Genomic DNA, 57,671 nt, shown 5'->3' with positions numbered 1-57,671 from the left:
GATAGACCACATTGTTGGAAGTTACGGGCTTCGTTAGTCCGTAAATAGGTCGTTCGGTTTCTTCTTGAAACGTACCAAACAATCGATCCCAAAGAATAAAGGTAGTTCCAAAATTTTTGTCAAGGTAAGCATCATTTTTGCCGTGATGCACTCGATGGTGCGACGGCGTGACAAAAATATACTCAAACCAGCGAGGCAACTTGGTGATGACTTCTGTGTGTAGCCAAAACTGATACAATAAGTCGATTTGGTAACACATAAACGTAATAACGGGATGAATGCCTGATAGCCAAACGGGCAGGAAAAAGATAATTTTTATGTGCTGCGTCCATGAATTTCGAAACGAAGTGGACAAATTTAGGTGTTCCGACGAGTGGTGTGTCACGTGGGTAGCCCACCAAATCCGTTGTTTGTGCGCAATGTAATGAGCTAAGTAATTACAAAAATCAATGCCCAAGTATCCCAATACCCACGCCCACCAGGTATTCGGGATGCGCCACGGCACAAGTTCATAACAAAACAAAATCAAACCGACCGTAAGCGCTTTCAATAATCCATTGATAACCAAAGCACCCACCCCAATTCCGACCGACGCTTTCAAATCATCCGCGTCGTAATGATGGTGCGGGTCGTGGCGTAAAAACCAGTATTCAAGGGCGACAAAAATAAAAATAATGGGGGCAGCATACAGCAATAGCGGCTGCACGTCTTGTTCAAACTGCAATAAAAAAAGCATTAGAATGTCAAATTAAAAAATGAAGAATATCAATCAAGAAATCACTGAATATCAATGCGTTCGTACGCTTTGGTACGGTTATCACTTTCAACCCCAAAAAGCTCTACGTACTTTACTTTTGGAATAAACGCATTGTTAGCTAACTGCACAAACACTTTCTGTAACAGCACTTTACGGCCATTGATGTGGGTCATAGCCACGGGATTATTTTCTTGATACGTCACCCAAATTTGACGTTTCTTAAACGCATTCAAGGAAATTTCATAGGTGTTGGCACTAGAAGTTGAATGGTGTTTGTAGCCATAAGCTAGCTGCCACTGAAGCGTTGAGAGATCTTCGCGTTGCCCACGGTCGGCGTACCGTATCCAATATACGTTCATCGGGCTTTCATCATCCAATTTTTTGTCCGAATCCACATTCGCCTCGTACATGACGGTATTAATGTTGTTGCTCCGTTGAATGTAGAACAAATGGTTTGAAGTGCGCGGAGGCTCGGGAAAATGGAGTTTTGAGGGCGTTTCGTCGGCACAAAAAGTACCCAACGCCCCTGTTAGCAGGAGCATGCTTAAAAGTTTCATAGCTGTAAGTAAGGTTGTTTTTAAGACCTTCAAATCCATGACAACTCAGCGCAGCCTCCCCCCTATGGCTGCCGCTACTTTTTTGTTTTCTCCCCTTTTTATGCGTCTCTGTCTCTTCCTGTGAATGGCTTCTTTGCAACGCTCTGCGAGAAAATCACGTATTCTTAATTGAGTTTACCTCCTCTTTATTTATCGAACAAATTTGAATACAAACCATGAATCGTCTCAGCCGTCAAATGTTAGTTTGTTTGTCGCTCGTAGGAGTGAGTCTATTACCAGCCTGTTCAACTTCATCGGTTGACCCAGCCACAGACACTTCTACGACCAAAGTAGCTTTTGAGCATGCCACAGCGAAGCCTATTTTTGATACGTATTGCGCAAGCTGTCATGCCTCTGGAAAAAGTAATTATCGCGACTGGTTGTACGATCCAACCGATTATACAACTACCATCAAAGGGAAAATTTCGACGATTTATAATGAAGTTTATGTAAAGAAATCCATGCCCGAAGGCACTAAGTTAAGTACGACCGAATTAGCAGTTTTCAAAGCGTGGTACGATGCGGGTTATCCTGCCAAATAACCTTGATTCTGCCAGTTGATGCGGTGTCAACTGGCGGAACGGCTACCGAAAAATACGAAGTAAATAGGCTGTGAGTATCAAAATCGCCACTTCAAACACCAACAAGGCATTGACAATGCCGACGTGGTCAGACAAGTAGCCAAGAAAAATAGCGGGAATTCCGAAGCCAATGTAACCCATAAACATGTAGCCTGACACGGCCCTTGCCCGCTGAACCCCGCCGTAATTAGCAATCAAAGCCAATCCTCCGACGTACGAAAAGCCGTAGGCCGCCAAGCCAATGAGTGTCGTTCCACTCAAAATCACCCACAATTGCCCCAAATGACTGCCCAACTCCACCAGTCCAAAGCCCAACGGTACCAGTACATAACCGATGCGCACGGATTGTTTGGGATCGTTTTTGCGAATAAAAGGTTGTAAGAAAGCCCCCGTCCAATTGATTAATACCAAGCAAAAGCCCGCGTAAGGCGTCAGGTTAAATTTAGCCAGTTGGGTTGGAATAATGGCAATGACCGTGCCCGTTGCCGCCCAACAAATCGCAATGGCCATGTTGACGGGGAAAGAGCCTTTGGGAAAATACGGAAGCCGAAGAATATTGCCACCAATGGGTTTGGGGTTGGGCAACGTAAAAAGAAGAACAAGCCCAATAAAAGTAATTCCTAAAAGTAAATAATAAGTAGGCGGAACAAGCTGAAAATCAACGAGCAAATACAAGGTTGTGGCAAGTGCGCCTCCACTAAAACCAATGGCCGTAGAAAGCGAAGCCAAATTAGCGGCTTTGGTTGGCGCATTTTTATCGGGGTACAGAACTTCGGTTAAATAAGCCGTTCCAGTGCCCATGCTCAATGCCAAAGCAACCCCTTGCAGCATCCGAGCAAATACCAAAGCCGTTACATTGGGCGAAATAGTAATGACGAGGGTGGCTAAAAAAGAACAAAAAACGCTGACAATTAGCACAGGTTTTCGCCCGATTCGGTCGGAAATACCCCCTAAAAAAACGTAACAAGGCAGCATACCTGTGATGTACGCTGCCAAGACTAAAGCGGTTTGGCCGTTGTTGAGACCCGCTTCAGCCGCATATACCCGAAAAAGTGGCATCGAGATATTGACGGCCAACGTGACCAGCAACAACGCAAACGAAATAATGCGAAAAGGCGGCATTAGCATACACCCGTTTCGAGATCACATGCTTCTCCTTGCGTTGGCGCTTGAATGGGAGCTTTGACGGCAATATCTGGCAATGCCTGCAAAAACAAATCCGTTGGCTGCGCGCCCGACACCGCGTATTTGTCGTTGATGATATAATACGGCACGCCGCTTACGCCCATCAAACGGTTTTGGTAAAGAAGTTGGTCCACTTCTTCTGAGCCCTTTTCAGAAGCAATAAATTGACGCACTTCTTCGGCATCTAACCCCACCGACTGCGCCACAGCTACTACGTTTTCGACATTGGCCAGGTTAACACGGTTTTCAAAATAAGCCTTAAAGAATGCCTCTACCAGCGCTAATTGTTTGCCTTTTTGCTGGGCAAACCAAACCAAACGGTGCAAACCGTGCGTGTTGGGTGAAATTTGTTGGTTCAACAAATCAAACTCTAGTCCTTCGCCCGCCGCCACGTTCGACACTTGGTTGGTCAATTCATAAAAACGCTCTTCTCCGCCAAATTTCGCCGAAAGTCGTTCCTTCATATTTTCTCCTTCCAGCGGCGTATCGGGTGAAAGCTGAAACGGCAAATAGCTGATTTCAAACGTATAATCGTCTTTGAGTTGGTCAACTGCTTTTTCCAAACGGCGCTTTCCGATGTAGCACCACGGACAAACAACGTCCGAAACGATGTCGATTTTAATGTGTGGTTTCATGTAAACTTTTTTCTTATTTGATTACTTTCAAAACCCGTACGCGTTCGTTATCGTTCATTTTTAATACATAACTCCCTTGAGGCATTGCCATCGGTAGTGTCAGTTTACTTGATGGTTCATTGGCCATGACCGACTGCTGTAACCATACTCGCCCCGCCACGTCTGTCAGTGCAACTTCCACTTTTTTCCCCGTAAATTCTGCTCCCCATTGAATCTGCAACGCATTGGCATTCCCCAATGGATTTGGAAACACAATAGCTTCCGTTGGCTTATTTCCACCCACTCCCATGGGTAAATATTTGGCCCGTGCCACCTCAGTCGCCGCCGCAAAAGTAGGGATGCCGTAGCCAAATTGAGGGGTTGGGCTGGAAAAACGATCTCCTGCCCGACGAATACAATCAATGACTTGCATGGCCGTGAGTTGCGGTTGCGATTGCCAAAAAGCCGTCACCAAGCCCGCAATCAACGGAGCCGAATATGACGTTCCATTGCCCGCTGTTACCGTACCTGCCTGATTGGAAAGTACCGTTAAAGCTCCTTGCGCGCACACATCAGGTTTCACGCGTCCGTCGGCTGAAGGACCAATGGAACTAAACGAAGCCAACGCTTTGGTGCTTCCAACCGCACCCACGGCCAACACGGAGTCAGCATCGGCAGGGGCCGAAATGTATTTCCACGCACTTGCCCCTTCGTTGCCAGCCGAGGCCACCACTATCATGCCTGTTGCTGCGGCCCAATCAGCGGCCCGCGTAATGAGCGTCGTTTTACCGTTCATGTCGGCATAGGTATAATCATCGGCTTCGTTGTCGAATTGATTGTACCCCAATGACGTATTGATGACATCGACACCCAAACTGTCGGCGTACTCAGCCGCAATGAGCCAATTGGCCTCCTCCAAGCGCGACTCGCTGTTGTCGTCTTCGGTACGAAGAAGTGCGTAAGAAGCGCCGTAAGCTGGGCCAATCAGGCTATTTTCTTTAAAGCTAGCCATGATACTAAACACATTGTTTCCGTGCGAATGGTCTTCGTAAACACTGGTTTCATTCGCTACAAAATCGTAAGTAACTACCACTCGTTTGTCGGAAAACAATGGACTCAACGCAGGATTTGTATTGGAATTTAAGAAACCAGCATCCAAAATCGCTACCAGCATTCCTTTGCCATTGTAGCCTTGGTCGTGCATCGCATCGGCACCCAACATTTGAATTTGGCTAAGCGAAGCTCCGTAATTGAAAGCGTCCATTCCAAATTTTTGTTGCGTGGCATTGGTTTGTTTTTCAGCAGACAAACGAGCCGTACGAAGGGCGCGGTTAAACTCAACCCCTTTCACCGACGACAACGCCCGAATGGCTGCCAATTGTGTCGAATTAGCCTCAACCAATACAGCATTCAACCAACGAGATGTGTACCAAACCTTGGCACCCGTTTGGCGAATTTGAGATACATAACTAGGATTGACTGGCAAATCTCTCGACGTCAACGCAATCCCTTGCCGCGAACGACGATCCACCGAGCGCTGACTCAGATAGGCCGTGGGTTTGTCGGTCGTAAAGGGGGTTCCTGTTTTGTCTTTTAATAAAACCAAGTACTTGGCGGTCTGCGCCTGTACCATCCCACTCCACATAAAAAGCCAAGTGAACATCGCCACAAAAAGCCATTTACCTCTCTGATTACCAGTCATTTGTATATGTTTTTATCTATTTATTCTTTGTCTAGTAAATACCGCATATAAATCCAAATTCGACATTCTCTCGTCGTGTTATGAGCAACCCTCCCCACGTTTGTAACCCTCCCCACATCAGCACACCTACTCCATACCTGTGCGCTTGAAACGTACAAACTGCCGTGTTCCAAAGTCTATTTGTGCCTTACCGATGCAAGAAGGGGTGGATGAGCAAAATTGCACATTAATACGTTCCCGATAAACCAGCCCTACGCCCGCTGCGTATGTTTCTATCCGTTTATCTTGATTCACCAGCGTCGAGTCGTTTTGCTGAACCACCGTTACCGTTCGGTCAAAGGCAGTTCCTGCTATTTTCAACGCTTTGTTTACATCTTTTAGTACATACTCATCTTCCCCCAAATTGTTGTAACTGTTTCCATTCCACGAACGTTTTTCGGAAGGAGGAAATACCATTTTTACGTAGTCACGCCCACTTTCGTTGCGGACAGCATAATCAATTTTTAACCGTACTGTAAACGTCGAATCTGGCGTCCACGGTTGACCTTCCAGTGTTCGGCGAAAACGAGCAATGCGATACACTTTCTCTCCCGCAGGGTCAAGATAACTTTCTGCCACCTGTTCTTTCCATTGAAACGTCCGAACCACCGCAGGGCGTCCAAGGGCTACTTCTTCTTCGTTTACGTCATATTCCACAAATCGCCCTACTTCCAGTGGAAAAAAATCACTACCTTTCACAGTGGTTTCGCAATCGTCGCAGGGAGAGGTACAAGAATTTATCCCAAAAGTCAAAACCATGCCTACCAAAGTCCAGTTTAGTAAAGAACAACTTCTTAACAAAATGGTCATACGAAAAGCAAAATGTACATGCCTCATTGTCCTATTTTCGTCTTTGTTTGCCAAAATAGACCTATATTAGAATTGAGTTAGAATTAATTAATATTGGAACAAATATAACGGTCTATTGCTTTTTCAACTATCAACCCATCCAAGAAACCGCATGAATTCGCAGTATATAAGGCAAATTGTAGAACAACTTGCCATTTCGACTGGGCAACCCGTTGTAACCCACCGAACGACTTACGATCAAGTCGAGCAAACCTCTTCGTATTCAGGAACCGACATCCATCGGTTTATTGAAGACCTTCACCGAAGCGCACGGCACAACAACCTCACCTTGGTCGTTAATTGTTTACCAAAGAATCAGTTTGTTCCATTTATTGAATCGGCGACCCATCCCGTTCTTTATTTTGAAAAACATAATTTGGGTCTAACACCCGTGATTGTGGGTAAAGATGACCAAGGAACTCCCATTCTCTGGAGCCCCATCATCGAAAATCGCCCCCGTCATACAACAGCAGAGGTATTATCTCCGCTGGTGTTTGAAAACCAGTCCGACACGTCCAAAAATGGCCAAGTACTGTACATCACGGCTTTTCCGATGCAACCTTTGGTCAGCGACGACAGCACGCTAAGTCAAACCGAGAACGAAATTCTCAGTCCCGTTCAGCGGTTGATACGTCTGTTGCGTAACGAACGCAAGGACATTGGTTACATTTATTTTTATGCCGTCGTCGTGGGGCTCATCAGCCTTGTGTTGCCCTTGGGCGTGCAAGCCATCTTTAGTTTGGTTTCAAGTGGTTCGGTATTTAGCTCGGTTTATGTGCTGATGGGCTTGGTCGTTTTGGGTCTTATTGGAAGCGGTATCATGCAAATCATTCAAGTGTCGCTGGTAGAAACCCTCCAAATGCGAATTTTTGCCAAAGCTGCCTTTGAGTTCACTTATCGTGTACCGCGTTTGAAATACGAAGCCCTACGTCAGGACAATCCTACGGAGCTTATGAACCGTTTTTTTGACGTGTTGACCATCCAAAAATCGCTTCCCAAGTTTTTGATTGAGCTTAGTGCTGCTTTATTACAAATCATTTTTGGTTTACTTTTACTTTCATTTTATCACCCCTTCTTTATTGCTTTTAGCTTATTTGTCATCCTTATTTTCTTGGCCATCATTCGCATCAATGGCCGTAAAGGACTGGAAACTAGCATCAAAGAATCAAAATACAAATACCGCGTTGTGGCATGGCTCGAAGGAATGGCCAGCACGTTATTTTCGTTTAAAACCGCAGGCTCAACCCACCTCCCCATTCAGCGCATGGACGGGCTCGTGACCAATTACCTCACGTATCGCAACAAACACTTTAAAATCTTACAAGGGTTTTATTACTATTCGTTGGCATTTAAGGTCGTTGTCATTGGTGGTTTGTTGATTTTGGGTACCTACCTGCTTGTCAACCGCCAAATTTCGTTGGGGCAATTTGTGGCTTCCGAAATCGTGATTGTGTTGTTGACGGGAGCCGTTGAAAAATTACTTCTAAGTATTGATGTGGTTTTTGACCTTCTTACTGCCGTCGATAAATTGGGGTACGTTTCGGATTTAACGTTAGAAAAAGAAGGTGGTTTTCGCTTTTCGGCCACTCAGTTTCCCAAAGGACTTGAGCTTAAAACACGCCATTTAAGTTATGCTTATCCAGATGCGTCCCACCCTGCTATCAAAGACATTTCGATGGATATTCAACCTGGTGAGCGGGTTTGTTTGACAGGACAAAACGGTTCGGGAAAACATACCCTTCTAAAATTGCTTTCTGGCATACTTACTGAGTATGAAGGCAGTCTTATCTACAATGGCGTTTCTATGCGTGACTTAGACATCACTACCCTCCGCAATTACCTGAGCATGAACTTTCCCAACCAAGAAATTTTTGACGGTACTATCCTCGAAAATTTGACCATGGGGCGGGCAGGAATTACGTTGGAACGCGTCAAAGATGCCTTAGAAAAATTACACCTTACGGAAGAAATTGCCCAATTGCCCGATGGACTTGCCACCTCCATCATTTCGGGAGGGCGTCATTTTTCGTTGAGTTTTGTCACCAAAATAGCCCTTGCTCGTTGTTTGCTCACTCAGCCTAAATTACTCTTATATACCGATGCTCTTCGACAAATCGAACGCAGCGAACGCATCCGAATCATTGAGTTCTTGACTGACCCTGCTCATGATTGGACGCTTGTGGTGCTTTCCAACGACCCTGCATTCATGGGAGCCTGTGATCGTGTTGTGGTCTTGGAAGAAGGCCAAATTATTGCCGAAGGCCCCTACAAAACTGTATTAAAGCACGTTGCAACGCTCGAAAACTAAGACCATGCTCAATATATCAAAACAGCGGGTCAATGTACCTGCCATCGAAAACGAAGTCAATTCACTTCATACCCTCCATTCCCCCAAAACAGCACGGATTGTGTATCGCTGGATTTTGGGTATTGTCATTGTTTTAATTCTAGTGATGTTTTTGCCGTGGCAACAAAACATCAACGGAAAGGGCTACGTCACGGCACTTACCCCCAAAGACCGCCCACAAAACATCCAAAACGCCGTAGCTGGACAAATCCAGCATTGGTACGTTCGGGAAGGTGATTATGTTAAAAAAGGAGATACCCTTTTAACGATTTCCGAAATCAAAGACGATTATTTTGACCCCCAAGTACTCGTCAGAACGCAGGAGCAAATTGAGGCCAAACAAGCGGCCATCAATGCTTACAATGCCAAAATTCAAGCCACTGACTCTCAAATTTCGTCCTTACGTCAAGGGCTACAATTGAGCCTTGAAAAAACGCGCAACAAATTGCTTCAAGCCCGCCTAAAAGTAAAAAGTGACAGTGCAGATTTTATCGCCATAAATCGTGGTTTTGACATTACCAAAGAGCGACTCGAACGCGGCGAAGCCATGTACAAAGATGGAACGATTTCGCTGGTGGACTTAGAGAGTCGTCGGGTGAAGTTTCAAGAAGACCAAGCAAAAGTAACGTCCCAAAGCCAGAAATTGGCCATTTCGCGCAATGAGCTCATCAACGCACGCATCGAACTTAGTTCGGTTCAAGTTGATTACCAAAAAGATATTGCCAAATCCTTCTCAGACCGTAGTTCAGCTTTGTCAAGCCTCGCCGACGGAGAATCTGAGTTGTCTAAACTCAAAAACAAATACGAAAATATCCGTATCCGTCGTGAACAGTACGTTGTTCACGCCCCGCAAGATGGCTACATTATCAAAACCCTCAAAGCGGGTATTGGAGAAACCATTAAAGAGGGCGAATCCATTGTTACGCTGCAACCCGACAAACCCGATTTGGCCGTAGAATTGTACATAAAAGCCATGGATTTGTCGCTCATCAAACCTGGACGCCACGTACGACTGGAATTTGACGGATGGCCTGCGTTGCAGTTTTCGGGCTGGCCTGGTACTTCGGTCGGAACTTTTGGCGGAACAGTCGCCATTGTTGACCGCGTCAACAGTAAAAACGGCGAATACCGCCTCCTTATCAAGTCGGACCACGAAGGCAACGAAAACGACAAATGGCCCGACCAACTACGGATTGGTTCGGGAGTGAACGGTTTTGTGATGCTCAAAGACGTCCCGATTTGGTGGGAAGTATGGCGCCAACTCAACGGTTTCCCGCCTGACTACCTCAGCGATATTTTGCCTGCGGAAGAGAAGGAGAAAAAATAAAAAGGGGCAAAGAGCAAGAGAGCAAAGGGCAAATTCGCAAAGGGCAAATTTACGTGCGTTGGGTTGCTCATAAATCAACAAATGCGTGCGTCGGGTTGCTCATAAATCAACAAATGCGTGCGTTGGGTTGCTCATAAATCAACAAAAGTGTGCGTCGGGTTGCTCATAAATCAACAAAAGTGTGCGTCGGGTTGCTCACAACCCGACGAAACTGCAAGCTAAATTCCCACACGGACAACCTTTTTCCTTAGTCGGAATGAAAAAAAATAAAAAGTGTACATCGATGAAATTCGTCATACAGTTATTTGTCGTCCTTCTTTGCTGCGTGGTTTTTTTACCTACATGGGCACAGACCGACACAGGCAAGGTGTTTTCTTACCGCGATTTTTATGAGTTGGTGACCAAAAACCACCCCGTATTGCGGCAAGCCAGTAACCTTTCCGACCAAGCCAAAGCTGAGTTGCTGATGGCCAAAGGAGGCTTTGACCCAAAACTCGAAGCCAGCTTCGACCGTAAATATTTTGACAACAAAGCTTATTTTAACTTTTGGGACAACCAACTCAAAGTACCACTTTATTGGGGGGGAATTGATGTAAAAGCGGGTTTTGAACGGAACGTTGGCGATGTACTTGGAACCGATATTCGCACCCCACTCGATGGGCTCAGTTACGTAGGTTTCACCGTTCCTGTTTTGCAGCGATTTGTTATCGACGAACGCCGTGCAACCCTCCAAAACGCCCGTTTGTTTCAAAACATGGCCGAAGTAGAACGCGTTAAGTTGGTCAATAAATTGATACTTTCGGCCGCCAAAGAATACTGGACGTGGTACTTTGCGTACCGAAACTACGCCCTCGTCCAAGAATTTCACGACTTGGCCGTACAACGGTACGATTTGGTCAAAAAACGCGTAGCGCAAGGCGACTTACCCGCGGTGGATACCGCCGATGCCCAAGTTACGCTCCTCGACCGACGAATTATGCTCGACCAAGCCTTGGTAGATTTTCAAAATGCCCGACTCATTCTGTCAAATTATTTGTGGGACGACAACAATGGCCCGCGTGAGTTACCCAACAATGCCGTTCCTCAGCTTAGTCCTGCCCAACGCATTGATAGCAATACGCTTACACAACTATTGGACATTTCCCGACAAAAACATCCCGAAATTCAAAAGTTGGACATTAAAACCCAGCAATTACGTATTGACGAGCGTTTAGGTCGCGAAATGCTCAAACCCAAATTCGACATTGGGCTGTCGTCGCTCAACTATACCCACCGCTTTATCACGGGGCTCGAAATACCCAATACAGGGCCGTTTCCTGCTTTTTACAAACTGAACGTTGACTTTTCGATGCCGTTGCTATTTCGTAAAGAACGCGGTAAGCTCGAAACTATCCGCATCAAACAAGCTCAAAATAACCTCGAACTCCAGCAAGTTCGTCGCGAAATCAACAACGACGTCCAGGCATCGTACAACGAAGTGCTGAACCTCGAAAAACAGATTCAAAACCAGCAAATTGCCATTGAACGCCAAGCACAAGTATTACGGGCCGATGAGCAGCGGTTTGCCATTGGAGAAACCCAATTGCTTCAGCTAAACATGCGCGAGTCGAAACTCAATGAACTGAAAGTAAAGCTCGAATCCATGAAATCGAAGTACGAAAAAGCGAAGGCAACCCTGTTGTTTTCAGCGGGTTTGAGTGAATGGTAAACGTCCAAAAAGTTAACTAGCCATTAATTATTGAAAAAATCGTTATAAAAACCCTCGCTCGAAATGCCTAATTTTGGGGTCTGATTAAACACTTTCCCTAGTGGGTGGGGCTCTTCTAACGATGAAAAATTACATAAAACACGACCCTTGGTGCATTATTGAGGAAGGATTTTATCCTGAATACAACGAAATCACCGAAAGTCTTACCAGCCTTGGCAACGGCCGCATGGGCCAACGGGGCAACTTTGAAGAACAATTTTCGGGCAAAACACTACTCGGAAACTACGTAGCGGGCGTTTTTTATCCCGATAAAACCCGCGTAGGTTGGTGGAAAAACGGCTATCCGCGCTATTTTGCCAAAGTACTCAATGCTTGTAATTGGATTGGCATCAACGTTGACATCGAGGGAGAAACGCTCGATTTGGCAACCTGCACCGTTTCGGATTACTCGCGCGTGCTCAACATGAAAGAGGGTATTTTGGAGCGTACTTTTGTGGCTACCTTCGCGAGCGGCAAACAGGTACGTGTTCACGCCCAACGTTTTTGCAGCATCGTTGATGACGAAGCAGGAGCGATTCGCTATTCGGTGACGCCGCTCAATTTTGACGGCACCATCACCCTGACGCCCTCGCTCGATGGCGATATTAGCAACAAAGACTCCAATTACGGCGAGAAATTTTGGGACGAAATCCATAAAGAAACGGCCTTCGGGGAAGCTTATCTTGAGATGCGTACGAAAGACACCCCGTTCAAAACGGAGTTGTTCAACGTATGTACAGGAATGAAAATCGACATTCTCGTAAACGGAGAAAGTGTTGATTTTCAAAGCAAACCTGTTAAGTCTGCGAAATATGTTGCGTGCAAAATTGAGCTAAAAGCCAAAGCCAACGAAGAGATTACGTTGTACAAATATGCCGTTAACTTGGCTTCGTTGAACCACGCACTTGAAGACCTTCTCCCCAACGCCAAAGCCTATATCGCGCGCATTTCGGCCAAAGGTTTTAAGCAAATGAAAGCCGAACACGCCCAAGCATGGGCCGAACGTTGGGCTCAGAACGACATTATTATTGAGGGTGATTCGGACAGTCGTACTGATGCGGCGCAGCAAGGGATTCGTTTCAATATTTTCCAACTTGAACAAACCTACACAGGCGAAGACGCCCGCCTTAATATTGGCCCGAAAGGCTTTACGGGCGAAAAATACGGCGGCAGTACCTACTGGGATACGGAGGCGTACTGCTTGCCGTTTTACCTCGCTACGGCCGACCAAAAAGTAGCGCGTAACTTGTTGGTTTACCGCCACAAGCATCTCCAAAAAGCCATCGAAAACGCCGCAATGCTGGGCTTCAACAACGGGGCTGCGTTGTATCCGATGGTGACCATGACGGGCGAAGAATGCCACAACGAATGGGAAATTACGTTTGAGGAAATTCACCGCAACGGCGCGATTGCCTACGCTATCCACGATTACATCCGCCACACGGGCGATGAATCTTATTTAGCCGAGTATGGCCTAGATGTATTAGTCGGAATTGCTCGTTTTTGGGCACAACGCGTCAACTGGTCGGCAGACAAGAAAAAATACGTGATGCTGGGCATAACTGGCCCTAACGAATACGAAAACAACGTCAACAACAACTGGTACACCAACTACCTCGCGGCTTGGTGTTTGCGTTATACGTTGTCAGCGGTCAATAGTTTGCAGGCAGCTGACAGTGGGGTGCAGCCTGCGGTGTTGGGTACATTGAGTGAGGAGGAATTGACCAAATGGCAGCACATTGTGGACAATATGTACTATCCTTACGATGCCGAGCGACAAGTGTTTTTGCAGCAAGACGGATTTTTGGACAAAGAACTTTTGACCGTCGAAGACATCAAAGAACACCGTCCTATCAACCAAAAATGGTCGTGGGACCGCATTTTGCGGAGCTGTTTTATCAAACAAGCTGACGTATTGCAGGGGCTTTATTTCTTTGAAGAAGAGTTTGATACCGAAACCATCCGCCGCAATTTTGATTTCTACGAACCCATGACCGTACACGAGTCATCGTTGTCGCCTTGCGTACACGTGATTCAGGCCGCGAAATTGGGTTACAACGAAAAAGCGTACGAAATGTACCTTCGTACCTCACGCCTCGACCTCGACGATTACAACAACGACACCGAAGACGGCCTACACATCACCAGTATGGCGGGGACGTGGATGTCGGTGGTCAAGGGTTTTGGGGGAATGCGTATCAAAGACGGGAAATTGGCCTTTACGCCCTTTTTGCCTGAGCAATGGAAAGGTTATTCCTTTAGAATTGGTTTCCGTGGGCAAGTGGTTCGCGTCGCCGTTCGCCCAGGCGAAGTGGAAGTAGAAAACCTTTCATCACAGGCGTTGAGTTTGGCCATTAATGGAACAGAAATTACCGTAGCGGCACAAGCAACGGAGGTTGTGAAAGGGTAATAAAATCAAAAATAGTACTTACCAAAAAGCGGAGTTTGACGACTCCGCTTTTTTATGGTTTGGGGAGGTCTAAGCAGGTCTTTGAGTACTTAGGTTAGCCATTTGATAACTTTTCGAAGGTTTTTTTGCCAGTTTTTGGAAATTTGGATAAGATTTTCTTTAATTGCATTGTAGACTGTAATTAATAACATTGTCACAATAAAATTTTTCAGATATGCAATGCTGAATATTCGTAAATTTGTACAAGCTCTAACTTTTATTCTGTTTAATAACTCTAAATAGAGGGACTTTTCACATACTTATCATTCATTATTTCATGTTTAGGGCGCTTTTTTATGCTGAATGTCGTTTTATTTTAAAATATAAATTTTATGAAAACTTTAAACAAGAGTAACGATTTAGAGTTAATGGAGTTTACCTCTGACGACATTGAAAATGCGAATGAAAGAATTGTCAAGAATACAAATAAAAACCATTCGAAAGTTAAATTAAGCATTTGGGATTACATTTTAATACTCTTCCGTATAAAATCTTTAAATGCAATAGTCTTGGATGAAAATACTATAAACGAAACTTGGGAGAGAGTGAAATCGAAACATATTAACAATGAGTAATACAAGAAGCCAGCAGTCTAGAAATCAACATCAAACAGTGTATAATCCTATTTATGAAAAGCTGGAGTCTGACGGGTTGGTTGGGAAAATTGCATACTGTTTCTATAAAGAATCTAAAAGAGCATTCATAAGAGAATATATTGCCAAAAACAATGGGAAGCATCCAAGCCCCGCTGAAGTTAAGAAATTTGTAAGTCTTCAAGAATCTCAGCATATAGATCACTTTAAGCGTGATGCAGTAGAAATGGTCAATGATTTTTTCAACGCTTTAATTGAAGAACATAAAAAAGATTTAAAAATCCAGATTTTAAAAGAAGTTCATGTTCCAAGTTTTTGGAGTGGGATTTGGCAAAATATAGTTGCTTCATTTTTATGGACAATTCTAATTGCTTTACTTTTACCATTTATCATTAGAGCGGCTAAAATTGACTTAGTTGAAATATTAAGAGGTGGTAGTAAGCCAAATACACATTTTGAAAATACAGTAAAAACTGATTCTACAAATTTAAATAAGTAGGAAATTGACAAGAACTTCACTATTCAAAATTTTCTTTCGCTCTAATTCTAGTACTTTTACCAACACTATTTGTGAATTCAAAAAAAATCATTGAATAGGTCACTTAAGGCCTAATGTCCTAATAGATTGTTTTATGTATTTATTGGTGTTGTTTTACCAATACTTCTTATGATTGGCACAAATTCTCTCAAATCAATACACTTTTACACCTAAAGCATATTTACTACATCTGTTGACAAACCAGTCATTTCAGAAATGGTTTCAGAGTCATAACCTTTCTCTTTCATTTTTTTTGCCATTTCGATACGGGCTTGTTGTTCACCTTCGGCTTTGCCTTCGATACGAGCAGTGGAGATGATTCCCCGTTCTGAGAGCAACATTTTTTCGTGTTTTTCGTAGGCTTGTTGCTCTTGTTCAGAGAGTTCATCAAGTTGTAACTGGGCTTTTACCTCCGCCAAACCTTGGGCTTTAAACTCATCTTTTACTTCATTGTTTTTGAAATAATAAATCCATTCGTCAAGGCTGTCGCGCGCTACATCGTCAAAATTGTTGATTTTGATGACATAGTACTCGGGATAAATGGCATAGACATCTTCTTTTTGAAACAACTCTTTTTGTTTGGCAGACAATGCTAATACATCATTTTGATGAACACCTCTAAACTCAGTTTTACCGTGGTACACATAATCGGTACCGTATCCTAAGTCAAAGTAAATCAAATTAATAGAAAACACTTTCTTAATATCCTGATAGGGTTTCCCTTTTTGTAGTGTTTCGGTTAAGTGCTTTGAGGTAGCAAAGAGCATTCGCTGAAAGTAGTCAAATTCTTTGCTATATTGAAGTTCGATGATAAGGCGTTCTTTTTGCTCATTTTCAACCAACATATCTACGCGATTGATTTTCTGTTCATCATCATTTGCATTAGATTCACTTTCTAACAAATTGATAATGATGATGTTTCGTTTGAGCAACACACTCAAAAAACCTTCAAGTATGGCAAAGTTTGCTTTTTGCCTGAGAAGTCGTTTTAAAGCCCAATCAAAACTGACAAGTGTACGATTCATTTCATTGATATTTTCTGTAAAGATAGTATGACTACTATTATTTTACACCACTACAGCTTTTTTGGGCTTTATGTTTTCCCTCTCTATCTTTGGTTGTTAAACACTATCCTGAAAATCAGCATGAAAAATCTAGGCTTCCTTGGGCTACTTTTCATGGGCTTAACGGCCCAAGCCCAAACGCTATTAACGCCCGAACAACTCTGGAAGTTGGGGCGGGTAAGTGGTAAAGGCATTTCTAAAGACGGTAAATCAGTCGTTTATAGCGTCAGTACGCCCAATATCGACGAAAACAAAAGTAGTAGCAAAACGTACGTTATCCCCATCGGCGGCGGAAATGCCTCACTCATTACCAACGTGGACGACCTGCTCGTTAATCCTAAAATTTCGCCCGATGGAAAGTTCAAAATCAGCAGTGAAGAAGTAAAAGTGATGAAAGTGACGGGCAAAGATGCTTACCCTCAGCTTTCAAAAAGTAACGTCCTGATTTATGACCAACTCAATTACCGCCACTGGGACGAATGGGAAGATGGGAAGTTTGGGCACGTGATGCTCACGCCTACAGGAGGCGGAGCCGCCAAAGACCTCATGGAAGGCGAGCCCCACGATTGCCCGCTCAAACCCGACGGCGGTGATGAAGATTTTGTGTGGAGCCACGATGGGAAAAAGATCGTATATGTGACCAAGAAAAAATTTGGAACGGCCTACGCTATCAGCACCAATACCGATTTATATGCGTACGATTTAGCCACGGGCAGCACGACCAACCTCACCGAAGACAACAAAGGGTACGACCTTCAGCCTGCCTTTAACCAACAAGGGCAACTCGCGTGGCTACAAATGAAACGCGACGGCTATGAGTCTGATAAACAAGACATTATTGTAAGCAACGGCACGACCAAAATGAACCTTACTGCCCAGCGCGACGACCTACACGTGGACGGTTTTAAGTGGAGCGAAGATGGGCGTAGCTTGTTCTTTACCGCCGCTACCAACGGCACGTCGCAGTTGTTTCAGGTAACCTATCCTGGCTTGACCAAAATGATGCCCATCATTACGCAAATCACCAAGGGGGATTTTGACGTAAATGGAATCATTGGTCAAAGCGGAAAAACCTTGGTCGTAAGCCGCGCGGACATGAATCACGCCAGCGAATTATATACCGTGGATATTGCTAGCGGCACCATGACCCAACTCACGCACGTCAACGACGCCACCTACGCAAACCTCGGAATGTGCAAAACCGAACGCCGATTTGTCAAAACCGTGGACGGGAAAAGCATGTTGGTATGGGTGATTTATCCGCCAAATTTTGACAAAAACAAAAAATACCCTGCCTTGCTTTACTGTCAAGGTGGCCCACAAAGCGCCCTGACGCAGTTTTATTCGTTTCGCTGGAATTTTCAACTCATGGCGTCCAACGGGTACATCGTCGTAGCTCCCAACCGACGCGGTATGCCTGGCCACGGTACGAAATGGAACGAACAAATCAGCAAAGACCACGGCGGCATTGTGATGCAAGATTATTTGGCAGCGATTGACAACGTAAGCAAAGAGCCTTTTGTCGATAAAAATCGGTTGGGCTGCGTGGGGGCGAGTTACGGAGGCTACTCCGCATTTATGCTCGCAGGTATGCACAACAATCGCTTCAAAACCTTCATTGCCCACGATGGTATTTTTGATTTTCGCAGCATGTACGGCTCTACCGAAGAGCTTTGGTTTCCCAATTTTGACTACGGTGGTCCGTACTGGGACACCAAAAATGCGGCAGCTCAAAAATCTTATAGCCAATTTTCACCCAGCAATTTTGTCGCTAAATGGAACACGCCTATCTTGATTTTTCACGGTGAAAAAGACTACCGAGTTCCCCTCGAACAAGGCTTGCAAGCATTTCAAGCAGCGCAGTTGAGGGGTATCAAAAGTCGATTGGTGGTGCTGCCCGAAGAAAATCACTGGGTACTCCGCGCCCAAAATGCCCAAGTTTGGCAAAATGAATTTTATCGATGGTTGAAGGAAACTTTATAAAAAATGAACAATACCCGAGTTTATAAAATGGCTTTTGCGGGCGTTTATCCGCATTATGTTCAGAAAGTTGAGAAAAAAGGACGCACCAAAGAGGAGTTGCACCAAGTGATTTTGTGGCTAACGGGCTACGACGAAACTGCCCTCCAAAAAGTGATAGATGAACGCACCGATTTTGAAACGTTTTTTGCGCAAGCCCCTCTGATAAACCCCAATGCTAACAAAATTACGGGGGTCATTTGCGGATACCGCATCGAGGACATTGAAGATCCTTTGATGCAACAAATCCGTTATTTGGACAAACTCGTAGATGAACTGGCGAAGGGCAAAACGATGGAGAAAATTCTACGGAAATAGAAAAAAAGTGTCCCGACAGTAAAGTATGTCGGGACACAAATGACATTAAGCCTCTGACTGTTCACTTAGCTCGCGATTTGCCAACTATAGCGCAGTTGATAGTGGCCTCCGTGGTCGATGTAGTTCAACGTTTGAATGGGCGAGTTAGCGCTACCGTTAAAAGTAGCATTGATGCTTCCAAACTCGGCAATCGCCACTTGAGGCGCAAAAGTATCATCTTGAATAAGTCCAACAATCCACTCCACCAAGGCGCCCAAAATAAACCCTACCGCTGCCCCAACTACGATGCCAATGGGTCCACCAACGGTGCCACCAATCGCAGCACCGACTGCCGTCCCGATGGCACCACCTACGGCCGTAAAAACCAATTGGAGTTTGTCTTTGATAGCATCGTAAAGGTCTTTGATAAAACTCGCAAAACCACCGCCGTCTTTTTCTGAAAGTGCTAAAAACACCGCAAAGCTTTTGGGAAATGTCCCTGCTGAAGTAAGGGCAAATTGCTTAAGTAGTTGAGCATAAGTTTTCGGGTTTTACTATTTTTGCAAAATGAGACCGAAAAAATATATCAAGTTGAGTGAAGCAGAAGAGGCTTCATTGGAAAATCTGGTACGAGAAAGCCCTAACCACCGCATACGTCAGCGAAGCCAAGCGTTACTTTGGAGTCATAGGGGCAAAGACCGCATGACTATTGCGGAGTTATTCGATGTAAAATTAGATACTGTAAGCAGTTGGTTGAGCCGTTGGGGAGAAAAAAAACTATCGGGTTTAGAAGATTTGCCGCGAAGTGGTCGGCCATCTATTTTGACAGAAGAAGAAAAAAAAAGATAGTATCAGATGCGAGTCAAGGGGTAGTAAATATTGCTTTATGTTGTTTTGATTGGATTAAAGTGCTGGGCAAGAAAATCAGTAAGTACACTATTGTACGCATCTTGAAAGCCAAAGAGTTTTCATGGAGACGAGTACGAAAAAGTTTACAATCACAGCGAGATGAAGTAATGTTTGCGTTTTTCAAGCAGGAAATCAAGCTTTTACGCCAAGAGCATCAAGCAGGTAAGATTGCCTTGTGGTTTTATGATGAGGCAGGGTTTAACCGCAACCCTAACGGAATCTATGCTTGGTTACCAAAAGAAGCTAAGGCTTGTTTACCTTCGCAACGGGGTAGTGTGATGACAGTAGCAGGTTTTTTTCAAACCGATAATACTTTGCAGGCCTATGAGTGCAAAGGCAGCATGGATAGTGATTTATTCATCGCTTACGTGGATGATTTTCTCTTGCAATACCCTCCCAAACTCAAAACAGTGGTTGTCATTGACAACGCTGCTTTCCACAAGTCAGCCCAAGTCAAGAAAAAAATTAAACGATGGCAAGAACAAAATCTATTCTTTCAGTTCTTACCACCTTATTGTTCAGAACTCAATTTAATCGAAACACTATGGCATCATATAAAACATCTTTGGCTCAAAATTGAGGATTATATCTCGGAAGAAGCACTCAAAAAGGCTATCACAAAAATTATTCATAACATAAAAATCAAATACACCATTACTTTTACTTAACTACTTAATGGTTTTGGCAGGATTGTACGATTTTACGTCGCCATCGTCAAAATCTCCGCCCACAAAAATTTCACTGATGATAGATTCTTTTTTGGCGTCGTCGAGGGCAACACCACCCATGGCAATTTCATCACTTCCAGGCCATTCAGGATTTGTCTCGTCCACACATTTAACCGAATGAACATTAAACCGCAGTGATTTGTTGACCACTGCTCCACCCACATTGCCCAATAACTGCACTCCAAGGTACTTTTCCGTAAACTTCTGATAATACGCCTCATTGAAAGTCGTATTGACAAAGGCAAACTCGCTTTTGAGGTTTAACTGCGCTGAGGCAATTTTCGTAGCCCGCAAATCAACTCCCTTTAAAACAGCAAAGCTGTGCAGCTCAGGTGCCATTAGGTTGGTTGTTTTTACGCGCGTTTCAAAAGCCGCTTTACGATTTGCGGGCATTTTAGCGATGCGGTTTGCAACTGCCGTCCCCGCTTTACTAGCCCCTTTTTTCATTTTAAATACAGTTGGCTGAGAGCGCACCTGAAGCTCTTGCAAAATTTCTAGTTTGAGGATGTCGGTCACTTTTTTAACCAATGAGTTAAATACCTGATCATCCAAGGTTGCAGCATTTCCTAATCGAATTGTTTCCATACTCGTTGACAAAAGAGTTAAAGGTGAAAGGAAATAAACATTGAGAATTCTCTCTGCAAAGGTCACTGATAACCTCCTAAGTTTTTAGAGTGGAAATACGGGAAATAAAAAATGCGTTTTTTTACTTAACAGCCCGTTTTTATTTTCACTAATTACGAAAAAATACTTACGTATTTCTACTGATAATCAAAAGATTACAACAACAAACGGAATATATTTTCTTCTAATTAAACATACATACAGCAGTAAAAATCGCCTTACAGCAAAAAGCACACCTTTTGCCAATATTCATATTTCTACAAATGGTTGATTTTTTCAAAGAACAGTAAATAAAAGGAACAAATTAATACTTCCTTTTGGGCACTTTTTTACAAATATGCTACGTATATATCTGAAAATTACGCACAACCTGTTGTATATTTGGGATGTTACCTAGACAGGTCGCTATCCCAAATATAACATTTTGGTAATGTAGTAGTGGGTAATTTCGTGGCTTGTTATGGTAAGAAAATCAACAATACTTTTAATCCAAATTACAATATCAACACAAATCAAACTAATTTCCATGGCTCAAATTCTACATCATTTTTTTAGGCGAAGGTATTCAAAAACCTTTTTGGAGAAACTAAGTTTTCTCCTCCTCTTTATGTTTATTACTCAAGTAACCGCATTTTCTCAAGCTTCATTTACAAAGAATAATATTGTAGTACTGAGAGTTGGGGATGGTAGTAGTACCCTTGCTAATACGGGTAATCCAGTATTTTTAGATGAATACTCTACAAGTGGTTCATTTGTACAGGCGGTTTCATTACCAACAACTACTAATGGAGCGAATAAAAGATTAATTCTGACTGGAACCGCAGCATCGGAGGGAATGATAAACCGTTCTACTGATTTTAAATACCTTGCAATTATTGGATATGATGCGACTCCTCCCTATACTTCCAATATTACACAAACAGCCTCTACATTAGTAAATAGGACTATTGCATTAGTCAAATACGATGGTACTATAAATACAACTACTGCTCTAACTGACGCATACGGTGGTAATACATCGACCTCGGGAGCTCCTCGGTCTATAGCTACCACAGATGGAACTAAGTTTTGGACATCTGGAAATGCCAATTCTACAGCTGGGGCAGGAACAAGATACACGACTTTGGGAAGCACGACTTCAACACAGCTTTCATCAACTCCCACCAACGTTAGAAATATTGGTATTTTTAATAATCAATTGTACATAACCTCTGCATCTGGTGTATTTTTAGGGGTAAGTTCTGTCGGAAGTGGTACTCCGCAAGCTACAGGCAACACAACGACTGCTTTAAGTGGATTCCCAACTACATCTGGCCCGAGTCCGTATGGTTTTGCTATCAGTCCCGATGGTAACACTATTTATTTGGCAGATGATAGAAACACTTCTAGCGGTGGTGGAATTCAAAAATGGGTTAATAATTCAGGAACTTGGTCACTCAGTTATGTCATATCGACTGTGAATGTAAGAGGTCTAGTGGTAGATTGGTCGGGAACTAACCCTATTTTATATGCAACAACAACCGAAACAAGCGCCAATAAGATTGTAAAGGGGGTTGACACCGGGGCTAGTTCATCGATGTCAACTCTTGCAACAGCATCTTCCAGCACTGTTTTCAGAGGAATAGCCTTTGCTCCATATGACGATGCGGCAGTAGTGGTCCCTAACCTTTCTATCAATGACGTAACAGTTACTGAAGGGAATGTTGGAACGACTACCATGACATTTACGGTGACGCTTTCTTCCCCAGCACCCGCAGGTGGAGTTACTTTTGACATTGCAACCGCCGATAATACAGCGACTGTTGCTAATAATGACTATGTCAGCAATGCGCTAACAGCACAAACCATTGCCCAAGGCGAAACGACTAAAACATTCTCAGTCACTATTAACGGAGATACAGACCCCGAGTCGAACGAGACATTCTTTGTCAACATCACCACTGTTACAGGAGCCAATGTAAGTGATGCCCAAGGTCTTGGAACCATCACCAACGATGACGTTAACTGCGCCACGCCAACCTTAATTTCTACCATTCAGGGAACAGGAGTTACCACTTCATTTTCGGGTACGCAAGTTATTCGTGGGATAGTTGTGGGTGATTTTCAAAACACAGGAGGGGTTACTCGCTTAGGTGGTTTCTACGTGCAAGAAGAAGATGCAGACCAAGATGGAAATCCTGCCACCGCTGAGGGTATCTTTGTTTTTGAAGGAAGTGGAGCCGCTATCGTTGATGTAAATGTAGGTGACCTAGTTTGTGTATCAGGTACTGTAGCAGAATATGCCTCAGGTGCTTCAAGTAGTTTGACCCAATTAACCAGCCCCATTATTTCTATTGTAAGCTCGGGCAACCCACTTCCCACGCCCCAAAATGTACAGTTACCCATCGCTAATACTTCTGATTGGGAACGATACGAAGGGATGCGGGTAATAGTAAAAGCGGCATCAGGAAACCTAGCCGTTACTGACAATTATACACTTGGTCAATACGGTCAGTTAACGCTTTCATCGGGCGGAGGCAACAACCAACCTGGCACCGATGCCCGTCTTGACCAATATACGCAGTTCAACACGCCAAGTACGGCAGGCTACGCCACACACGAAGCTGAAAACGCCAAACGTATTGTCATTTTAGACGACGGCCGCAGCGGCTCTTATCCCGACCCCATTATTTTTGGGAGAGGCGGTAATCCATTGAGTGCTTCTAATACCCTTCGTACGGGCGACGAAGTCGAAGAACTTGCGGGTGTCCTCGACCACCGTTTTGAAGGATATCGTATCCAAACCCTCACTAGTCCCAACTTTATTGCTACCAATACTCGCCCTGCCACGCCGCCATCATTAGGCGCAGCAACACTCAAAGTAGGAAGTGCCAATATCCTTAACTATTTCAATGGTAACGGTGCTGGGGGTGGTTTTCCTACCTCTCGCGGTGCTGATAACCTCAATGAATTCAACCGTCAACGGGCTAAAATCATCAACGGTATTGTGACAGGCGGTGCCGATGTAGTAGGTTTGATGGAATTAGAAGATGATGGCGCAGGAGCAGCTAGTGCAATCCAAGACCTTGTCAACGGACTCAATGCTGCCACAGCCAGTGGTACGTATGACTTTGTTCGCTCTGGCGATATTTCAACTGACCAAATTACGGTTGGAATGATTTACAAACCTGCGGCAGTAGAATTATTAGGGACAGCAGCCATTCCACTCAACTACGGCTTAGGCTCATACGTTCCTGTGGGGCGCAGTTCTTTGGCCCAAACCATTCGTCAAAAATCAAACGGCGCCGTTTTTACGTTGGTTATCAACCACTTTAAATCAAAAGGCTCTAGCTCGGGTGGAGCAAACGATGCCGATGCCAACGACGGGCAGGGCTTCTCCAATGGCACTCGTACTCGTCAAGCTCAAGATTTACTAGCTTGGTTAGCAACAAAACCAACAAGCACCAACGACCCCGATTATTTACTCATTGGTGACTTTAATGCCTATGCCAAAGAAGACCCAATGACAGCTCTTGCTACGGGTGGATACACCAATTTATTAAGTCCAACATCTTATTCTTATTTGTTTGGAGGGGAATTTGGTTCGCTTGACCATGCTGTAGGTAATGCTTCCATTACAAGCCAAGTAACAGGTGCCGAAAAATGGCACATCAATGCCGACGAACCTACATCTTTGGACTACAACACTGAAAATAAAACAACTGGACAGCAGTCAAGTTTGTACAGCAATGATGTTTTCCGCTCATCGGACCACGACCCAATTCTGATTGGATTAAACCTTTGCGCCGACCCAACGATTGCCCTTTCGTCGGCAGTAGGTAGCAATGTGCAAACAGTTTGTGCCACAACTGCCATCACACCCATTACCTACGCCATCGGTGGCGGTGGAACGGGTGCGACCGTTTCAGGTCTCCCTGACGGCGTAACGGGAAGTTTTAATGCAGGTGTCTTCACCATCAGTGGGAGTCCAACCACTGCCGTGGGTAGTCCGTTCAATTATACCGTAACTACTTCAGGAGGTTGTTCGCCAGCAGTCACTGCTACTGGAACTATTACTGTCAATCCAGTTCATACATTGACGCTTACTTCGGCCACAGCTACTTCTAATCAAACACTTTGTATTGATAATGGCATCACAGCCATTACGTACTCAGTTGGTGGAGGAGCAACCAATGCCACCGTTTCTGGCCTTCCAACAGGAGTCACTGGCGCTGTTACAGCAGGCGTATTAACCATTAATGGTACACCATCTGTTAGTGGCTCTTTTAACTACTCCATTTTGACTTCAGGAAATAGTTGTACTACAGCCAGTGGCTCGGGCACCATCGTTGTTAACCCTAATCACGTTATTAACCTTACCTCCGTTCCTACAACTACCGCTCAAACTGTCTGTGTAAATACGCCAATTACGGACATTACCTACGGATTTGATGGTGGAGCAACAGGAGCAACCGTAAATGGTTTACCAAACGGAGTGACTGCAAACGTTGTTGGCAAAGTCCTAACAATTACTGGAACACCTACGCAAAGTGGTAGTTTTAACTACACTATCGTGACAACGGGAAACAATTGCATAACAGTTAGTGCAATTGGCTCTATGACAATTTCTCCAGCGCATACGTTGACGCTTACTTCAGCCACGGCTACAGAAAACCAAACTGTTTGTATCAATACCCCTATGGTACCCATTACCTACACGTTAGGTGGTGGAGCGACAAACACTACGGTAACTGGTTTACCCGACGGCATTACAAGCTTGCTCAGTGGAAACGTACTTACCATTAGTGGTACACCTACCAACAGCGGCAGCTCAAATTACAGCATCGTGACTACGGGTAATAGCTGCGCCGTGGCGAATCGTGCTGGCACGATTAAAGTAAATACCAAACCTTCCGTGGCTATCTCTTACGTGGGCATTCCATTGGAAGAAGGTAAAACGCTCGAACTTTGTGACGCTGACAGTAATCCAGTTAACAGTTTGCAGTTTTCAGTTTCGACATCTTGCGTTTCGGGTGCAACGTTTTGGCGCGTTCAGGCGGGCAGCGGAGCATGGAGCGATTGGTCAACCACAGCTCCAACGTCTCAACCTTCCAACAACCAACCCTACCGCTACCAAGCCGCGTGCTCGGACGTGACTTGCACAACAACCGTGACAGGAGCCTACACCTTGACCATCAACTACCGCGCTGCTGTTCCACAAAATGTGTCTTTGCTAGTCGATGGTGTAACTGTAGCCGCAGGTGAGACGAAAGAAGTCTGTAGTTCGTCAGCCAATACGTTGACGTTTAACGCTACTTGCGGTGCTGGAGAAATCATTCTCTATTCGGTAGATGGTAGCGAATATAGCACAGGAATCCCACAAGCATTACTCGACAATCAGTTTCACAACTACCGCGTCCGTTGCCGACAAGCTGGTGGAATTGGCTCTTGCGTCGAAAGCGAATCTGGCGTAATGCGCTTAAAATTAGTGACCATCCCAGCCGCTCCTACAGCATCCTTATCTGCTACAGGAAGTTGCAATTCTTCGGCAAGCTTCAGTGGTCAGTCAACTTGTGGTAGCTTAAAAACCATTTGGTACAATGCTACTACAAACATCGCATTGCCCAACTTACCTACCACAGTTCCTACCGAAACTACTTCTTATTATGCCCGTTGTCAAACCGAAAACGGCTGTGTAAGCGAGAAAAGTAACGTAGTCACCTTTACAGTGTCGCCTACTCAGATTGCCCCTGTAGTGACTGCCTCTCAGCAGATTGTGTGTATGGGAACGTCCGTAACTATATCGGCCAACTGCCCAGCGGGAAGCACTACGTCTTGGAACACAGGCGTAAATACGCCAAGCTTTGAGGTTTCTTTTAATAATGTAACCAAACAAACCTACTGGGCGAAATGTATCTTTGAAGGAGGATGCCAAAGTGCCGAAAGCGCACGAATCGACGTGTACTGGAATGCTTTTGTGGTGACACTCATTAACATTGGTGAGTCAAAATCGGCCGTTAAAACCAACGACCGTTCAGCATGGACGAGCCAGTTTATCACCCGTGACGGCGGTCCAGAATTGGAACAAAGTACGCAGCAAAACCCGACTTTGTATTTTGTGGAGAATGCCAACAAAATCGCGCCCCGCTACTGGACCATCAATGTGGAAGCTTGTGGTTTGGGAACTGATGGCTCATTGACGTTTGATATGTTAGCAACTCCCGAAATGGGCGTGGTTCGTTCGTTTAACACCCACGAAAACAACGCCCCTTATTTCATGTACGCCAACCGCGAGGGCTGGACCGAACTTTATGCCCAAAACCACCCTGCCTATGGATTCTACCAAGACAATGGAAGCGGCCAAAACGTGTATGACGCAGGTTTACCAAAAGGGTTGTATAAGTTAGGTATTCGCTATTGGGATATGAAAGGCTGGGGAAGTATTTACCCTGCTACGCGTAAGGCCCAAGGCAACGTGCTTGCTTACCAAGAATATTGGTTCCGTATCCAATCGAAAGATGGGGTAGGCGTAGGAGCAGCGAGAGTGGCGGAGAGCGGGCAACAAATAACCGATAACGGGACTTTCGCAACGGTGATGCCTAACCCAATCTCAAACGTTCTTCGCTTAAAAGTGCAAAATAGCAAAGGTCAATCGGTGCAAACCAGCTTGACGGACATCACAGGCCGTGAAGTGTTAAGTCGCTCGTTTGTGGCTGAAACTCACGCTCACTTGGAAGAGATGGAAACCAACAAGCTCGAAACGGGCGTTTATCTTTTGAAAGTTTCTACTTCGGACAAGCACGCTACGCTTAAAGTAGTGAAGCTACCGTAAAAGTGACCTAAGAACAGTATCATCAAAAGCCTCGACCGCAAGGTCGGGGCTTTTTTTGTTGCCTTGACTCAACCTACAATTGCTTTACTACTCATCCGACACAGCAGTGACTCTTCGCTTTTGGGCATAGACCAGAACAAGGAACCCCATCAAAATAGCAGGTAAACTGAGCCATTGACCCATATTTATAACCATCTCATTTTCAAAACTTTCCTGCGGATTTTTAAGAAATTCAACCATAAAACGAAAGCCAAAAAGCAACATCAAAAACAACCCTAAAATGGTTCCTTCTGGCAGCACTTTCCTTTTTTGTTTCCACAAATACAAAGTCAATGCGAATAAAAATAGGCAGAAAAAGGCTTCGTAGAGTTGGGTAGGATGACGGGGAACGAGAGGCAATAAACGAAAGTCGGTTTCGTGGACAAAAACAAATCCCCAAGGCACGTCGGTAGGTTTGCCATAAATTTCGGAATTGAACAAATTTCCAGTTCGAATCAACACCCCTCCTAACGCAACCGCAATGACAATCCGATCGGCCAACCATAAAAATGAAGGGTTACCCGCCTTCCGACTGTAAAGAATCAAGGCCAACACAATGGAGATAATAGCCCCGTGGCTGGCCAAGCCGAAGAAAGGCAGGCTCACCAACGACAACAACCATTCCTTGGGTTGGGAAAAAAGAAGCTCCCATTCGTAGAATAAATAATGCCCCAAACGAGCACCGATGACGGTAGCAACTGCCACATAAACCAATAACGAATCAGCTTTGGCAGTATCCACTTTCTCAGCTTGAAAAATGAAGGTAATCAGCGATTTTCCTACCAAAAAGCTAAAAGCAAACAACAAACTGTACCAATGAATCGGGAAAGTCTTTCCCAAAAAGTCAATAGTGATGAGGTTGGGATGAATATCCCAAATGATATATGCCAACATGTGAAAAAGGGTTATGAGTTTAACAACCAGAAGTAATGCCCATCAGAAAACAGCTTACGCAAAAATGGAGCAAAGGCCGCTGGACTCTTTGGTACCAAAGCACTGGTGCAGGACGGGGTTGGATGAGTCGCGAAAGCTCCGCAGCACTCCACTCCGACTGGTCGTTTACCTGCGTTTTGTAAGACTCCCACAGCGGTTTTAATTCATCTAAATTCATGGCCATTGGTTTTTAAAATTCGTTCGAGTTTTGCTTTAATTCGATTGATTCTGGTACTGACATTGGTGCGGCTCAAGGTCAAAATACTGGCGATTTCGTCGTAGCTGTGTTCTTCCAAATAAAGCGTAATGATGGCCTTATCCAAATCGGAAAGTTGCTCAATCGCCCCGTAAAGTTCTTGGGTAGCCTGCGTTAGTTCGAGTGAACTTGTTGTCTCTGAAATCTGATACACATCGTCCGAATAAGGCTCGTTTTTTGGGCGCGACTTATCCTTTCGCAGCTTCGTAAAGATGGTATTAAGCGCAATTCGATAAATCCAAGTGGATTCTTTCGACTGGTGTTTAAACGAAGGAAATGACTTCCAAAGCTGAAGAACGATTTCCTGAAACATGTCTTTTCGGTCTTCGCTTTGGGAAAAATAAAGGCTGCAAAGGCTATGAATTAGCTTTTGCTGGGTAGTTATTAGCCGTAAAAATTCTTCCTGCAACGAAACTTTTGCCACAACAATAAAGGCTTAATGTGTTTTGAAGTATTAGTTGCAGGAAGGGCTATAAAAGTCACACTTTATCAAAAATAGAGTGCATTAATTCTAATTTTTCGGTTCGAGCAGCCCCATTCCTTCCATCCACGCTTGGCAGCCGTCGGGCCAATGTTTGACCGAGCCTTTTTGCTTTTTCCCCAAACCAAAGCCATGCCCGCCGTTTTCATATACCAAAATAGAAGCAGGAATTTTAAGCTTTCTTAGGGCATCGTAGTACATCAAACTGTTTTCTACGGGTACACCTTTGTCGTCGGTGGCATGTACCAAAAGCGTAGGCGGTGTTTTTTCGGTCACTTGCTTTTCGCTAGAGTAATAGTCCATTTGTTCGGCAGACGGGTTTTTACCCAACAACAACTCAAACGAACCTGCGTGTTTGAAAGGTCCCGAACTAATCACGGGGTAAATCAAAATCGAAAAGTTAGGTTTACAAATTTCGGCGTTGGGAAGGTTTTTCAACCCTGTCATCGAAGGCGCTGATTGCCAATGCGTACTTACCGTTGAGGCCAAATGCCCTCCTGCCGAAAAGCCCATGATGCCAATGCGATTGGGGTCAACTTTGTATTTGGTAGCATTGCTACGCACCAATTGCATGGCTTTGAACGCATCTTGGAGCGCTACTTCGTGTTTGTTGGCCCAAAGTGCATCGTCGGGCAAGCGGTATTTTAGCACAAACGCCGTTACCCCAAAACTATTAAACCACTGCGCCACATCCACTCCCTCGTGGCCAGAGGCTTCAATGCGATAACCACCGCCTGGGCAAATGACCACAGCCGCCCCCGTCGGCTTTTCGGGCATATAGACCGACAGCGTGGGTAGCACAATGTTGCTAATGCGCAAAACTCCGTCATTTCCGACTTCGATTTTTTCCTGAATGTTACGATTTTTTAGGTCATTGGGAATTTGTCCATCGGGCCAAAGAGGAATGACGGTTTGAGAACGCGACATAGTACAACTGAAAAAGAGAGCTATAAGACCAAAAACAAAACGCAAAGATAAGGCGGATTTCATGGGGTTTGTGTTTTTTTCATTCGAGTTTAACATTGCTCTAAGTTTATTTTAGTACGATTTCTACTCATGTGTAACAAATATCACGCTTTTAGGCTGTTTTCTTCCTGACCTTTGTACCATACATTCACAATCTTAAACACCTCAAAGCCATGTTTAGCTTTTTTAAAACCAAGAAAAATTACGAAAACGTAAACGCAGCTACGTTCAAACAATTACTATCAGAAACACCCAACGCCGCAATAATCGACGTAAGAACAGCCGCTGAAGTGCGTTCAGGAGCCATCAAAGGTGCGGTGAACATCGACCTAATGAGAATGGATTTTCAACAAAACATTGCTAAATTGGACAAAAGTAAAACGTATTTTGTTTATTGCCGTAGTGGTAATCGCAGCGGTCAGGCATGCCAATTGATGGGTGATATGGGCTTTGAAAAAGTCTATAACCTCTCGGGCGGCATGATGAGTTGGCCTTATTAGGCAAGTTGGCAAAAGGCAAGGAGCAAATTTGCAAAGGGCAAAAAGTTCAAATACACATTTTAACAAAAAAAATCAAATGCCTGCAATACTTAGAAATTGGGATATAATGCGGATGTTACGCATGGGCATGGGGCTTTGGCTCATTTACTCGGCCTTTGCCGACCACCAGCCGTTGTTGGGTCTTATGGGGGGATTGTTTGCCCTCCAAGCTGCGCTAAATGTCGGTTGTTGTGGGTCGAATGGATGCGCTTCTCCCAATTACCGTCAATCCAAAACTCCAATTCACGAAGAAACCGTTTATGAAGAAGTTAAGTAACCTCAACTGGGCATGGATTGGCGCGGGCATTGGCGCTGTGGGCGGCTATTTGTATTGGAAAGAAATTGGCTGCGTCACTGGTACATGCCCTATCAAATCTCAGTGGCAAACCATGGTCCCTTATGGTACCTTGCTGGGCTACTTGGGGGCTGATTTAGTACAGTCTTTATTGAAACCCAAAGCGTCATAAATTTATTATTTTCAGATTAGTTTTTATACGAAACAGCCCGTCGGCAATGCTGACGGGCTGTTTTTTCTTCTTACTCAACGTTATGAAAACTATCTTTTATTAATCGGATGCTCGTTGGGGTTGTGAGCAACCCCAACACATAATTGAGCAAACTCCGATGCACAATTACTTCTTAATTTTACGCGTCGTAAATGGTACGCAAAGTTGGTCTGAGCAGCAGTTGGTACCCGCTTGGATAATGATTGGGCAACATCCTCCCGTTGGGCATCCGCCGTTGGTGGCAGTGTAGGTGTAATTTCCTACGGCATCCAACAATACCACGTGCTGACCCGCCAAAGCCGTCAATTCTTGACCATCTTTGAACCATTTCACCCCCGTGTAGTTGGTTCCAATGCTTACTTCTACTTTGCTTCCGCTACACAACGGAATTGGTACTGTAAAACACTGACGGTCTAAATCGTCCTCCGAATCTTGGTTATTGCCTGGGGTTGAATCCACGTCTTTCTCCCCTGCCGACGTAATCTCGGCCTTATTGAAGTACAAGCCAGGTTGCAAGACTTTCACGCGGTAAGTGAGCGTTACAGTATCCCCGTTGGCCGCAATATTTCCAATTGACCAGTTGATGATGTTGCCCGTCAGGGTAGCTGCCCCTCGGCTTGTGGCAAAACTATTCGCCACAACTTGCACCGCCGTTGGCAATGTGTCTGTTACCGCGACGTTGGTAGCTCCGTTGGCCGACTGGTTATAAACTTTGATGGTATAAGTCAGTTCCTCGCCCACTTGAGCGATTTTCTTACTAATCAACTTTTTCAATGCCAAGTCAATTTCTACCAAGCAGTTTTGAGCCGTCACCGTTACAGGAATTCGTTCACTTACTTCTCCTGCACACGTTCCGTTGATACTACGGGCTTGTACATAAAACGTAACCGTTCCTGTGACATTTCCTGCGGGTTTGAAGCTCGTCGTACCGACCGCTACTGGCGCACCTCCTGAAGGCAATGTAAACCAATCAATCGTAGCTTGACCAATCACCGTGGCACGAAGCGTTGGGAAAGTATCGTTCAAACAAGCCGTTACACTTGACGCCAATACGGCTGGATTCGACGGCACACAACCACAATTAGGTTGTGCATAAGTAGTGGTAGCCGAACAGCTAGAGGCACTAAACGAGGCGGTTACTGTCTGGTTGCCTGCTCCCGTTAAACCTGTCAAAGAGAATGACATTGGACTTGAAAACGGTGCGTTGAAAGTCAACGTTTTACCTGCTGCTACGATGGTCAACGTACCTGTGGTGGGGGCACTCACAAAATTCACTACTCCATTCAATGTATAACTACCCGTGGTTGTATTACACAACGTCCCTTCTACGGATACGTTAATGGCACATTGTTGGGTTGTTGAACAATTCTGCGGTGCTTTGTACGTGGCGGTAGCGCTACAAATCGACGTTGCCGAGAAGCTTACTTTCACTTGATGCTGCGCTCCGTCGCTTACTAAACCAGCGATTGAGTACACCTGCGTCGCGCTAAATGGTGCCGTAAACACTTGGCTCTTTCCGCCTACCGTTACCGTCATTGTACCCGTGGTTGGCGCATTGCTTACCGTCACAGTTCCGCTTACAGTATAGGTGTTAGTTGCTGTCACACAGTTACCTGGAGTAGCTGTTATTGATACCCCACATTCATTGGTACGGCAGTTCGCAGGCGCCGTATAGGTAGCTGTACCCACACAACTTGCATCCGCACTAAATTTCACCGTTACCAAGTGACCTGACCCATCGCTCATCAAGTTTTTGATGTTGTATGCCTGAGGACTGGTAAATGGTGCGTTAAACACTTGGCTTTGGCCATCTACCGTCACCGTCATCGTACCTGTCGTTGGGGCATTTGTAAAGCTTACGCTACCGTTCAACTCATACAGACCTGTGGTTGAATTACAAGCCGTTGGCACTGCTGTGAGGGTAGTTGTACATGGGTTGGTTTTGCAATTTGCTGGCGCCGAATACGTCAACGACGACTTGCAAGCTCCATCTGCCGAGAATGCGGCGGTAACAACCTGTGCCTGACCGTCGGCTGGCAATCCTGACAATGTATAATTAATAGGGCTCGTAAACGGTGCGCTAAACACCTGCTCAACACCTCCTACGCTTACAGTCAATGTTCCCGACGTTGGAGGATTACTCAAGGTAAGTTTTCCTGTCAGTGTGTAAGTACCTGTTGCTGGGGTACAGCTTCCAGGTGTCGCTGTCATACTCATCGTACAAGCTACTGGCTCTTGCACGCAAGTTGGCACAATGATTTGCACAGTATCTCTACACGTTTGTCCTCCTCCTGTGATTGAATAAACAAACTTATACGTACCTGCTGTTGTCATTCCCGATACTGCATTGCCTGAAATAGTTGCAACCGCAGGGTTGGTGGCCATTACACTCCAAACGCCACCCGTCGTAACTGGAGCTAAGGTCGCAGTCGTTGGAGAAACTCCACCGCTACCGCATACCAATGTTTGGTCATTTCCTGCATTCGGTTTAGTACAAACCGCACAAGGCTGAACAATCACCGCTACGGTGTCTTTGCAACCTGCCGTGGTCGTGTAAATAAACTGATACGTCCCTGCGACTGTCATGCCTGAAACGCTGTTACCCGAAATCGTCGCTGCCACTGGCGTTGTGCCCAATTGTGCCCACGTTCCTCCCGCTGGACTTGGCGACAAGGTCGTGCTCGTTGTCAACGTGTTTGTCGATGGGTTCGCACAAGCCAACGTCTGGTCTTGACCTGCGTTTGGTTTTGGATTCACTGTCACCACCACTTGCGCCGTGTCTTTGCAACCTGCCGCGTTTTGCGCTACCAAGATGTACGTCGTTGTTCCCGTTGGTTTTACCGACGATGGCGTGATTACTACCGTCCCGTTCGCCGTCCCGATTGTCCACACTTGACCTTGGTACGTGTTATAATTCACAATTTTAGAAATCAAGTCCACCGACTCACCCGCGCATATTGTCGCGCTGCCGTCGGCAATTACTGGTTTGGCTTTTACTTCCACCTGCGCCGTGTCCGTACACGTTTGTCCTCCTGATGTTACTGAATACACAAACTTGTAAATACCCGCCGCTGACAAGCCTGTGATGTTGCCACTTGCGTCGATGCTCGCAGCTGATGGGTTGGCTGGACTACCAATTGGTGCCCACGTGCCACCCGATGTCACTGCTGTCAATTTCGACGTGCTCGTTGGCTGACATACCGCTGCCGCGTCTGGACCTGCATTTGGTTTCACACAACCTGCACAAGGCTGGACAATCACCGCTACGGTGTCTTTGCAACCTGCCGTGGTCGTATAAATAAACTGGTACGTCCCTGCAACCGTCATTCCTGAAACGCTGTTACCCGAAATCGTCGCTGCCACTGGCGTTGTGCCCAATTGTGCCCACGTTCCACCCGCTGGACTTGGCGACAAGGTCGTGCTCGTCGTCAACGTGTTTGTCGTTGGGTTCGCACAAGCCAACGTCTGGTCTTGACCTGCGTTTGGTTTTGGATTAACTGTCACTACTACTTGCGCCGTGTCTTTGCAACCTGCCGCGTTTTGCGCTACCAAGATATACGTCGTTGTTCCCGTTGGTTTCACCGACGATGGCGTGGTCACTACCGTGCCATTGGCCGTCCCGATTGTCCACACTTGACCTTGGTACGTGTTATAATTCACAATTTTAGAAATCAAGTCCACCGACTCACCTGCGCATATCGTCGCGCTGCCGTCGGCAATTACTGGTTTGGCTTTTACTTCCACCTGCGCCGTGTCTGTACACGTTTGCCCACCCGATGTGACCGAATAAACAAACTTGTAAATACCCGCCGCTGACAAGCCTGTGATGTTGCCACTTGCGTCGATGCTCGCAGCTGATGGGTTGGCTGGACTACCAATTGGTGCCCACGTGCCACCCGATGTCACTGCTGTCAATTTCGACGTACTCGTTGGCTGACATACCGCTGCCGCGTCAGGACCTGCATTTGGTTTCACACAACCTGCACATGGCTGAACGATCACTGCTACCGTGTCTTTGCAACCTGCCGTGGTCGTGTAAATAAACTGATACGTACCTGCGACTGTCATGCCTGAAACATTGTTACCCGAAATCGTCGCTGCTACTGGCGTGGTTCCCAACTGTGCCCACGTTCCTCCCGCTGGACTTGGCGACAAGGTCGTACTCATTGTCAACGTGTTTGTCGATGGGTTCGCACAAGCCAACGTCTGGTCTTGACCTGCGTTTGGTTTTGGATTGACTGTCACCACCACTTGGGCCGTGTCTTTGCAACCTGCCGCATTTTGCGCTACCAAGATATAGGTCGTTGTTCCCGTTGGTTTCACCGACGATGGCGTGGTTACTACCGTCCCATTAGCCGTTCCTACTGTCCACACTTGACCTTGGTACGTGTTATAATTCACAATTTTAGAAATCAAGTCCACCGACTCACCCGCGCATATTGTCGCGCTGCCGTCGGCAATTACTGGCTTGGCTTTCACTTCCACCTGCGCCGTGTCTGTACACGTTTGTCCTCCCGATGTTACCGAATACACAAACTTGTAAATACCCGCCGCTGACAAGCCTGTGATGTTGCCACTCGCGTCGATACTCGCAGACGATGGGTTGGCTGGACTACCAATCGGTGCCCACGTACCACCTGATGTCACTGCTGTCAATTTCGACGTGCTCGTTGGCTGACATACCGCTACCGCGTCAGGGCCAGCATTTGGTTTCACACAACCTGCACATGGCTGGACAATGACCGCTACCGTATCTTTGCAACCTGCCGTGGTTGTATAAATAAACTGATACGTCCCTGCGATTGTCATGCCTGAAACACTGTTACCCGAAATCGTCGCTGCCACAGGCGTTGTGCCCAATTGTGCCCACGTTCCTCCCGCTGGACTTGGCGACAAGGTCGTGCTCGTTGTCAACGTGTTCGTCGATGGGTTCGCACAAGCCAACGTCTGGTCTTGACCTGCGTTTGGTTTTGGACTCACCGTAATTGAATGACTAGCACTTGCTGAACAGTTTGTCGTTGCATCCGTATAGCTGTAACTAAAGGTAAGGCTTGCGATATTAAACCCTGGGTTCAAGGTTAGCGTACTTCCATTTTGGGTTGCTGCTCCCGCAGGGAAACCTTGGGGAAGCGTAAACGTTCCACCCGCAGGCGAGCCCGTAAAGTTCACTGGCAGACCCGTTTCGCAAACCGTCGTTGGACCCGAAATTGTTACGACTGGACGCGCTTTTACGTTAATTTCTGCACTGTCTTTTTGCGTACAACCTGCTGTGATTTGGGTATAATAAATGTAGAACGTTTTGGGCGCTGTAGCTGCCAACTGGGTCAGTGCCGTCGTAGTATTCACCGTTGCACCCGTTCCTGTATCCGTCACGCCAGGCCCCGTCCAAGTACCATTCGTACCCGATGGGTCGGGATAGGTAACTTCTGCTCCCACACAAACACTTGCTGCCGCAAAGTTGACAGGTGTAGGTTTGGGATTAACTATTAATTGTACAAAAGCGGTATCCGAACAAGTTGTGTTTCCTGTTGTATTGACAATCACCGCAAAATACTTCGTACCTGCGATGGTCAGCGCCGTACCTGTTGGGGTAAAGCTGGCGTTGGTTTGACCCGAAATAGCCGTTCCAAATGCCCCCGTTGTATCGGTCAATGGCCCGAACCACTTGTACTCTACGCCCGTACTTGGCGTTGCAGCGTAAGCCGAGGCCGTTGCTCCCGAGCAAATGGTTTGGGTTTTAGGACTCACCGCTGCGACTGGCTTGACGCAACAAACAGGTGCCGTTATTTGCAAAGTATCTTTGCAGCTATTCAACGTATAAACAAAGCCATAGCTTTTTCCTTGGGCATTGGCATTGGTGATGGTCACTAAGCCTGCGCTGCTCACGGTCATTCCTGCTGGGTTGGCGGCCAAGGCCGTCCACGTACCATTGGCAGGTGCTCCTGTCAGTTGCACAGTCGCTGGTAAGCTGCCGTTGCTACAGGCCAAGGTTTGGTCAGGGCCTGCGTTTGGTTTGATATTGATGGTATCTTTATCTGACTCCGTAGCAGCACCAATGCTACTAAACGCCGTGAATGTTCCACTTCCTGCGGGGTCTTCTTTGGCTTCGTACAAGTCAAAATCATCTTTTGCTTCTACGATAAACTTATCGCCTGTATAATTGGCAGGCACTTGAATTTTTACCTTAAATACCCAATCAGGGAAATCACAGTTGACATCGTTTTGTCCCAAAGCCGAACAAGGCTTGCGCGCTGTATTAACAGCATCGCCTTCGTCCAAAATATTTGACGTATTGCGGCCTCCATCAGCCCCACCTTGGTCGGTAACAGTTTGGATGGTCAGACCTACGGGTGGATTAAATGGATCAAATGCAGCTCCTCCGTTCAACAACGGCGACGTGATACGCATGTTACGCGCTTCAAAACGGCGTTTGGGCAACGTAATCGTAATACCTCCGACGTTGGCTGTACCTGGGTTTTGGGCCGCATCTTCGTCGATGAGCAAGCGGGCAATCAAATCAGCCTCTACAAACTCGCCAGGTTTCACGCAGTCGTTGGTAATTTCTACGTCCATGTTCACGCCTGCGGTAAATAATAGGTCGGCATTTCCTGCCTTGATGGTATCCGTACCGCACAATCCTTTGGCAAAACCACAAATCAAAAATACATCCCCAGGATTGTAAGGAGTGTTGGTCATGGTCGCCGTAAATAACCACGACTCAAGCGGCTGCATGATGCCATCGTTGTTGACATCGCCGCTTTTCGTAACGGTCAATACCGTTGGTGCGCCAACACTTCCTTTGAAAAGTTTATACGTTCCTTCAAAAGTTACGTTTGATAAAACTGTAGAACCGTTGTTAACCACACCAAACGTAACCGAAACAATATCGTTTTGGGTACGAATGCTTTGAGGAGCAAGAATAATCCCCACTGCCATTTTGGCCGTTGAGCAGACTTCACCCACTTTTACTACTGCGGGGTCAGCATCGTCTTCGTCGCTCAAGGCACTGACTTCGCTAGGATTTCCTGTGCCGTTTCCGTAAATGCTATCGTCGCTTGGGCTCCGTTCTTTCCCTCCCGCGTCGTTGGCTGGATTATCGTCTGGTGTACTATCAATGTCTGTTCCGCCCGTAGCGGCACTGATTTCCGAACGGTTGACCAAATCGCCCGTTGCCGTATTTTCTACCGTTAAGCTAATTGACAAAGTAGTATCACGACCTGCTTTTAGCAATGGTAATGGCGTAATCAGCGTTGCTTTCCCTGCCGTTGCCGCCCATTGAGTGCTTGTCGGAAGGCTCATTCCCGTTGGAATATAATCGGTGACTTGGATATTGGTCGCATCTACCGTTCCTTGGTTAAAGAGGCGAATCCTGTAGTTAACCGTTGCTCCTAGGGTCACTATCGAATCCTGTCCTGGGGCCAACGTTTTACGTAATGCCAAGTCAAAGATAGGATTAGGTACTACTTTCAAACACGCTTCCGCAATGTCTTCGTTGCCTGTCATTACAGGAATGCTACCATTGCTTACAGTACCAATCATGGCATTCATCGGAATCGTATTGCAGTAATCGCCCGCCGTTGCGCTGGTCACAGGAACGATAATGGTGCAGGTACCTGGGGCAATCGTTGAGCCCGAGGTCAACCCTACTTCGTTAGTACTGCTAAAAGTACTGATAGTCGCACACGTTCCTGTAGCCACCCCTGCCAATACTACCCCCGCTGGCAATTCGTCCTTGAAATCTTGTCCGAGCGTAATAGGCGTACTGTTTCGGTTCTCGATGGTGATGGTCAGGGTACTATTTTGGTTGGTTTGTACCATTGCAGGAGCAAACGCTTTTTTCAATAATGGAGCCGCGATGTATGAATTTTTAAATTCAATACATGCTTCGGTGGTATCTATCGTGCTACAAGAGCTAGTTTGAAGTGCCCCTGGCACTAATTTGTTACAATAAATCCCCTCCGCTGGCACAATCACATCTACCTGAATCTGAGTAAGACCTGGCGGAAGCGAAGTACCGTTTGGAATAAAAATCACGTTACTTCCCGCAGCCGCAATGACAGGCGTTGCGTTGTTGACACTTACGTTGGGGTTGGCAGCAACGGTCATTTGCGCTGGGCTACTTGGAAGATTATCCACAAACGTCGAAGTCAACGTAATTGGCGTTGTTTCGTTGTTGTTAATCTTGAGTGTCAAACGAACAGGTGTTCCTGGCTTGGCCGACGACGGGCTAAACTCCTTGGTAATAGTTGGCACGTTTGGCCCTGTGACAGTGATGGTAGCACAATCGTCGTCATCTTCGTTCAAGGCTGGAGCATTACCTGGCGTTGAATCGGGGTCGTTCAGCGGGAAAGCTGTATTTACCCACGCACAGTTGGTAAACGACCCTGCTTTTGTCGCCTTGGTTGTAATGGTCAGCGTCACCGACGCATTGGCCGCCAAGCTTGGTACAATCCACCCACCAATAGGGTTATAGGTCGTTCCAGAAGCTGGGTTACTGCCCAACACCAACAATTCGAGTGGCATATTATCCACTACCTGAATGTTAGTAGCGGTCATTGTTCCCTCATTGGTCAGGGTCAAAGTCCAAACAAAGTCTGAGCTTACGGGACACGTCACCCCGTTGGTCGGGTTCACCGTTTTGGTCAACTTCAAGTCAATGAATGTTGGGCTTTTACAAACCTCGTAGGTAGCTAAGTCATCTTCACTTGTGTTATTATTATTAGGGGTAGAATTGGGATCAGCTTGATCGGCCGATACTACCTGTACCACCATTTTCTTGCATCCACAATCGGTTTCGGCAAGAGTTACAGGAAAATCTTGGTAACAATCATTAGAAGCGTTAAAAACACGTACCGTATAAAGTTGGTTACCATTCGGATTGGGCAAACTACTGAATGTGTAAGCTCCACCCGTCAAGGTTTGTGCCGCAGCATATGTTGTTCCCGAATACGTTCCCCCCAAAGAAACCCCCACTTTATTGCCATTGGTAACTCCCGAAATAGCAATACTTGCATTGCTGTTTGAGCTTGTTCCCGTACAAGTTGCTGGCGTTGGCGTCAAGGTAGCAGTGGGTTTTGTACACGCGCCCGATGGGCAGCTTGTTGGATTAAGCACTACCTGTAAATCAGTGGTACATCCTCCTGAGTTAAACACCCGAACCGTATAGGTGGTTGCCGAAGCGGGGTTAGGCAAGGCACTGGCAATGACACCACCCGCTGGAATCGCCGTGGCAGTAGCGTACGTCTGAGAACCCGTGTAAGTAGTACCGATGACGTAATCGTACTTATCCGTTGCGCCAAAATTCGACAATGTTATTTTGCCATCGTTGTTGGGACTGGTAGCGCCACAAGTTGCTGGCGTAATAGCAGCTACGGGCACAGGGCCACCGCCACCGCATGTTCCATTCAAACATATATCATCATAACCAATGACAGGGCCAACTTTGACTGACCCCCAACTTCCATTTTCAATTAGTCGATTAACCAAACCAAACACAACCGTCCAAGTTACCTCGGCCGAACCATCTGAGTTAAAATCAGCGGTGTTGGGGAATGAAAACGTAAAAGGTGTTCCGTTAACGTTGGATGCCGCTACATTTTGGGTTTGGTTATAAACCAATACTCCATTTCGATATACACCCACCCCTTGCTTTTCGTAAGGAATGGACGTACCATTATACTGTTTTTGAATCAATTTAACCGAAAAACTGGTTAGCGTACCTGACTTTCCTGCGGGCAATTTGTATTCCACATAGATATTACCGCCAATTTCAGGTTTAAAAACGGTTTCTTTGGGCTGCCACCCTTCCGAAACTGCATAGATATTGGTACCAGGGCGCCAATATCCCGACAAACAAAGTGCATTGGCGAAGTCGTTGGTGTTACTAAATCCTTTCGAGCCAAGTAGCGCCTGTCCACACCCGCTGTTTGAGTTGGGGCAAAAGGTATTTTTATTTTGGGCAAGAATAGGTACAGTTTGCTTGTACAACCAGCCTTTGGTAGAAGGCACAGCGCCGTTACATTGGGCTGTACCAGAGTTAAAATCCCATTTGGCGAGTACCGAAGGAGCAGAACTATTGCATTGTGCCTGAAGCTGCGTGGAAATCATCCCACACATGATTCCTAGGACTACGATGAGCGTAAAAAACTGTTTCATCCGATGGTTGAGTTTCAGAAATATGTTGTGAGCGATTAGTTTACTTTTAAGGTGAAAGTCAGTGTTGTATTTCCCACTGCTAGGCTTGGCACCGTCCATTGTTTTGTTGTGCTATTATACGTCCCCGAAGCGGGTGACACCGTTAGCAACGAGGCCGCAGGCTCTGGAATGGGCACAGATACAATCACGTTGGTGGCGGTGGCTGGGCCTGCATTGGTAAGCGTAACAGTGTAAGTAAGCTGCTCGCCTTGCGCACCTGTCTTAGAGGTTGGAGGAGCAATAGTTACGCTCAAATTAGCTTGAGGTGCCGCCGCCGTAATGGTTACATTAACCGCCGTAGTAGCAACTCCAGCCCCCGAATAACAGTTTGAAGTTCCATCAAAAAAGGCCGCATATACCGTTCCTGAGGTAGCGTAAGTCGTTGGATTCGCAATCTTGTTGGCCGTGGTTGCGGGCGTACCAGTATGCCATGTCAGCGTCGTACTTGCAGGTAAATTAGAAGCAGTAATCGTTGAAAGATTTACCGAGCCCGAGCCAGAAATTGAGGTGCTGCTTAGGGTAGGAGAATTTTCACCCGCCACACAACTAAAATAAGTACAAGGATCGGTTGGAGCAAACACGACTAGCTTGGCCAACGAATGATATAGGTTGGCAAAAAACTTATCGGTATTACTTGTTATTGTACTTCCAGTCGTTAGCCCACCTAATTCGGTAATCAAGTCAACATCCGCCAAATAAATATCATTGGTAGTTTTGTCAATAACCCCCGTCGTTCTTTTGGTGGGACTGGCATTATCTTGTACAATCACGCAAGCAGAAGCTGGAATGGCTGAGTACGAGCCAGTATATCCACCTCCTTGGTTGAACCCTGCCACACTACCAAACGGACCACTGATAACAGATTCTCCCAATGTAGTTAGGGCGTTGGGGTTAGTATTACCTGATACCCCTGTATATCCCGACACAAACACGCCTGCATAGTTCTGGAAGGCTAAAATCACGTTGCTTTTAGAAGCGGCATTCCAGTTATTAAGTTCTGTTTTTTCGGCCGCAGTGTAAGCACCTGTTGCTCCACCTGCGTCGGTATTGTCAATCCCCAAATCCACAATTTGGCAACCCGCTGCTTCGAGCCCTGTTTTGGTAAAGGCCACCGTAAAGGGGACTAATTTAAAGGTAAAAGTAGAAGTACCTGTTAGGCTAAAGTTGGCAGCACTGAGCAGTTTAGTAGCAGCGTCTGTGCGTTGCGCCCCTCCAATACCATAGTCTTTTCCTGTTCTATAGCATACTGTAATCGTTCGCTTCAATGGTGGAATTTCGCGGTATTTGACTTCACTTACGCCAGGATTTGAACTTGCCAGTACATTTTTAGGTACATCGACAATCCCGTTGACATCGGCATAGGTATCGGCGGTTTCTGAGCCACTGTCCAAACCATTCAAACCAGGCACTCCATTGAAAGTCAAACCCGACTCTACTTTATCTAACTCTAAATCTCCGTCTGAGTCGGTATCCAAAAAATCTTCGCAACCATCGGCGTCAGTATCTAGCGGTGTCAATCCACCTAAATACGCGGAGTTTACACCATTATTGGTTGTATAAGTAGCAGCGTTATCCGCATTTGAGGCAACGTAAGTAAGGGTAGGTTGGGCTTCAACGTTGTCGGGAATCCCGTCGTTGTCTGAATCTAGATCTAGGCTATTGGCAATGCCATCACCGTCAAAATCACACACACTTTGAACGGCGGTGTTGACAAACAATTCATTGATCCAAGGCGTAGATCGAGACGTCCCTGACACCCCTAACAAACGATATGACTTGTAAGCCGTTGTATTGGCGGCAAAGGGAAAAGTTTCGGCATCGGTACATGTGCCGTAAGCACAAGCCGCAGTAGTCGCTGTACGCGTCGAAGAAATAATGTCCGTCCAATTGGTACCATCATTACTTCCTTGCACTTTTATCACGGCTCCATTGGAAAAAAGATACGCTCCCACCGCCAGCTCCATTCCTTTTAATAAGGTAGGCTTCACAAAGTCAACTCGAACGTAGGTTTTCCCTGCCACCGCTTGAGCTGTTCCCGTATAATAAAATGAATTATTGGTGATATTTCCATCCAATAACACGCTAATACTTCCTGTAACTGCGGCATCCGTTGACACTTGTAACTTGGCTTTATTGGTGAGGTTCGTATTATAATTCACCGCTCCACAATACGCGTCTTCGACGGTATCCAAGATTCCGTCGTTGTCATCGTCCAAATCGTATTTATTTCCAATGCCATCGCCATCAGTATCTATGTAGGGAGTCACGCCTGGGTCAACGATGGTTTCGGTAATGTCGCATGCACTTGCAGTGGGTGTGATGGTCAACGTCACATTTCCTGCCCCTGCTGAGCCTGCCTGAAGGGCAAATGACGTAGTCGCTCCAAACGTGCCCGTTGAAGGTGTGACTGAACCACTCGAAACCGACACGCTGTAAGTAGCACCTGATGCCGCACCCGTCGGATTCAGTTTAAAAATAATTTGGTCGTCGGCGGTAGTTGCTGTACTTGCCCCATAGTTGTTATCAATGTCCGATAGACCCGACGTAAACGCGGGGCTACCAAAGTATAATTCGTGTGTTGCGTTACTCGCGGTTGTACCCGAAATCCCCCAGATTCGATACTGAACGTAGGCCGTAAGGTTGTTAACAATCGGAAATTTACGAGAAACCACCGCTGACCCGTACGCGCCTGCGGTGGTAGTCGTTGAATACGTAAGCGTTCCTGTTAAGTCTGTCCAATCAGTGCCGTTGTTACTCCCTTCCACGCGGTAGGTAGCACCGTTGTTAAGCGGAGAACCCGTTATAATTTCGATACCGTTAATGATTGCCCCAGAAGGATATACAAACTTATACACTACCTTCCCCGCAATGGCTTGGCTATTCGTAAAGGTAGCAGCCGCAGTTGAGGTATTAGCATCGAGTAAGCCCGAAAAAGCACCGCTACTCAACGTCAATTCGGAGGTAATGGTAATGCTTGTTTTATTGGCAGCTAAGTTCCAATTGGCATTACAGGAAGGATTAGCCACCATCGGAGCGGCTTTTTTGGGGGAAGAATTGGCATAGGAAACCAATGGCCAGCCCATCAACATCCCCAAACACGCCACCAGCATCACCTGTATGACATATAAGAATCCTTTGTAGCTGTTTTTGAGTAAAACATGGGTTCTCATAACATTTATTTGAATTAATATGGTTTATAATACGCTTCTTTCACAGTGTCAGATAAGATCAATCAATCGGCTATTGGGTCTTTTTTGCAATGCTTGTTGTTTGGCTTGACGATACGCTGTCTGTTCTCCTCGAAATTTTCGAAGCAATGCTAATTGCTCCTCTACGGGCGCCATCAGGCGCGGCGGTTCGTCGTATTTGATGGCGCTTTGGAGGCTTAAAGCTTCCTTCCAAGCCGCCTCGTTGAAAGGTTGGGTTTTGTCCATGTTGTCCACCCAGCCCGCCAATTCGTAGCGCATCATGTTCATAATATCGTAGGTTTCATTGATGCTCTTAAACTCAGCCGTTGCCTGCCTTGTCGCACCTTGTTGTTCGTATTGGTGCATCAACTGGCTCAATTCCATGCCGTATTGGTTGGCGTCTTGGAGTCTCTGCTGCTGCACAGCCTGCATCCCGAGGCAATACAAACGCAGGGTTTGGTAATAATTTGCCACCAATGAATGCTGAATCGGACGCTGCGAAGCGTTGAGAAGCGTTTCGAGGTACGCCACTGCTTTTTGCCATTCCCCAAAACGAATATGAACCCACGCGGGTAAAACTTTACCTTCATAGTGCAGCATTATTGCAGCGCCTTCGTTGATGGGTTGCGTTTCGGGAGTGACGTTGGCCAGTGAAGTCGCGGTTTCAAGCGCTCCTTTTTCGTCTCCTGCTTCGGCTTGGGCTACCGCTAAAAAATGAAGATTATGTACGTAGTTTTGATTGGCCGAAAAGGGAATCTTTTCTGAAATATGGTAGTCGGTTTCTTGTTTTTTTGCTTTGGCGTAAGCGCTTATTGCTTTTTCATAACTCCCCTTCAAATAGTATAAATGCCCTGGCATGTGCGTAATGTGCGGGGCATTGGGGGCTATTTTCACCATTTGCTCGGCAACAGGGATGGCTTTCGCAAATTCTTGACGCAGCTCCATAACATGAATATAGTAGTGCATCAACGCCACGTTTTTGGGAAACCGACGCATTGATTTTTCGAGCAATTGAATCGCTTCTTGTTGGCTCGCCTCTTTTTCGTGTTGGCGCAGCATAATCGACGCCCACGCAATGGCCTCGGGTTCGTCGGGGTAGGTTTGGTATAGTTTTTTAAAAACTTGGAGTGTTGTTTCGGTCAATCCTTGGTTGACAAGTACTGCTGCTGCCTTGATAAAATCTTTTTCTACGGAAGAAACTGTCCCCGACAATGTCGTTGCTTTCTCGATAGCTTCTTGCCAAACGCTTTTATCATCTCCCCCAAAACCTGGCCGACAAAGGGCAATCCCCCAATATCCCATGGCGCAATCAGGGTCATTTTCAACCACTTGCTGAAACGCCCGATACGCTTCGAGGTGCCAAAAACCGTGTAGATGATTGAGCCCTTGGTCAAACCATCGTTGGGCTTCTTTGCTTTTGGTCGTAATTACTAAATGGCTATTTCCTATTCCCGTTCTAAAGACTGGTTTTGTTATGTTTTTCAGTATATCTCTTGAACCCCCACCTCCAACACACAACGGAATACTATTTTTAACACTAAGAATATCCCCTTTCGCTGTTTCTCTCTTTTGTTGGCAAGCCCCAACCCCTCCCAAGGTAACGTAGGATAGGATAGTTCTAATCAAAAATGCCTTTAAGCGACATTTTTGCAGTTGAGGGACACTATCAACAGAGGTATATACTATCATCGGCTAAACACAACATTGAGAATAGATTTTCACGTTGCCAAAATCAACAATTGTGCCAAAATAGCATTCTCAATATCCCAAATAAGACTATATACCACTTCTTTTCTTTTTTAAACTACCAGAAACAAGAAAAAAATGCCTCATACACCACAAACAAGTATATACCATAAAAACATACATCACTCTATTTCAACAAATTAACCTTAACAAAGACATGCTTTATAACACAAAAACACAAATCATAAAAAACTAAGTTGGCCTATCAAAATTTTTATTCCTTTGGCCTTGTGTGATATTCATCACGTACAAACACGTCCTTCTGCATTATCTTTGCTACATAAAAAAACACATACATGTCATGGACTCGAAACAACAATCTTTCAAAGACATCATTAGCGGAGATACGCCAGTCGTAGTTGATTTTTTTGCGGAGTGGTGCGGGCCTTGCAAAATGATGGCGCCTATCCTTAAAGATTTTGCCAGCCAAATGGGTGACAGAGTGCGGGTTCTAAAAATTGATGTGGACAAAAACCCCGCCGCTGCCCAAGCCTACCGAATTCAAAGTGTACCTACGCTAGTGGTGTTTCAGAAGGGCGAAGTAGTGTGGCGGCAGTCGGGCGTAGTGCAGAAAAAACAATTGGAACACGTGGTCAACCAACTGCCACGTACATACGCACAGTAATTATCCATCGTCGAAACCTCTAAACCCTATCACAATGAAACCAAACATGGGCGGTGCCGACCGCATTATTCGCCTCGTTGTAGCAGCCATCGTAGCTGTTTTGTACTTTACAGGAACGCTTACGGGTACCATAGGCATTGTGGCTCTGGTAGTGGCGGCAGTATTTGTCTTGACCAGCCTGGTAAGCTTTTGCCCACTTTATACACTCATAGGACTGAATACTTGTTCTGTGAAGAAGTAATACAACTTTGCCCTTTCCAAACACCTGCCTCAAGTAATTTGGGGTAGGTGTTTTTTTTACAATTTCCCTTATCGTATTTTTACGATTAACAAATGTTTACTTGAAATCGGTCATAAATTTTAATCATGACTCCTCAACTCAATACCTACTTTGAATCCCTCAATCTCACCGAAGTATCCGCCGAACGCCAAGCTATTTTACAATCCTTAGTAAAATATATAAAAGGTAAATTAGCGACACAACAGCCTATTAATCTGACCTTTATTTGCACTCACAACTCCCGTCGTAGCCATTTAGGGCAAGTGTGGGCACAAGTGGCAGCGGCCTATTTTGGGATCAAAGATGTATATTGTTTTTCTGGTGGAACAGAAACCACCGCCTGCAATCCTCGAACCATTGCGGCTTTTGAACGAGCTGGATTGAAAGTGACAAAGACTACCGAATCTGACAATCCCGTTTACGAAATTAGTTTTGATGATTCGACCAAACCCATCATCGCCTTCTCCAAAGTCTATGACCAAGCTCCTAATCCAAGCAGTGCGTTTGCCGCCATTATGACCTGCGACCACGCCGAGGCCAACTGCCCCTTTATTTCAGGAGCCGAAAAACGCTTACCGATTATGTACGTTGACCCCAAAGTTTCGGACGATACTCCCGCCGAAAGCACTACTTACGACGCTCGCTGTCGGCAGATAGCGACTGAGATGAAATGGGTATTTGACAAGGTCTGACCAGGTCAGACGATAGTCAGACCGACAGTAATTAGGCTATCTACTCCGAGTCTGACTATCGTCTGACTCTCATTACTCCCACCAGAATGACCCACCATACAGTGAATAATCTGAATTATTGACCAGGTCAGACGGTAGTCAGACCGACAGTAACCTAAAAGTCAGACCGACGATAATTAGACTATACGCTCCGAGTCTGACTATCGTCTGACTCTCACCATAGTGACTTATAAAACAAGTAATAGTCTGAATTTGAGCAAATTTCAACTATTCACTGTATGCAAGTTTTAGCCGAACGCCTGTATCATGTATATAACCAAGGGAACAACCAAGAAATCATTTTTCACACCAAAGATGACTATGTCCAATTTCTTAGACACGTCAGAGAAAAGGTACTCCCTCATTGTGAAATAGTAGCCTATTGTTTGATGCCCAACCACTTTCACTTTTTAATCAATACGACTCAAAAATCAATAGAACCTGTTAAGTTGGGACAATTGACAAGCACAGTTTTAAATAATGGTTTCAGGCTATTACTTAGCGGATATGCCAACGAGTTTAACAAGAAATACCATAGAACAGGCTCTTTATTTCGCCAAAAAACGAAATTCAAAAACTTGGAAAGCGACGGTGAGAAGCCAAGCAACAATTACCCTTTCGTATGTTTTCATTACATACATCAGAATCCATTTGTGGCAAACCTTTGCCCCAAAATAGAGGATTGGGAATTCAGTTCGTTCGGGGATTATTTAGGGTTACGGAGTGGTACTTTGGTTAGCAAACAACCCGCGTTTGATTTGATTGGTATTCAACAGGATAGCTTTTACCAAGAATCCTATCAAGTAATTTCCGAAGCTAAAATCAAGTATTTGTATGATTGAGCCAGACGGCAGTCAGGCTCCTCCGCATCAGCTAACGTTGTAACCCACAAAACCCATTGGTCTGACTATCGTCTGACCGAGACATCCTCATGCTCAAGTCAGACGGTAGTCAGACTTCTCCTCATCAGCGACTCAGCGAACATCGCAACAAAAACAATTCATCGGTCTGACTATCGTCTGACCGAGACATCCTCATGCTCAAGTCAGACGGTAGTCAGACTTCTCCTCATCAGCGACTCAGCGAACATCGTAACAAAAACAATTCATAGGTCTGACTATCGTCTGACCTATGTGACCTATGTCACAGTTTCTTATTTGAAAGCAGCCCACTTTTGTAGCACATTAAAACATCTACAAAAATGGCTGCTTTTTTCTTTGGTGTTGTTATGCTACATTTGGTAGCGGGCTTCGGCTGGGTATTGTATAAAATTGCGTCCCCGAAAAAAAACTCAAACTAATCGTCTCCTATGAAATCGGTACTTGCGGCAGGATTGTTGTTTGTTATGGCTATCGTCGGCACGGCTTTTCAGCCTAGTTCGCAGGCTCCTATTGATTACCGAAAACTGGGCGACTCCCTCAGCCTTCAAGCCCAACAAGTACTTGTGCGTAACTTACTAGGCGCGATTCAAAAAGGAGGTTCCGACTATGCCGTCGATTTTTGTAGTGAACGAGCCATGCCCCTGACCGATTCATTGTCAAAGAGATACAAAGTTCGTATTCAGCGGATTTCGGTCAAAAATCGCAATCCTAAAAATGCGGCATCCCTCTTTGAGCGCAAATTATTAGAATCGTTTGCTTCGGCTAATTCTCCCAAAGACACCCTCCTCCAAACACCCAAAGGCATTATTTACTACAAGCCGATTCGGGTAGCGATGCCCACTTGCCTCCAATGCCACGGCAACCCCAAATCAGACATTAATTCAGCAACGCTTTTTACCATCAAGGAAAAATACCGCTTCGACAAAGCCACAGGCTACGCCCTCAACGACCTCCGTGGCGCTTGGAAATTGTCGTTTGAGGAATAAAACTTCCCCTTTTGCTTCTTACCGTTTACTCAATGTGTGGAACTTCCTCCACAATTTTACCCATAACACTGCGTTTTTGGGCTAGGAATGGCTTTTTTGATATTCTTGGCATACAAACACAATTGAGACCTCATTTATACAAAACATGAAACAACGCTGTACTTGCTTTAATTAAGTTACACCAAACAATCAATTTCAATCATGGAAAACAATCAGCAAGGAAAAAGCCCTTTTGCGTGGGTAGCGCTAATCATCATGACTTTAGCGACAGGTACGTTTGGCATCTTGTTTTACAATCAAAAACAAGAAACGGAGTCGAAAGAGGTAAGCATCGTCCAAAAAGCCAAAGAATTGGCCTTCACTCAGACAAAATTAGACTCGGTGTCGCGTAGTTTGGACATCAAGATTGCCGAAGTGCAACAGTTGGGCGGAAACGTCGAGGAACTAATGAAAGTAAAAGCGAAGTTGGAGGCTGATAAAGTAGCATTGCGTAAAAATGCCAAATTTGAAGTTGGTAAATACACCGCTAAAATCAAGGAATACGAGCAGTTTTTGGCCGACAAAGACGTGGAAATTGCGAAGCTGAAAGAAGAAAATGGTTTGTTATCGGTTGAAAATCAATCTTTAGCCAGTGAAAATACGAACCTAAAAACGGAGAAAGAAACCCTTACGCAAACTAAAATGCAGCTAACGGATTCGGTAACAGCCTATTCTAGCAAAAACCGTGAACTTAGCCAGAAAGTAGCAATTGGGGCGGCACTTAAAGCCGAAAATATCAAAGTGTTGGCCGTTTCACCAAAAGGCAAAGTTCGTACCGACGACACTTACCGTTCAAAACGCGTTGACAAATTGAAATTGCAATTTACGCTTCCGCCTAACCCATTGACAGAAACGAACGAAAAAGAAATTTATGTTCGTGTTCTTGATCCCGAAGGAGCGGTTATCACAGACGAAGCGATGGGTTCTGGGAAGTTTAACTGGCAAGGTCAAGACATGATGTTTACGACCAAAGACCGCGTGGCTTATCAAAACACCAATCAAACTGTTGAAATGATGTACGATAATCCACAGCGCCTACGCCCAGGGAAATACAACGTAGAAGTTTATTCTGAAGGTTTTAGAATCGGAAGCAGCCAGTTTACAATCAAGTAAGTGGCCTGAAACAAGAAATCCCTTTCATATATACACAATGCCCAATTACCCAAATGCGGTCAGGTACTTACCCGACCGCATTTTTGTTTTTAAAATTGAAAATTATTAGGATTCGCACGCGTATCAAAAACTGCCAAAATTATAATCAACTCCTCTGTTACTTGATAGAAGAAAGCTGCATTTTTATGAATTACACAGCGGCGAACCAGCGGATTTGTTTCTGACACCTGATGCATAAAAGGCATGGATTCAATCAGCGCAAAATGTTCAGATAAACGCAACAAGAACTCCGTTTTGACACGATTTGAGAAGTTACTTTCAAGAAAAAAGGAAATAGATTCAATATCTTCTTTAGCAGTGTTTGTGATAACAAGCTCTCTCATTTAGCAAGTAATTGTTTCAGATAATCTTGAGCTGGGATATAGTTACCTTCCTTTGCGTCTGACATTCCTCTTTCTATTCTTTCTTTAAGGTAATTAGGCAAAGAATCCCAAAAATCAGGATTATCGGGTACTTTTTGAAAAGAAATTTTCATGTATTGGAGAAGCGATTCCAATACTTTTTCCTGCTCTTGATTTACTTCTACTACTAAAGTGGACATGGCTTTTTCTTAAGTTTTAACAAATATAATCATTCCCTAAATATATTTCAAGCCATCATTCGGTTTTGAGAAACCGAATACGCAGGTTTTGAGAAACCTGCTCACACCGTGCCGCAGGTTTCTCAAAACCTGCCCGAAAGAGATACACCAACTCGCCCGAAAGAGACTCACAAACCTGCCCTAATCAAAACGCTAACCTACCCAACCGAGAACCAAAAACCCACTACACAACAAACCCTCGCTAGAATTCTCTAACGAGGGCTTATCAGTTTATTTATAGAAACCGCTAGGCTACTTCTGCCAAATCGGCCTTTTTGGCTTTCTGTTTCTTGCGACCGCTGAAATGTTCTTTGATACGGTCAACCACCAAGTACGTACCTGGCACGATGAAGAGCGTCAAAACAAGTGAGCTGGTCAAACCTCCGATAATAACCCAAGCCATCCCATTCTTGGTTTCGGCACCTGCACCGCTTGCCAACGCAATCGGCAACATCCCGAACACCATCGCGAGCGTTGTCATCAAGATGGGGCGCATCCGCTCTTTTCCTGCTTCAATCAGGGCGTGTACTACGTCGTAACCTTGTTCTTTGAGGTGATTGGTGAAATCGACAATCAAAATCGCGTTTTTGGCCACCAAACCTAGCAACATAATCATCCCTACAATGGAGAATACCGTCAAACTTTCCATCGTAAGGGCCAAGGCCAACAAGGCACCGATCAACGCCACAGGAATGGAGAATAATACTACAAACGGATAAACCACGCTTTCGTACAAACCCACCATCACAAAATAAACCAGCAAAATCGCGATTCCGAGCGCTAAACCAAGGCTTCCAAAAGCATCAGATTGTTGTTGCATTTGCCCCAAATATTCTACCGAAACGCCATCTGGCAGTTTTACTTCGTTCATTTTTTTCTGAATGTCAGCTCCTACCGTACCCACAGGACGACCTACTACTTGGGCGTTGATGGTAATCGACGAAAGGCGATTGATACGTTCCAACACACTCTCACCCGATTGCTCCTGCACTTGCGCAAACTGCGATAGCTCAAACGTTTTGCCTTGGTTATTGACAAACAACAAGCGACTTACATCGTTCAACCGCGAGCGGTCAAACTGGTCGAGGCTGACCAAAATGTCGTATTCGTTGCCGTTTTGTTTGAATTTCGCACGGTCATTTCCTCGGAATGAGTTTTGCAAAGCCATCCCAACGTCCATGGCACTGATACCCAACTGCGCCATTTTTTCGCGGTCGAGTTTGACAGTTACTTCAGGTTTTGGATCTTTTACCGAAAACTTCACGTCTTGCGTTCCTGGTACTGATTTTACAATATCCAACGACTGCGCCGCTGTTTTGCGGATGGTTTCGAGGTTAGTACCTTTAATCGCAATCTGAATCGGCGCTTGCGATGCCCCTACAATACTGGCTGGGCTTACTGTCACTTTGATACCTGGGAGGGCAAGAAGTTCATGTTTAAGCATTTGGCCAAACTTCTCGGTCGAAAGTGTCCGCTGTTTTTTATCCACCAATTTAATATTCAATTCCGCAATATTGCTGTTGGACGATGCCCCAAAGTTGGTACTTGTGTAACCCACGTTGGTAAAGACGTTGGTCACTTCGGGGTGTTTCATAGTCATCTGCTCAGCCTTCTGCGACAGTTCATTGGTTTGGTAAATCGAGGCCGTCGGTGCTAATTCGAGCTGAATGTTCATCTCTCCTTGGTCACTTTGCGGCATAAACGCCGCTCCAATAAAACCTGCTGGTACCAAATACACCGAAGCAATGAACATCGCCAAAATGGTCAAATACATCCAACGCTTGTGCCCCAACACCCACTTCAAATAGTCAGCATAAACGGCCGTGAGACGGTCGATGAATCGTTCAAAACCCAAATTGAGTTTTCCCCACAAACTATCAGGATTCAATGTTTCAAGTTTACCAAAACGAGATACCAAAAGCGGTGTCAATGTAAATGAAACGACCAAACTCATCAGGGTTGAGAACACCACCACGAGCGAAAATTCGCGCAAAATATTCCCAATCAAACCACCCGTCAAGGCCAACGGCACGAATACCACCACGTCCACCAAGGTAATGGCCAAAGCCGTGAAGCCAATTTCACTCCGTCCATCGAGGGCGGCTGTTCGTTTGTCTTTGCCCATTTCGAGGTGTCGGTTGATGTTTTCCAACACCACAATCGAGTCATCGACCAGAATCCCTACCACCAACGAAAGCGCCATCAAGGTCATCAGGTTCAACGAAAAACCAGCCAAATACATCAGCAAAAACGTGGGTAAAATCGACGAAGGCAGCGCGACCAATACGAACAGCGACGAGCGGAAGCTGTGTAAGAACAACAACATCACGACTGATACAATAAGAATCGCCAAAAATAAGTCGTCCACCACCGCGTGGGCCGACGCCAAAGTATAAACCGACTGGTCGGAGGCAATGTTGAATTTCAGGTGAGATTTGGCGTATTGTTTTTCCAAAACCTCCATTTTTTTGCGTGCCAACTCACTCACTGACACCGCATTGGCATCCGACTGTTTGCTAATCTGAATCCCAATCGAAGGCTTGGCATTGATGTGGTTGATGGCCGTTGGTTTGGCTGTTGCATCCACTACTTCGGCAATGTCGCGGAGCAAAACTTCACTACCGTTAGTACGACGTGCCACCACCAAGTCACGCAAGCGCGACGTTGTTTCGAGCGTCGCATCAAAACGAATAGCATACTGCGCACTCCGCGTTTCAAGCTGCCCCGCTGGGTAGCTGGTATTGGCGTTGTTGATGGCTTGTGACACTTGTACAATCGACACTCCGTATGCTCGAAGCTTGTCGCTATCGACATTGACCTGAATCTGACGCTTGTTTCCACCTACGACGTTGACCTGACCTACGCCTGGCACGTTGGCCAACTGTGGCTTCAACTCATCATCAATCAAATCGTACAATTCGGTGGGCGACAAATCGGCGGTTACCCCCATACGTAGCACGGGAATTTCGTCGGTCGAAAACTTATTCACAATCGGGCGGTCGGCCTCGTCTGGGAGGATGTTGATAATTTGTTCAATCTTCCGTTGGGCATCTTGCTGAGCTAAGGTGGTATTTACACCATTTTTCAACTGAATCGTCACCAACGACACGCCTTGTTGAGACGTCGAAGTCATGCGATCTAAGCCTTCCAACGACGACAGCGCGTCTTCAATCCGTTTCGTCACGTTGGTTTCTACCTCATCGGCCGAAGCGCCAATATAGGTAGTTGCCACGCTAATCACGTTGGCTTCAAATTTGGGCAATAAGTTATATGACAACTGTTTATAGCCCAGCACCCCGAATAAAATCAGGACGATAAAAACAGTAGTGACCAACAAGGGTCGTTTAACGGCTATTTCGGTAATTGACATGGTTGTAATTTTTTACTTGGTAATCTGCACATTACGTCCTTCGCTGAGGTTCAATTGACCCGTCACGACCACTACATCACCTGTTTCAAGGCCACTGAGCACCTCAATGTTATCGCCCAATTCACGCCCAACTTTGATGATACGCTGGTGCGCTACGTTGTTGTTTACCACATAGACGTACGGGTTTTTCAAACTTTCGACCAACGCCAAACGTGGAATAAGCAACGCCCGCTGGTTTGATTTTTGAGAAAAATCGACGTTTACAAACGTTCCTGCTTTCAATCCCGCAGGGCTAGCAATCGTAATTTCAACGGGATAATTGTGCTCATTGCTTCCTTGCGGCGCGATGTAGCTCACCTTTCCTGTCAGTACTTTATCAGGAAAAATATCGGTCGTTACTTTCACAACTTGCCCTACCTTTAATTGATACACGTCACTTTCGTTGACCTGAACATCCACTTTCAGACGCGCCACGTCCAAAATCGTCCCGACCACCGTACCCGCACCCACAAACTCACCTGGTTCGATGTCTTTTTTCACAATACGACCGCTGATTGGTGCCTTCACCGCCGCATCGGCAATTTGTTTTTTGATTTGTTCGGCCTGATTAAGGGCATTTTCGTAGTTGAACTTCACTTCGTTGACCTGTATTTCGGTGGTTGCGTTTCCTGCCAACAAAGTGGTGTAGCGATCCACGTCTTTTTTGAGTTTGTTGATGGTCAATTGCGTCGATTCGAGCGATAATTCTTTCAATTTGTTATCCAATTGTACCAAAACTGCCCCTTGACTCACTTGCGAACCAAGGTCAAAGTTGACGTTGGTAACGCGTCCTGCGGTCATGGCCGTAATAGCCGCTTCCTTAAACGGAACCAAGTTTCCTGTTTTAATCAATTGTTGAGACACCTCTCCTTCCGCTACCTGACTGACAGTGACTGGAATAGGGGTATTATTATTGGTGGTTGGCAATGCTTTTTGGGCATCAATTTTCTTTTTATTGGCCGTCAAGCGAAAAGCAATCAGTGACGCAGCGACTACCAAAACCAGAGCGACGATAAATGAGGACTTTTTCATTTCTAGAGTTGATTATAGAAAGTTAGCAACGTTCCTTGCGACTGTTCGAGGTCGAGGCGCGCTTGGTAAAAATTAATGAGTGAGTTAATGTAATTCGATTGAGACTGACGGTACGAATTGTCGGCGTTGATGAGGTCGGTCAACGACTTGGTACCTTGTTTGTACTGCAACGTCACGACGTTATAAACCTCTTGGGCTTGCTTCACGGTACGTTCATCGTTTTGGATGCTTGTACTGGCTTTTTGAATTTGGGTTTGGGCGTTGTTAAACTGCAATCCAAACGCCGCCACGTTCATCCGCAATTGTTCTTCTTGGGTCAAAATCGTAAGGCGCTGTTGTTTGTACTGCGCATCCCGCTGGAATCCATCGAAAATGGGCACGTTCAAGCGCAATCCCACGCTTCCGAAGCCCGTAAAATTGCGAAAGCCATCGGCAAATTGGTTACCCAACGCCATCGAACCATAACTGGCCGTAAAGCTCACCGTCGGCTGGTATCCTGCCTTAATTCGCTGCAATTGAAGTTTTTGTAATTCCAAATTGGTCGCCGCTTTTTGGTACGACACCAACCCTGGCGCGTTAAATTGACTCGTTTCTACCTGCGGCGTTTGACGAAGTAGCAACGAATCCGAGACATTCACGTCTTGGTCTTGCGTGAGCCCCATTTGGTATTTGAGGCGGTTGAGAGCCAACGCCAAATTGCTCTCGCTCAACGCCAACTGTGAGCGCGTGTTGTTATAAGTAACTTCGGTATTGGTGACGTCAATGGCTTGAATCACGCCATTATCGCGCTGTAACCGCAAGACATTCAACACTTTTTCGGTACGGTCTAGGTTATCTTTCAACAACGCAATCTGCTGTTTTACAATAAATACTTGGTAGTAATTGCTCGCGATGTTGTAGATAATCTCCTCTTTCGTTTGGCGCATCGACAAGTCGGCCAATTTTTGGTTGGGCTCAGCGGCTTTCAAACCAAGCAAAGCGGCTTTGTCGTAAATGGTTTGGGTCAATTGCGCCGAAGCCACGGTTTGGTACTTCGAACCCAACGAAATCCGCTTAGGTTCGGGGCCTGCAAAGCCCGCTGGTAGGAGCGTGCTTTGGAGTTTGAGGTTATCGGTGAAGTTTCCAGTCGCCGATACTTGCGGCATATAAGTGCCCAAGGCTTGCCGAGCTTGCTCGTTGGCCGTCTCCTGTTGGTACTGAGCGATTCGCACCGAACCAAAATGCTGAAGGCCGTAGTCGAGGCAAGCTTTCAACGACCACGTTTGCTGCGCGAAGCTCGGTAGCGAAGCCGACAGCAGAAGCGTTAAAAAG

Annotated in this window: 41 protein-coding genes (2 of these 41 only partly in view); 21 read left to right on the top strand and 20 right to left on the bottom strand. The window is 45.6% G+C overall.

The genetic code is table 11. From position 1 onward, the window contains the following. Window positions 1–736: the 5' portion of a sterol desaturase family protein gene (locus FHS57_RS03690; protein WP_183971535.1), read on the bottom strand. It extends 92 nt beyond the left edge of the window; the window shows 736 of its 828 coding nt (coding positions 1–736); it begins with the start codon at window positions 734–736; the stop codon falls past the left edge of the window. Between the two features lie 41 nt (window positions 737–777). After that, window positions 778–1,314 carry a DUF4833 domain-containing protein gene (locus FHS57_RS03685; protein WP_183971534.1) on the bottom strand — a complete coding sequence of 179 codons (537 nt, stop codon included), beginning with the start codon at window positions 1,312–1,314 and terminating at the stop codon, window positions 778–780. 215 nt (window positions 1,315–1,529) lie between these two features. Between FHS57_RS03685 and FHS57_RS03680 the strand changes: the two genes are divergently transcribed. Then, complete coding sequence (locus tag FHS57_RS03680; RefSeq protein ID WP_183971533.1) at window positions 1,530–1,895, top strand: hypothetical protein; 366 nt, start codon at window positions 1,530–1,532, stop codon at window positions 1,893–1,895. A 42-nt stretch (window positions 1,896–1,937) separates the two neighbouring features. Here FHS57_RS03680 and FHS57_RS03675 read toward each other — a convergent pair whose 3' ends face one another. The 4 genes from FHS57_RS03675 to FHS57_RS03660 all read right to left on the bottom strand — a co-directional run bounded on the left by FHS57_RS03675 (window position 1,938) and on the right by FHS57_RS03660 (window position 6,233). After that, window positions 1,938–3,056: an MFS transporter gene (locus FHS57_RS03675; protein ID WP_183971532.1), complete on the bottom strand. Its 1,119-nt coding sequence runs from the start codon at window positions 3,054–3,056 to the stop codon at window positions 1,938–1,940. Beyond that, window positions 3,056–3,754, bottom strand: a complete 699-nt coding sequence (locus FHS57_RS03670; protein WP_183971531.1) for a DsbA family oxidoreductase — start codon at window positions 3,752–3,754, stop codon at window positions 3,056–3,058. Before FHS57_RS03670 ends, FHS57_RS03675 begins: the two co-directional genes overlap by 1 nt. Before the next feature lie 13 nt (window positions 3,755–3,767). Next, complete coding sequence (locus FHS57_RS03665) at window positions 3,768–5,435, bottom strand: S8 family serine peptidase (RefSeq protein WP_183971530.1); 1,668 nt, start codon at window positions 5,433–5,435, stop codon at window positions 3,768–3,770. Window positions 5,436–5,561: 126 nt separating this feature from the next. After that, window positions 5,562–6,233, bottom strand: coding sequence for a hypothetical protein (locus FHS57_RS03660; protein ID WP_183971529.1), 672 nt, complete (start codon window positions 6,231–6,233; stop codon window positions 5,562–5,564). Between the two features lie 202 nt (window positions 6,234–6,435). Here FHS57_RS03660 and FHS57_RS03655 point away from each other — a divergent pair, with 202 nt between their 5' ends. From FHS57_RS03655 to FHS57_RS03630, 5 genes are all read left to right on the top strand, one after another. Next, window positions 6,436–8,631, top strand: coding sequence for a peptidase domain-containing ABC transporter (locus FHS57_RS03655; RefSeq protein ID WP_183971528.1), 2,196 nt, complete (start codon window positions 6,436–6,438; stop codon window positions 8,629–8,631). Window positions 8,632–8,635: 4 nt separating this feature from the next. Next, on the top strand, window positions 8,636–9,997 hold the full coding sequence (locus FHS57_RS03650) for an HlyD family secretion protein (protein WP_183971527.1): 1,362 nt from the start codon (window positions 8,636–8,638) through the stop codon (window positions 9,995–9,997). Window positions 9,998–10,280: 283 nt separating this feature from the next. Next, window positions 10,281–11,705, top strand: coding sequence for a TolC family protein (locus FHS57_RS03645; protein WP_183971526.1), 1,425 nt, complete (start codon window positions 10,281–10,283; stop codon window positions 11,703–11,705). Window positions 11,706–11,826: 121 nt separating this feature from the next. Then, a complete protein-coding gene (locus FHS57_RS03640; RefSeq protein ID WP_183971525.1) occupies window positions 11,827–14,154 on the top strand; it encodes a glycoside hydrolase family 65 protein in 2,328 nt (775 codons plus the stop codon). Between the two features lie 606 nt (window positions 14,155–14,760). Beyond that, window positions 14,761–15,285, top strand: coding sequence for a hypothetical protein (locus FHS57_RS03630; protein ID WP_183971523.1), 525 nt, complete (start codon window positions 14,761–14,763; stop codon window positions 15,283–15,285). 209 nt (window positions 15,286–15,494) lie between these two features. Here the strand turns inward: FHS57_RS03630 and FHS57_RS03625 are convergent, their stop codons facing one another. Further along, window positions 15,495–16,349 carry an Rpn family recombination-promoting nuclease/putative transposase gene (locus FHS57_RS03625; protein ID WP_183971522.1) on the bottom strand — a complete coding sequence of 285 codons (855 nt, stop codon included), beginning with the start codon at window positions 16,347–16,349 and terminating at the stop codon, window positions 15,495–15,497. A 120-nt stretch (window positions 16,350–16,469) separates the two neighbouring features. Here FHS57_RS03625 and FHS57_RS03620 point away from each other — a divergent pair, with 120 nt between their 5' ends. Beyond that, the gene (locus tag FHS57_RS03620; RefSeq protein ID WP_183971521.1) at window positions 16,470–18,371 is read left to right on the top strand and encodes a S9 family peptidase; all 1,902 of its coding nucleotides are present in this window, start codon (window positions 16,470–16,472) and stop codon (window positions 18,369–18,371) included. Between the two features lie 3 nt (window positions 18,372–18,374). Beyond that, a complete protein-coding gene (locus FHS57_RS03615) occupies window positions 18,375–18,725 on the top strand; it encodes a DUF2200 domain-containing protein (RefSeq protein WP_183971520.1) in 351 nt (116 codons plus the stop codon). Window positions 18,726–18,790: 65 nt separating this feature from the next. On the opposite strand, the gene FHS57_RS03610 is transcribed toward FHS57_RS03615, so the two are convergent. Then, the gene (locus tag FHS57_RS03610) at window positions 18,791–19,180 is read right to left on the bottom strand and encodes a hypothetical protein (RefSeq protein WP_183971519.1); all 390 of its coding nucleotides are present in this window, start codon (window positions 19,178–19,180) and stop codon (window positions 18,791–18,793) included. A 91-nt stretch (window positions 19,181–19,271) separates the two neighbouring features. On the opposite strand from FHS57_RS03610, the gene FHS57_RS03605 reads away from it, so the two are divergent. Beyond that, window positions 19,272–19,553 carry a helix-turn-helix domain-containing protein gene (locus FHS57_RS03605; RefSeq protein ID WP_183971518.1) on the top strand — a complete coding sequence of 94 codons (282 nt, stop codon included), beginning with the start codon at window positions 19,272–19,274 and terminating at the stop codon, window positions 19,551–19,553. 59 nt (window positions 19,554–19,612) lie between these two features. Then, window positions 19,613–20,281, top strand: coding sequence for an IS630 family transposase (locus tag FHS57_RS03600; RefSeq protein WP_310586968.1), 669 nt, complete (start codon window positions 19,613–19,615; stop codon window positions 20,279–20,281). Here the strand turns inward: FHS57_RS03600 and FHS57_RS03595 are convergent, their stop codons facing one another. Further along, the gene (locus FHS57_RS03595) at window positions 20,282–20,926 is read right to left on the bottom strand and encodes a hypothetical protein (protein ID WP_183971516.1); all 645 of its coding nucleotides are present in this window, start codon (window positions 20,924–20,926) and stop codon (window positions 20,282–20,284) included. It abuts the gene before it with no gap. 565 nt (window positions 20,927–21,491) lie between these two features. Here FHS57_RS03595 and FHS57_RS03590 point away from each other — a divergent pair. Continuing rightward, window positions 21,492–27,776 (top strand): ExeM/NucH family extracellular endonuclease, encoded by a 6,285-nt coding sequence (locus FHS57_RS03590; RefSeq protein ID WP_221225534.1) that lies wholly within the window; start codon window positions 21,492–21,494, stop codon window positions 27,774–27,776. Window positions 27,777–27,863: 87 nt separating this feature from the next. Here the strand turns inward: FHS57_RS03590 and lgt are convergent, their stop codons facing one another. Next, entirely contained in the window at window positions 27,864–28,709 is an 846-nt protein-coding gene (gene lgt / locus FHS57_RS03585) for a prolipoprotein diacylglyceryl transferase (RefSeq protein WP_183971514.1), read from the bottom strand. Window positions 28,710–28,744: 35 nt separating this feature from the next. Between lgt and FHS57_RS03580 the strand changes: the two genes are divergently transcribed. After that, on the top strand, window positions 28,745–28,891 hold the full coding sequence (locus FHS57_RS03580) for a hypothetical protein (RefSeq protein ID WP_164489822.1): 147 nt from the start codon (window positions 28,745–28,747) through the stop codon (window positions 28,889–28,891). Window positions 28,892–28,912: 21 nt separating this feature from the next. On the opposite strand, the gene FHS57_RS03575 is transcribed toward FHS57_RS03580, so the two are convergent. Beyond that, entirely contained in the window at window positions 28,913–29,428 is a 516-nt protein-coding gene (locus FHS57_RS03575; protein WP_183971513.1) for an RNA polymerase sigma factor, read from the bottom strand. Between the two features lie 87 nt (window positions 29,429–29,515). After that, the gene (locus FHS57_RS03570; protein WP_183971512.1) at window positions 29,516–30,475 is read right to left on the bottom strand and encodes an alpha/beta hydrolase; all 960 of its coding nucleotides are present in this window, start codon (window positions 30,473–30,475) and stop codon (window positions 29,516–29,518) included. Window positions 30,476–30,624: 149 nt separating this feature from the next. On the opposite strand from FHS57_RS03570, the gene FHS57_RS03565 reads away from it, so the two are divergent. From FHS57_RS03565 to FHS57_RS03555, 3 genes are all read left to right on the top strand, one after another. Then, window positions 30,625–30,951, top strand: a complete 327-nt coding sequence (locus FHS57_RS03565) for a rhodanese-like domain-containing protein (RefSeq protein WP_183971511.1) — start codon at window positions 30,625–30,627, stop codon at window positions 30,949–30,951. Window positions 30,952–31,027: 76 nt separating this feature from the next. Further along, entirely contained in the window at window positions 31,028–31,267 is a 240-nt protein-coding gene (locus FHS57_RS03560) for a hypothetical protein (RefSeq protein WP_183971510.1), read from the top strand. After that, on the top strand, window positions 31,251–31,457 hold the full coding sequence (locus FHS57_RS03555; RefSeq protein ID WP_122929346.1) for a DUF6132 family protein: 207 nt from the start codon (window positions 31,251–31,253) through the stop codon (window positions 31,455–31,457). Before FHS57_RS03560 ends, FHS57_RS03555 begins: the two co-directional genes overlap by 17 nt. A gap of 165 nt (window positions 31,458–31,622) precedes the next feature. Here FHS57_RS03555 and FHS57_RS03550 read toward each other — a convergent pair whose 3' ends face one another. The 3 genes from FHS57_RS03550 to FHS57_RS03540 are packed head-to-tail and all read right to left on the bottom strand — an operon-like array spanning window position 31,623 to window position 46,567. After that, window positions 31,623–41,651, bottom strand: a complete 10,029-nt coding sequence (locus FHS57_RS03550) for a DUF7933 domain-containing protein (protein ID WP_183971509.1) — start codon at window positions 41,649–41,651, stop codon at window positions 31,623–31,625. Window positions 41,652–41,686: 35 nt separating this feature from the next. Continuing rightward, window positions 41,687–44,860 (bottom strand): DUF11 domain-containing protein, encoded by a 3,174-nt coding sequence (locus FHS57_RS03545; RefSeq protein WP_183971508.1) that lies wholly within the window; start codon window positions 44,858–44,860, stop codon window positions 41,687–41,689. A gap of 48 nt (window positions 44,861–44,908) precedes the next feature. Further along, complete coding sequence (locus FHS57_RS03540; RefSeq protein ID WP_183971507.1) at window positions 44,909–46,567, bottom strand: tetratricopeptide repeat protein; 1,659 nt, start codon at window positions 46,565–46,567, stop codon at window positions 44,909–44,911. Between the two features lie 358 nt (window positions 46,568–46,925). Between FHS57_RS03540 and trxA the strand changes: the two genes are divergently transcribed. The 6 genes from trxA (at window position 46,926) to FHS57_RS03510 (ending at window position 51,279) form a co-directional block, all read left to right on the top strand. Continuing rightward, window positions 46,926–47,249, top strand: a complete 324-nt coding sequence (trxA, locus tag FHS57_RS03535) for a thioredoxin (RefSeq protein ID WP_183971506.1) — start codon at window positions 46,926–46,928, stop codon at window positions 47,247–47,249. 34 nt (window positions 47,250–47,283) lie between these two features. Further along, complete coding sequence (locus FHS57_RS03530; RefSeq protein WP_183971505.1) at window positions 47,284–47,490, top strand: YgaP family membrane protein; 207 nt, start codon at window positions 47,284–47,286, stop codon at window positions 47,488–47,490. Between the two features lie 125 nt (window positions 47,491–47,615). Continuing rightward, window positions 47,616–48,221 (top strand): arsenate-mycothiol transferase ArsC, encoded by a 606-nt coding sequence (locus FHS57_RS03525; protein ID WP_183971504.1) that lies wholly within the window; start codon window positions 47,616–47,618, stop codon window positions 48,219–48,221. A 278-nt stretch (window positions 48,222–48,499) separates the two neighbouring features. Further along, window positions 48,500–49,102, top strand: coding sequence for a transposase (locus FHS57_RS03520; RefSeq protein WP_183971503.1), 603 nt, complete (start codon window positions 48,500–48,502; stop codon window positions 49,100–49,102). 467 nt (window positions 49,103–49,569) lie between these two features. After that, window positions 49,570–50,127, top strand: coding sequence for a Tll0287-like domain-containing protein (locus tag FHS57_RS03515; RefSeq protein ID WP_183971502.1), 558 nt, complete (start codon window positions 49,570–49,572; stop codon window positions 50,125–50,127). Between the two features lie 201 nt (window positions 50,128–50,328). Further along, complete coding sequence (locus tag FHS57_RS03510) at window positions 50,329–51,279, top strand: DUF8428 domain-containing protein (RefSeq protein WP_183971501.1); 951 nt, start codon at window positions 50,329–50,331, stop codon at window positions 51,277–51,279. An 89-nt stretch (window positions 51,280–51,368) separates the two neighbouring features. Here the strand turns inward: FHS57_RS03510 and FHS57_RS03505 are convergent, their stop codons facing one another. From FHS57_RS03505 to FHS57_RS03485, 5 genes are all read right to left on the bottom strand, one after another. After that, a complete protein-coding gene (locus FHS57_RS03505; protein WP_183971500.1) occupies window positions 51,369–51,662 on the bottom strand; it encodes a type II toxin-antitoxin system RelE/ParE family toxin in 294 nt (97 codons plus the stop codon). Further along, on the bottom strand, window positions 51,659–51,880 hold the full coding sequence (locus tag FHS57_RS03500; protein ID WP_183971499.1) for a hypothetical protein: 222 nt from the start codon (window positions 51,878–51,880) through the stop codon (window positions 51,659–51,661). Before FHS57_RS03500 ends, FHS57_RS03505 begins: the two co-directional genes overlap by 4 nt. A gap of 286 nt (window positions 51,881–52,166) precedes the next feature. Next, window positions 52,167–55,289, bottom strand: a complete 3,123-nt coding sequence (locus FHS57_RS03495) for an efflux RND transporter permease subunit (RefSeq protein WP_183971498.1) — start codon at window positions 55,287–55,289, stop codon at window positions 52,167–52,169. Between the two features lie 12 nt (window positions 55,290–55,301). Beyond that, window positions 55,302–56,360 carry an efflux RND transporter periplasmic adaptor subunit gene (locus tag FHS57_RS03490; RefSeq protein WP_183971497.1) on the bottom strand — a complete coding sequence of 353 codons (1,059 nt, stop codon included), beginning with the start codon at window positions 56,358–56,360 and terminating at the stop codon, window positions 55,302–55,304. A 2-nt stretch (window positions 56,361–56,362) separates the two neighbouring features. Beyond that, window positions 56,363–57,671: the 3' portion of a TolC family protein gene (locus FHS57_RS03485; RefSeq protein WP_183971496.1), read on the bottom strand. 17 nt of this gene lie beyond the right edge of the window; 1,309 of the gene's 1,326 nt are visible here — the last part of the coding sequence; its start codon lies off the right edge, out of view — the gene reads right to left on this strand; it ends in the stop codon at window positions 56,363–56,365.

The organism is Runella defluvii (genome assembly GCF_014195535.1).
Lineage (GTDB): Bacteria > Bacteroidota > Bacteroidia > Cytophagales > Spirosomataceae > Runella > Runella defluvii.
This window is presented reverse-complemented; position numbering and strand designations above follow the sequence as displayed.

Coding starts and splice junctions, on each gene's coding strand:
- FHS57_RS03595 (WP_183971516.1), bottom strand. CDS start 20,926: ATGGAAACAATTCGATTAGGAAATGCTGCAACCTTGGATGATCAGGTA.
- FHS57_RS03670 (WP_183971531.1), bottom strand. CDS start 3,754: ATGAAACCACACATTAAAATCGACATCGTTTCGGACGTTGTTTGTCCG.
- FHS57_RS03510 (WP_183971501.1), top strand. CDS start 50,329: ATGGAAAACAATCAGCAAGGAAAAAGCCCTTTTGCGTGGGTAGCGCTA.
- FHS57_RS03640 (WP_183971525.1), top strand. CDS start 11,827: ATGAAAAATTACATAAAACACGACCCTTGGTGCATTATTGAGGAAGGA.
- FHS57_RS03630 (WP_183971523.1), top strand. CDS start 14,761: ATGAGTAATACAAGAAGCCAGCAGTCTAGAAATCAACATCAAACAGTG.
- FHS57_RS03515 (WP_183971502.1), top strand. CDS start 49,570: ATGAAATCGGTACTTGCGGCAGGATTGTTGTTTGTTATGGCTATCGTC.
- FHS57_RS03490 (WP_183971497.1), bottom strand. CDS start 56,360: ATGAAAAAGTCCTCATTTATCGTCGCTCTGGTTTTGGTAGTCGCTGCG.
- FHS57_RS03570 (WP_183971512.1), bottom strand. CDS start 30,475: ATGAAATCCGCCTTATCTTTGCGTTTTGTTTTTGGTCTTATAGCTCTC.
- FHS57_RS03675 (WP_183971532.1), bottom strand. CDS start 3,056: ATGCCGCCTTTTCGCATTATTTCGTTTGCGTTGTTGCTGGTCACGTTG.
- lgt (WP_183971514.1), bottom strand. CDS start 28,709: ATGTTGGCATATATCATTTGGGATATTCATCCCAACCTCATCACTATT.
- FHS57_RS03625 (WP_183971522.1), bottom strand. CDS start 16,349: ATGAATCGTACACTTGTCAGTTTTGATTGGGCTTTAAAACGACTTCTC.
- FHS57_RS03505 (WP_183971500.1), bottom strand. CDS start 51,662: ATGAGAGAGCTTGTTATCACAAACACTGCTAAAGAAGATATTGAATCT.
- trxA (WP_183971506.1), top strand. CDS start 46,926: ATGGACTCGAAACAACAATCTTTCAAAGACATCATTAGCGGAGATACG.
- FHS57_RS03590 (WP_221225534.1), top strand. CDS start 21,492: ATGGCTCAAATTCTACATCATTTTTTTAGGCGAAGGTATTCAAAAACC.
- FHS57_RS03605 (WP_183971518.1), top strand. CDS start 19,272: ATGAGACCGAAAAAATATATCAAGTTGAGTGAAGCAGAAGAGGCTTCA.
- FHS57_RS03555 (WP_122929346.1), top strand. CDS start 31,251: ATGAAGAAGTTAAGTAACCTCAACTGGGCATGGATTGGCGCGGGCATT.
- FHS57_RS03580 (WP_164489822.1), top strand. CDS start 28,745: ATGCCCATCAGAAAACAGCTTACGCAAAAATGGAGCAAAGGCCGCTGG.
- FHS57_RS03615 (WP_183971520.1), top strand. CDS start 18,375: ATGAACAATACCCGAGTTTATAAAATGGCTTTTGCGGGCGTTTATCCG.
- FHS57_RS03525 (WP_183971504.1), top strand. CDS start 47,616: ATGACTCCTCAACTCAATACCTACTTTGAATCCCTCAATCTCACCGAA.
- FHS57_RS03500 (WP_183971499.1), bottom strand. CDS start 51,880: ATGTCCACTTTAGTAGTAGAAGTAAATCAAGAGCAGGAAAAAGTATTG.
- FHS57_RS03620 (WP_183971521.1), top strand. CDS start 16,470: ATGAAAAATCTAGGCTTCCTTGGGCTACTTTTCATGGGCTTAACGGCC.
- FHS57_RS03660 (WP_183971529.1), bottom strand. CDS start 6,233: ATGGTTTTGACTTTTGGGATAAATTCTTGTACCTCTCCCTGCGACGAT.
- FHS57_RS03655 (WP_183971528.1), top strand. CDS start 6,436: ATGAATTCGCAGTATATAAGGCAAATTGTAGAACAACTTGCCATTTCG.
- FHS57_RS03530 (WP_183971505.1), top strand. CDS start 47,284: ATGAAACCAAACATGGGCGGTGCCGACCGCATTATTCGCCTCGTTGTA.
- FHS57_RS03665 (WP_183971530.1), bottom strand. CDS start 5,435: ATGACTGGTAATCAGAGAGGTAAATGGCTTTTTGTGGCGATGTTCACT.
- FHS57_RS03685 (WP_183971534.1), bottom strand. CDS start 1,314: ATGAAACTTTTAAGCATGCTCCTGCTAACAGGGGCGTTGGGTACTTTT.
- FHS57_RS03650 (WP_183971527.1), top strand. CDS start 8,636: ATGCTCAATATATCAAAACAGCGGGTCAATGTACCTGCCATCGAAAAC.
- FHS57_RS03495 (WP_183971498.1), bottom strand. CDS start 55,289: ATGTCAATTACCGAAATAGCCGTTAAACGACCCTTGTTGGTCACTACT.
- FHS57_RS03680 (WP_183971533.1), top strand. CDS start 1,530: ATGAATCGTCTCAGCCGTCAAATGTTAGTTTGTTTGTCGCTCGTAGGA.
- FHS57_RS03645 (WP_183971526.1), top strand. CDS start 10,281: ATGAAATTCGTCATACAGTTATTTGTCGTCCTTCTTTGCTGCGTGGTT.
- FHS57_RS03540 (WP_183971507.1), bottom strand. CDS start 46,567: ATGATAGTATATACCTCTGTTGATAGTGTCCCTCAACTGCAAAAATGT.
- FHS57_RS03565 (WP_183971511.1), top strand. CDS start 30,625: ATGTTTAGCTTTTTTAAAACCAAGAAAAATTACGAAAACGTAAACGCA.
- FHS57_RS03560 (WP_183971510.1), top strand. CDS start 31,028: ATGCCTGCAATACTTAGAAATTGGGATATAATGCGGATGTTACGCATG.
- FHS57_RS03550 (WP_183971509.1), bottom strand. CDS start 41,651: ATGAAACAGTTTTTTACGCTCATCGTAGTCCTAGGAATCATGTGTGGG.
- FHS57_RS03545 (WP_183971508.1), bottom strand. CDS start 44,860: ATGAGAACCCATGTTTTACTCAAAAACAGCTACAAAGGATTCTTATAT.
- FHS57_RS03520 (WP_183971503.1), top strand. CDS start 48,500: ATGCAAGTTTTAGCCGAACGCCTGTATCATGTATATAACCAAGGGAAC.